This is a genomic window from Rhodococcus sp. UFZ-B548 (assembly GCF_903819475.1).
Taxonomy (GTDB): domain Bacteria; phylum Actinomycetota; class Actinomycetes; order Mycobacteriales; family Mycobacteriaceae; genus Rhodococcus_F; species Rhodococcus_F erythropolis.
In genome coordinates, this window is sequence record NZ_CAIJDS010000043.1 from 1 (window position 1) to 56,405 (window position 56,405).

At 63.1% G+C, this 56,405-nt stretch carries 58 protein-coding genes and 1 tRNA gene (1 of these 59 running past the window's edge); 31 read left to right on the forward strand and 28 right to left on the reverse strand.

Features of this window, described 5'->3' with window-relative positions:
* Positions 1-299: 299 nt before the first annotated feature.
* The 6 genes from H7C86_RS27360 to H7C86_RS27385 all read right to left on the reverse strand — a co-directional run bounded on the left by H7C86_RS27360 (position 300) and on the right by H7C86_RS27385 (position 4,912).
* Entirely contained in the window at positions 300-1,799 is a 1,500-nt protein-coding gene (locus H7C86_RS27360; RefSeq protein ID WP_182262604.1) for a phage/plasmid primase, P4 family, read from the reverse strand.
* Positions 1,796-2,602 (reverse strand): bifunctional DNA primase/polymerase, encoded by an 807-nt coding sequence (locus tag H7C86_RS27365; protein ID WP_182262605.1) that lies wholly within the window; start codon positions 2,600-2,602, stop codon positions 1,796-1,798. The genes H7C86_RS27360 and H7C86_RS27365 overlap by 4 nt, the downstream gene beginning before the upstream one ends.
* Before the next feature lie 121 nt (positions 2,603-2,723).
* The gene (locus tag H7C86_RS27370; protein WP_182262606.1) at positions 2,724-2,987 is read right to left on the reverse strand and encodes a hypothetical protein; all 264 of its coding nucleotides are present in this window, start codon (positions 2,985-2,987) and stop codon (positions 2,724-2,726) included.
* Positions 2,988-3,491: 504 nt separating this feature from the next.
* Entirely contained in the window at positions 3,492-3,845 is a 354-nt protein-coding gene (locus tag H7C86_RS27375) for a hypothetical protein (RefSeq protein ID WP_182262512.1), read from the reverse strand.
* The gene (locus H7C86_RS27380) at positions 3,842-4,600 is read right to left on the reverse strand and encodes a hypothetical protein (RefSeq protein WP_182262607.1); all 759 of its coding nucleotides are present in this window, start codon (positions 4,598-4,600) and stop codon (positions 3,842-3,844) included. The genes H7C86_RS27375 and H7C86_RS27380 overlap by 4 nt, the downstream gene beginning before the upstream one ends.
* 90 nt (positions 4,601-4,690) lie before the next feature.
* Complete coding sequence (locus H7C86_RS27385; RefSeq protein WP_182262608.1) at positions 4,691-4,912, reverse strand: AlpA family transcriptional regulator; 222 nt, start codon at positions 4,910-4,912, stop codon at positions 4,691-4,693.
* Positions 4,913-5,066: 154 nt separating this feature from the next.
* Between H7C86_RS27385 and H7C86_RS27390 the strand changes: the two genes are divergently transcribed.
* Both H7C86_RS27390 and H7C86_RS27395 read left to right on the forward strand, forming a co-directional pair.
* Positions 5,067-5,699, forward strand: a complete 633-nt coding sequence (locus H7C86_RS27390; protein WP_182262609.1) for a helix-turn-helix domain-containing protein — start codon at positions 5,067-5,069, stop codon at positions 5,697-5,699.
* Between the two features lie 125 nt (positions 5,700-5,824).
* On the forward strand, positions 5,825-6,880 hold the full coding sequence (locus H7C86_RS27395; RefSeq protein WP_259349309.1) for a site-specific integrase: 1,056 nt from the start codon (positions 5,825-5,827) through the stop codon (positions 6,878-6,880).
* Positions 6,881-6,914: 34 nt separating this feature from the next.
* Here H7C86_RS27395 and H7C86_RS27400 read toward each other — a convergent pair.
* Together H7C86_RS27400 and H7C86_RS27405 are read right to left on the reverse strand one after the other, a co-directional pair.
* Positions 6,915-6,988, reverse strand: a tRNA-Pro gene (locus tag H7C86_RS27400).
* Between the two features lie 54 nt (positions 6,989-7,042).
* Positions 7,043-8,011 (reverse strand): metallophosphoesterase, encoded by a 969-nt coding sequence (locus H7C86_RS27405; RefSeq protein WP_003943461.1) that lies wholly within the window; start codon positions 8,009-8,011, stop codon positions 7,043-7,045.
* A 132-nt stretch (positions 8,012-8,143) separates the two neighbouring features.
* On the opposite strand from H7C86_RS27405, the gene H7C86_RS27410 reads away from it, so the two are divergent.
* Entirely contained in the window at positions 8,144-8,620 is a 477-nt protein-coding gene (locus H7C86_RS27410) for a GatB/YqeY domain-containing protein (RefSeq protein WP_003943491.1), read from the forward strand.
* Between the two features lie 94 nt (positions 8,621-8,714).
* On the opposite strand, the gene H7C86_RS27415 is transcribed toward H7C86_RS27410, so the two are convergent.
* Positions 8,715-11,084 carry a transglycosylase domain-containing protein gene (locus H7C86_RS27415; protein ID WP_003943525.1) on the reverse strand — a complete coding sequence of 790 codons (2,370 nt, stop codon included), beginning with the start codon at positions 11,082-11,084 and terminating at the stop codon, positions 8,715-8,717.
* A 293-nt stretch (positions 11,085-11,377) separates the two neighbouring features.
* Here H7C86_RS27415 and H7C86_RS27420 point away from each other — a divergent pair, with 293 nt between their 5' ends.
* Complete coding sequence (locus H7C86_RS27420) at positions 11,378-11,701, forward strand: WhiB family transcriptional regulator (RefSeq protein WP_019746605.1); 324 nt, start codon at positions 11,378-11,380, stop codon at positions 11,699-11,701.
* Positions 11,702-11,720: 19 nt separating this feature from the next.
* On the opposite strand, the gene H7C86_RS27425 is transcribed toward H7C86_RS27420, so the two are convergent.
* Complete coding sequence (locus H7C86_RS27425) at positions 11,721-12,899, reverse strand: ArsA family ATPase (RefSeq protein WP_029254327.1); 1,179 nt, start codon at positions 12,897-12,899, stop codon at positions 11,721-11,723.
* Positions 12,899-13,912 (reverse strand): ArsA-related P-loop ATPase, encoded by a 1,014-nt coding sequence (locus tag H7C86_RS27430; RefSeq protein WP_021334234.1) that lies wholly within the window; start codon positions 13,910-13,912, stop codon positions 12,899-12,901. The genes H7C86_RS27425 and H7C86_RS27430 overlap by 1 nt, the downstream gene beginning before the upstream one ends.
* 53 nt (positions 13,913-13,965) lie before the next feature.
* On the opposite strand from H7C86_RS27430, the gene H7C86_RS27435 reads away from it, so the two are divergent.
* The 9 genes from H7C86_RS27435 (at position 13,966) to H7C86_RS27475 (ending at position 21,380) form a co-directional block, all read left to right on the forward strand.
* Positions 13,966-14,130 (forward strand): hypothetical protein, encoded by a 165-nt coding sequence (locus tag H7C86_RS27435; RefSeq protein ID WP_003943454.1) that lies wholly within the window; start codon positions 13,966-13,968, stop codon positions 14,128-14,130.
* A 5-nt stretch (positions 14,131-14,135) separates the two neighbouring features.
* Positions 14,136-14,606: a RidA family protein gene (locus H7C86_RS27440; protein WP_003943508.1), complete on the forward strand. Its 471-nt coding sequence runs from the start codon at positions 14,136-14,138 to the stop codon at positions 14,604-14,606.
* Positions 14,606-15,391, forward strand: a complete 786-nt coding sequence (locus H7C86_RS27445) for an MBL fold metallo-hydrolase (protein WP_070385868.1) — start codon at positions 14,606-14,608, stop codon at positions 15,389-15,391. The genes H7C86_RS27440 and H7C86_RS27445 overlap by 1 nt, the downstream gene beginning before the upstream one ends.
* 188 nt (positions 15,392-15,579) lie before the next feature.
* Positions 15,580-17,055 (forward strand): 2-hydroxymuconic semialdehyde dehydrogenase, encoded by a 1,476-nt coding sequence (locus tag H7C86_RS27450; RefSeq protein WP_020905966.1) that lies wholly within the window; start codon positions 15,580-15,582, stop codon positions 17,053-17,055.
* A 42-nt stretch (positions 17,056-17,097) separates the two neighbouring features.
* Positions 17,098-17,871 carry a 2-keto-4-pentenoate hydratase gene (locus H7C86_RS27455; protein ID WP_042950503.1) on the forward strand — a complete coding sequence of 258 codons (774 nt, stop codon included), beginning with the start codon at positions 17,098-17,100 and terminating at the stop codon, positions 17,869-17,871.
* Positions 17,868-18,320 carry a RidA family protein gene (locus H7C86_RS27460; RefSeq protein ID WP_019746612.1) on the forward strand — a complete coding sequence of 151 codons (453 nt, stop codon included), beginning with the start codon at positions 17,868-17,870 and terminating at the stop codon, positions 18,318-18,320. The genes H7C86_RS27455 and H7C86_RS27460 overlap by 4 nt, the downstream gene beginning before the upstream one ends.
* Complete coding sequence (locus tag H7C86_RS27465; RefSeq protein WP_003943511.1) at positions 18,317-18,838, forward strand: 3-hydroxyanthranilate 3,4-dioxygenase; 522 nt, start codon at positions 18,317-18,319, stop codon at positions 18,836-18,838. Before H7C86_RS27460 ends, H7C86_RS27465 begins: the two co-directional genes overlap by 4 nt.
* A 3-nt stretch (positions 18,839-18,841) precedes the next feature.
* Positions 18,842-19,837: an amidohydrolase family protein gene (locus H7C86_RS27470; RefSeq protein WP_020968257.1), complete on the forward strand. Its 996-nt coding sequence runs from the start codon at positions 18,842-18,844 to the stop codon at positions 19,835-19,837.
* A 184-nt stretch (positions 19,838-20,021) separates the two neighbouring features.
* Positions 20,022-21,380 carry an MFS transporter gene (locus H7C86_RS27475; protein WP_019746615.1) on the forward strand — a complete coding sequence of 453 codons (1,359 nt, stop codon included), beginning with the start codon at positions 20,022-20,024 and terminating at the stop codon, positions 21,378-21,380.
* A gap of 60 nt (positions 21,381-21,440) precedes the next feature.
* Here H7C86_RS27475 and H7C86_RS27480 read toward each other — a convergent pair whose 3' ends face one another.
* From H7C86_RS27480 to H7C86_RS27505, 6 genes are all read right to left on the reverse strand, one after another.
* Positions 21,441-22,367, reverse strand: a complete 927-nt coding sequence (locus tag H7C86_RS27480) for a LysR substrate-binding domain-containing protein (protein ID WP_019746616.1) — start codon at positions 22,365-22,367, stop codon at positions 21,441-21,443.
* A 50-nt stretch (positions 22,368-22,417) separates the two neighbouring features.
* The gene (locus tag H7C86_RS27485; RefSeq protein ID WP_182262611.1) at positions 22,418-23,710 is read right to left on the reverse strand and encodes a carboxylesterase family protein; all 1,293 of its coding nucleotides are present in this window, start codon (positions 23,708-23,710) and stop codon (positions 22,418-22,420) included.
* Between the two features lie 85 nt (positions 23,711-23,795).
* Positions 23,796-24,356, reverse strand: coding sequence for a TetR/AcrR family transcriptional regulator (locus tag H7C86_RS27490; protein WP_182262612.1), 561 nt, complete (start codon positions 24,354-24,356; stop codon positions 23,796-23,798).
* Between the two features lie 15 nt (positions 24,357-24,371).
* Entirely contained in the window at positions 24,372-24,842 is a 471-nt protein-coding gene (locus H7C86_RS27495; protein ID WP_019746619.1) for a nuclear transport factor 2 family protein, read from the reverse strand.
* A gap of 130 nt (positions 24,843-24,972) precedes the next feature.
* On the reverse strand, positions 24,973-25,647 hold the full coding sequence (locus H7C86_RS27500) for a Crp/Fnr family transcriptional regulator (protein WP_003943506.1): 675 nt from the start codon (positions 25,645-25,647) through the stop codon (positions 24,973-24,975).
* Positions 25,648-25,902: 255 nt separating this feature from the next.
* Positions 25,903-26,175, reverse strand: a complete 273-nt coding sequence (locus tag H7C86_RS27505; protein ID WP_019746620.1) for a hypothetical protein — start codon at positions 26,173-26,175, stop codon at positions 25,903-25,905.
* 80 nt (positions 26,176-26,255) lie between these two features.
* On the opposite strand from H7C86_RS27505, the gene nth reads away from it, so the two are divergent.
* Genes nth through H7C86_RS27525 form a run of 4 tightly spaced genes read left to right on the forward strand, consistent with a single transcriptional unit; the run spans position 26,256 to position 29,604 of the window.
* The gene (nth, locus tag H7C86_RS27510) at positions 26,256-27,041 is read left to right on the forward strand and encodes an endonuclease III (RefSeq protein ID WP_031332770.1); all 786 of its coding nucleotides are present in this window, start codon (positions 26,256-26,258) and stop codon (positions 27,039-27,041) included.
* A gap of 6 nt (positions 27,042-27,047) precedes the next feature.
* Entirely contained in the window at positions 27,048-27,701 is a 654-nt protein-coding gene (locus tag H7C86_RS27515; protein ID WP_019746621.1) for a TlpA disulfide reductase family protein, read from the forward strand.
* Positions 27,698-28,417 (forward strand): CoA pyrophosphatase, encoded by a 720-nt coding sequence (locus H7C86_RS27520; protein ID WP_019746622.1) that lies wholly within the window; start codon positions 27,698-27,700, stop codon positions 28,415-28,417. Before H7C86_RS27515 ends, H7C86_RS27520 begins: the two co-directional genes overlap by 4 nt.
* Complete coding sequence (locus H7C86_RS27525) at positions 28,414-29,604, forward strand: MarP family serine protease (protein ID WP_182262613.1); 1,191 nt, start codon at positions 28,414-28,416, stop codon at positions 29,602-29,604. Before H7C86_RS27520 ends, H7C86_RS27525 begins: the two co-directional genes overlap by 4 nt.
* A 3-nt stretch (positions 29,605-29,607) precedes the next feature.
* On the opposite strand, the gene H7C86_RS27530 is transcribed toward H7C86_RS27525, so the two are convergent.
* Genes H7C86_RS27530 through nhaA form a run of 3 tightly spaced genes read right to left on the reverse strand, consistent with a single transcriptional unit; the run spans position 29,608 to position 32,399 of the window.
* Positions 29,608-30,543 (reverse strand): alpha/beta fold hydrolase, encoded by a 936-nt coding sequence (locus tag H7C86_RS27530; RefSeq protein ID WP_019746624.1) that lies wholly within the window; start codon positions 30,541-30,543, stop codon positions 29,608-29,610.
* 15 nt (positions 30,544-30,558) lie between these two features.
* On the reverse strand, positions 30,559-31,068 hold the full coding sequence (locus tag H7C86_RS27535) for a phage holin family protein (protein WP_019746625.1): 510 nt from the start codon (positions 31,066-31,068) through the stop codon (positions 30,559-30,561).
* Positions 31,065-32,399 carry a Na+/H+ antiporter NhaA gene (gene nhaA / locus H7C86_RS27540; protein ID WP_019746626.1) on the reverse strand — a complete coding sequence of 445 codons (1,335 nt, stop codon included), beginning with the start codon at positions 32,397-32,399 and terminating at the stop codon, positions 31,065-31,067. Before nhaA ends, H7C86_RS27535 begins: the two co-directional genes overlap by 4 nt.
* Before the next feature lie 173 nt (positions 32,400-32,572).
* On the opposite strand from nhaA, the gene H7C86_RS27545 reads away from it, so the two are divergent.
* Positions 32,573-33,964: an MFS transporter gene (locus H7C86_RS27545; protein ID WP_020968263.1), complete on the forward strand. Its 1,392-nt coding sequence runs from the start codon at positions 32,573-32,575 to the stop codon at positions 33,962-33,964.
* A gap of 55 nt (positions 33,965-34,019) precedes the next feature.
* Here the strand turns inward: H7C86_RS27545 and H7C86_RS27550 are convergent, their stop codons facing one another.
* The 5 genes from H7C86_RS27550 to H7C86_RS27570 form a co-directional block, all read right to left on the reverse strand.
* Positions 34,020-35,705 (reverse strand): cytosine permease, encoded by a 1,686-nt coding sequence (locus H7C86_RS27550; RefSeq protein WP_019746628.1) that lies wholly within the window; start codon positions 35,703-35,705, stop codon positions 34,020-34,022.
* Positions 35,706-35,840: 135 nt separating this feature from the next.
* Positions 35,841-36,896, reverse strand: a complete 1,056-nt coding sequence (locus tag H7C86_RS27555; RefSeq protein WP_182262614.1) for an AAA family ATPase — start codon at positions 36,894-36,896, stop codon at positions 35,841-35,843.
* 10 nt (positions 36,897-36,906) lie between these two features.
* Positions 36,907-37,944: an aliphatic amidase gene (locus H7C86_RS27560; RefSeq protein ID WP_019746630.1), complete on the reverse strand. Its 1,038-nt coding sequence runs from the start codon at positions 37,942-37,944 to the stop codon at positions 36,907-36,909.
* 26 nt (positions 37,945-37,970) lie between these two features.
* Entirely contained in the window at positions 37,971-38,591 is a 621-nt protein-coding gene (locus H7C86_RS27565; RefSeq protein ID WP_019746631.1) for an AmiS/UreI family transporter, read from the reverse strand.
* 110 nt (positions 38,592-38,701) lie between these two features.
* Positions 38,702-39,781, reverse strand: coding sequence for a substrate-binding domain-containing protein (locus tag H7C86_RS27570; protein ID WP_182262615.1), 1,080 nt, complete (start codon positions 39,779-39,781; stop codon positions 38,702-38,704).
* A 107-nt stretch (positions 39,782-39,888) separates the two neighbouring features.
* On the opposite strand from H7C86_RS27570, the gene H7C86_RS27575 reads away from it, so the two are divergent.
* Complete coding sequence (locus H7C86_RS27575; RefSeq protein ID WP_084325698.1) at positions 39,889-40,314, forward strand: MarR family transcriptional regulator; 426 nt, start codon at positions 39,889-39,891, stop codon at positions 40,312-40,314.
* Between the two features lie 37 nt (positions 40,315-40,351).
* Here H7C86_RS27575 and acs read toward each other — a convergent pair whose 3' ends face one another.
* Positions 40,352-42,283: an acetate--CoA ligase gene (gene acs / locus H7C86_RS27580; protein WP_019746634.1), complete on the reverse strand. Its 1,932-nt coding sequence runs from the start codon at positions 42,281-42,283 to the stop codon at positions 40,352-40,354.
* A 364-nt stretch (positions 42,284-42,647) separates the two neighbouring features.
* Between acs and H7C86_RS27585 the strand changes: the two genes are divergently transcribed.
* The 5 genes from H7C86_RS27585 (at position 42,648) to H7C86_RS27605 (ending at position 48,801) form a co-directional block, all read left to right on the forward strand.
* Complete coding sequence (locus H7C86_RS27585; protein ID WP_020968269.1) at positions 42,648-44,264, forward strand: ABC transporter substrate-binding protein; 1,617 nt, start codon at positions 42,648-42,650, stop codon at positions 44,262-44,264.
* Positions 44,265-44,389: 125 nt separating this feature from the next.
* The gene (locus H7C86_RS27590; RefSeq protein WP_019746637.1) at positions 44,390-45,316 is read left to right on the forward strand and encodes an ABC transporter permease; all 927 of its coding nucleotides are present in this window, start codon (positions 44,390-44,392) and stop codon (positions 45,314-45,316) included.
* A complete protein-coding gene (locus H7C86_RS27595; RefSeq protein ID WP_003946092.1) occupies positions 45,309-46,265 on the forward strand; it encodes an ABC transporter permease in 957 nt (318 codons plus the stop codon). The genes H7C86_RS27590 and H7C86_RS27595 overlap by 8 nt, the downstream gene beginning before the upstream one ends.
* A gap of 5 nt (positions 46,266-46,270) precedes the next feature.
* Positions 46,271-47,995 carry an ABC transporter ATP-binding protein gene (locus tag H7C86_RS27600; protein ID WP_182262616.1) on the forward strand — a complete coding sequence of 575 codons (1,725 nt, stop codon included), beginning with the start codon at positions 46,271-46,273 and terminating at the stop codon, positions 47,993-47,995.
* A 56-nt stretch (positions 47,996-48,051) separates the two neighbouring features.
* The gene (locus tag H7C86_RS27605; RefSeq protein ID WP_020905979.1) at positions 48,052-48,801 is read left to right on the forward strand and encodes a hypothetical protein; all 750 of its coding nucleotides are present in this window, start codon (positions 48,052-48,054) and stop codon (positions 48,799-48,801) included.
* A 390-nt stretch (positions 48,802-49,191) separates the two neighbouring features.
* Here the strand turns inward: H7C86_RS27605 and H7C86_RS27610 are convergent, their stop codons facing one another.
* Entirely contained in the window at positions 49,192-50,010 is an 819-nt protein-coding gene (locus H7C86_RS27610; RefSeq protein WP_019746641.1) for an HAD-IB family hydrolase, read from the reverse strand.
* 312 nt (positions 50,011-50,322) lie between these two features.
* Here H7C86_RS27610 and ssd point away from each other — a divergent pair, with 312 nt between their 5' ends.
* From ssd to H7C86_RS27645, 7 genes are all read left to right on the forward strand, one after another.
* A complete protein-coding gene (ssd, locus tag H7C86_RS27615; protein ID WP_020905980.1) occupies positions 50,323-51,417 on the forward strand; it encodes a septum site-determining protein Ssd in 1,095 nt (364 codons plus the stop codon).
* The gene (locus H7C86_RS27620) at positions 51,414-52,595 is read left to right on the forward strand and encodes a TadA family conjugal transfer-associated ATPase (RefSeq protein ID WP_182262617.1); all 1,182 of its coding nucleotides are present in this window, start codon (positions 51,414-51,416) and stop codon (positions 52,593-52,595) included. Before ssd ends, H7C86_RS27620 begins: the two co-directional genes overlap by 4 nt.
* Positions 52,592-53,380 (forward strand): type II secretion system F family protein, encoded by a 789-nt coding sequence (locus H7C86_RS27625; protein WP_020968273.1) that lies wholly within the window; start codon positions 52,592-52,594, stop codon positions 53,378-53,380. Before H7C86_RS27620 ends, H7C86_RS27625 begins: the two co-directional genes overlap by 4 nt.
* Entirely contained in the window at positions 53,377-53,961 is a 585-nt protein-coding gene (locus H7C86_RS27630; protein WP_021342691.1) for a type II secretion system F family protein, read from the forward strand. The genes H7C86_RS27625 and H7C86_RS27630 overlap by 4 nt, the downstream gene beginning before the upstream one ends.
* A gap of 65 nt (positions 53,962-54,026) precedes the next feature.
* Entirely contained in the window at positions 54,027-54,230 is a 204-nt protein-coding gene (locus H7C86_RS27635) for a DUF4244 domain-containing protein (RefSeq protein WP_020905984.1), read from the forward strand.
* A complete protein-coding gene (locus H7C86_RS27640) occupies positions 54,230-54,589 on the forward strand; it encodes a TadE family type IV pilus minor pilin (RefSeq protein WP_020968274.1) in 360 nt (119 codons plus the stop codon). Before H7C86_RS27635 ends, H7C86_RS27640 begins: the two co-directional genes overlap by 1 nt.
* Entirely contained in the window at positions 54,586-54,936 is a 351-nt protein-coding gene (locus H7C86_RS27645) for an Rv3654c family TadE-like protein (RefSeq protein WP_019746648.1), read from the forward strand. Before H7C86_RS27640 ends, H7C86_RS27645 begins: the two co-directional genes overlap by 4 nt.
* Positions 54,937-54,943: 7 nt before the next feature.
* Here the strand turns inward: H7C86_RS27645 and H7C86_RS27650 are convergent, their stop codons facing one another.
* Positions 54,944-56,405, reverse strand: partial view of a DEAD/DEAH box helicase gene (locus H7C86_RS27650; RefSeq protein WP_182262618.1) — the 3' portion only. It continues 827 nt past the right edge of the window; the window shows 1,462 of its 2,289 coding nt (coding positions 828-2,289); the start codon falls outside the window, past its right edge — the gene reads right to left on this strand; the stop codon is at positions 54,944-54,946.

Sequence of the window (56,405 nt, forward strand, 5' to 3'; positions counted from 1 at the left end):
CGCGGGCGTTCCGACGGTTTCGGTGCCCGTGCGGCGTGGGAACGCCTCCGCTTTGCTTTCGAGAGTTCGTCGTAAGTACGCGGTCAGGGGGAATTCCCCCAATGACGACAGGTCCTCCGACCGGGGGTGTGCCGGGGTGTGCCGTAGTTCTCAGCCGGTTTTTCATGAGACGGATTCCAGAGAACGACCCGAGAACCCCGTCACACCCCGTCACGCTCGACGTTCTATCGCCCCATGCTGGCGTACCAGCACTCCAGTTCCATAATTCCAGAACGCATTTACCGGGATAGTGCGCCGCGTCATTGGAACCGAATCCCGACAGTCAGGCGTTGCGGACCTTTCGGATCGGCCGCGTTGCGTGCGATGTGGGGTCGGGACAGCTGAGACTGCCCGAGTCTCTTTCGTTCTCGCCGTATGGCGTGTTTCTCGGCCAGGTCGTGGTCCAGGAGCTTCTCCGTGAACGTCTGGTCCGACCAGCTGGTGTGGCCTCCAGCGGATAGCCATCGGGTGAACTCGTCGTAGAGTTCCCGCGACAGGACACACGCGTTCGGGTCGAATTCGAGGTGCTCTTCCGCGAACAGTGCCAGCAGATCGACTTGCCCTCGCCACGCTTTCGTATCAGCTATGACTCTCGCCGAGGGCGCGGGGATTCGCTGATGGTCGCCGCCCGCGTAGCACCGCATCGCCCCTTCTACGAGCCAGGAGAGGCACGCTTCCCGCTGTTCCTTCCCGTCCTCGATGCTGCGGCGCAGACCGTCCACGCCTACACGGTCGGTCTCGCGCTCGAGTGCATCGTGGGTTGCGCGGTAGCGCCAGGGGAACACCACGAGGGCGAGTCGTCGCCAGGTGCCGTGGTCGGTCTCGTAGATCCTCGGTTTGTGGTTCGTAGAGATTACTAGGGTGTGTGTCGCGTCCCAGGTGACGTTGTCCCGTCCGATCCCGCGTGCGGTGATCTGCGAGGTGCCGAGGATGGCCTTAAGTCGCCGGACGGAGAACGTACCCTCCGGGAGTTCCTCCAAGATTGCGAAGCGCAACCCGCGCAGGGTCATAAGCTCCGTCGGGTGATCAGACGGCCGCGAGATCAGGAGCTTGTCCGGGACGATCTGCGCGTACGAGCCGAGGGCGTAGCGGCATCCGAGGATGGTCGATTTTCCGTTCTGTCCACCACCCTGCAGGAGCGGCATCACGTCGTCCGAGGGTGCCTCGCCGGTGATGGCCTGCCCTAGCTTTGCTTGCAACCAGTCCGCAGTCTCGGCGTCGGGCAAAGCATGCAGTGCGGAGTCCCAATCCTTGTGGCGCTTCCCTGGGACGTAGTCGCACGCGGTGATCTTGGTGAACAATAGGTTCGGGTCGTGGGGGAGTAGCTCGCCCGTGCGCAGATCGACCACCCCGTTCTTGCAGTTGAGCAGGTGGGCGTGTTCCCGCGAGTCGAAGTGCTCGGCGTCTTCCTTGACCAATCCACGCAACAGGCTTTTGACCGCTCGAATCTTGTGGGCCGCAAGCAGTGTCGCGAGGCGTTTCCTCCGGTCGCCGTCGGCCGTTGGCGCTTCCTCCGCGAACATGTCCGTGAAGTGCCGCTGAACCTCCTTCGTCACCCGGTCGTCGTGTACTGGTTTCCAGACCTTCCCGGAGTACCGCATCCATCCGATACCGGGAGCGTGCCGGAATTGGTCACGCATCCGGCCAGCGAGGTAAGCAGAGAGCGGCGAGTCGTCCAGCAACAGCCGCCCGTTTGAGTCCGCGAGGGACTGGGGGAATTCGCCGTTGACGAGTTCTAGAAGCGTGTCGGACAGTTTCACGAGGTTTCCTGTTCTTCGATGTACTGGCGAGCCGCGTCAACCTCCGTGGGAGACAACCCAATTGATATTGCTGTGTTACATAGGCGTTCGATCAGGTCCGCAGAGCCGCCATAGACGCGGTACGCCTCGCCGATGGCGTACATCAGGAACCCCCTTCGTTCGCCCTCGGCTTTGACGCCGAGCAGTCGGACGAGTCGGAGCCCAGGTGTTCCCACGGGAGCTCCTCCTGATCTCGTGACCACGCGAGGGCGCGGCTTCGGCTCTGGGCGTTGAATGTGCTCGAGCCACTCAATGGGAAGTTCGGTAATGGGGAAGTCTCGCCACACGCGGTAGATGCGGCCGGATTTGTGGACGGACCCTGGAGCCAGGACGAACCCCTTCTCGGTCTTGAGGTCTACGCCCGGAATCGCGGCCAGCAGAGGACGCTCCGAGGAGAACGTGTAGTAGTAATGGCTTCCGCGATTGGTGCGGACGACACGTGTCGGAGGCAACGACAGGCCGCGCTCGATCATCCACGGGGCGAGGAGAGCAGCGGAGTCGATATCCACAACGAGCATTCCCCCGGCCGGACGAATACCAATGTTCCCGTTCGCGTGAATGCGGGTCCACTCCTCGACCTGTGCCCGGTCGGTAGTCGCGTCGCGGTGTCCGTGCGACCCCGCGTAGGGGACCTTCCCTCGCGGGACGAGCGGAAAGACGGACCAGCCGTCAGCGGCCAGCGCGGGCGCGTGGTCAGCGAACGGGCCAGCAGGGGGCGCTATGGGGCGGGGCGTTGATTTGGCTTGTCGTGCTGCGGATTTCACTATTACTCCTCATTTGTTCTGAGGAGCGCGTGTTACGCTGGGGTTGTCGTGTTCAGCGTGTACGTGTGCGCTCCGTTCGCCCCGGTTGCCTGCCAGCAATTGGGGCGGACTGCTGTCGGGGTCACTGCTCTTTCGGGACGCGTTGGCCGATAGGTAGGGGGAGGATTCCGACCCTCCGGCGTTGACGCGCTTCGTAGTTGCGAGCCTTTTTGCGGAGTCGTTCGCGGTCTTTTGCCTCCGGGTCGGCAGCGATTCGTTCTGCCCGCTTTCGCCAGTTCTCGCGAGCCTTGGCGCGGACCCATTCCTGATGCTCGGGAGTTCCGGGTTTCGGTCGCTGTACCGGGGCCTCTGCGGCCTCGTCGTGTCTAGGGTCTTGGTTGCTCATAGGAAACGAAAGCATGAGATATTTCTGACGTAGAAGTAGTAATGCTTTGGTCGAGGCCAGTCGGAATCGAGGGAGGTCAAGAGGGAGAAAAACCCTCGGCGACAACAGATTCCGGAGACGGGTCCTCGTGGCCGCTCGTTGGTCTTCCGGGCAAACGAGCGCGCCCAGCGGGTACCCGAATGGAGGCGGGGTCCGCTGGGCGCGTCGGGGATTACTGGTGTCAGGGGTCACGCGATCAGAAGACGAGCGCGCCCCAGATCAGCAGGTAGACGAGGAACGCCCACCCGGTCGCCTTCAGCTCGAATCGCTCCTGGGCGGTCATTCGGTGGCCTCCGTAGTGGTCGGCCGATTCCACACTGAGGCGTTGGCGCTCTGCCGCGTCTGTTCAGCGTCTACGAGCTGCTTGGTGAGCAGTTGTACCTTGGCTTGCTGCACTGCAGGAACAACCCTGCGCACCTCGCGGTCGAGCCAGTCGCGTGCCTGGTCGATGGTGTCTTGGACGCTTTAGCTGTCCAAGGTTTCCGCGTCGAACTGCTGGGACACTGCCGGGACCAGCTCGAGAACTTCGGCACCGTAGGTCGAGCTGATGCGGAGCAGTATTCCGTCGGGCGACTGGCTGTTTCGTACGTGGAGCGAGACTCGAACACCTTTGAAATAGACCAACTCGGAAGCGGTTCCGGAGGAGTAACGTTCGTCGATGAGTCGCAGCAGCGCGCCGAGAGCTTCCATCTGCTTAGCGGTGACGCTCGTCTGGTGGCCTCCACTGCTCGGTGTCGTACCGTCTGCCGAACGACGATGCTCGCCGACCGGCCGGGTCGTGTCCCGGCGTTCGGTCCTCTGGCTGGCCGGAATTTTCATGCCGTGGCCTCGGCTTCCTGGTGGCGAGCCATCTCGCGAACAGCGGTCTGCAGGTCGTCAATCAGGGAATGGACGTCGACCACATCAGGGATGACAACACTCGGGCCAGATTGACGGCCAATCGAGACTGTCCCATGTCGCGGCGTGAACTTGGCGCGAACGGGGGCGTCGACGGAGGCAAAGGAATTGCTCATTTGAGGGGCTCCGAGCTGCTCGCGTTCTGCTACTGCGTCCGGGTCGATGCTCTGGGGCTCGACCGTGCCAGGGCCGAAGCGCTCGAGAAACCAATCCCGTGTTTCGTCAGGCCCGCACATGGAGAAGTAATCGCTGCCCTTGCTAGGTTCGACGGTGACGAAGGCGCATTCGGAGTGCATAAACGTGATAATCAGGCGCTTTCCCCGGAAGTCCACGTCTTCAACGAGGAAATCCTTGTCGCTGAAATCTTCGTCCTGCGCGATGTCTGCCCAGATTTCCTCGGCCCACGCGACGATGTCCGCGACGGTCTCAAATGCAGTTATCCCCCGGACATGAGTCACATTGAACACTTCAGATATCCACGCCGAGATCTTGCAGGGCGTTTCATATATCTCAGAGGCGCAAACGAACTCGAAGTCTTTGGGGTGTGCCATCCCATCAACGACCGCCTGCAGGTCGTCAATCAGTGATTGCAGGTCGCTCACCGGTGGGTATTCCAGTTGGGTCTCGTCGGAGGGGCTTGGTTGCGTGTTGTCGGGGGTGCTTGATTCAATTGGCATGCGTTTGATTTCCCTTTCGGTCCGAGCTGCGCGCTCGGGCTGATGGTTGGATTCGCCCCCGGTGTTGGCGCACTGGGGGCGTTTTCGTATTCAGGCGCTGTATTGTGCTGTGCCCTCGAAGGTTTGGGCGTCGACCCAGGAATTAACGTCCGACCAGCGGTACGCGACACGTTGGCCGATCTTGACGAACTTCGGGCCGCGCCCCTGATGGCGGAGAGCCGCGAGCCTCTGGCGCGAACAACCTAAGTACGTGGCCACGTCGTCACTGCTGGCCAACGGAGCCGGTGTCGCGAGTTGAATGGAAGAGCCCATCAGATTTCCTTTCGTGCATTGCCGCTAGGAGGGCGTCGAAATCTTGACGCCTTGGTGTCAGGCAAGCAAATCATGAAAATGGGGTAATCCGCAAGATTCCAACGACTACGTCGTGTTCTAGGCGTATACGTCGCAATCCGTTACGCTGCTCCGTATGGACATTCAAGAACTCATCGGAACCAACATCCGGCGTCTACGCCAAGAGATGGGACGGACGCTCGACCACCTCGCGACAGAAGCGCGGAAACATGGCCTGCGCTGGTCCGATAGCAGGGCCTCGGCGGCCGAACGCGGCGAAGTGTCTCTATCGTTCGACCAGCTGTACCGGCTCGCGCAGACGCTCTCGGTCCTGGCTGGACGCGACGTTCGCTTGACCGATCTCCTGCAGGGCGCAGGTCATGTCAAAGCAGCAGGGGGCACTATCGAGGTCGCGGAGCTGGCCGCGTTCGGCGCAGGCTCGCCCGTCGCTGCCATAACGCCCCCTGCTCCCGAGGATGAGGCGTTGTCTCTACTCCTGTCCGCCAAGGGGCCAAAAGGGAAACTGCCGGAAGGTGCGCTTGAGGACTCCGTGCTCTTGGACGTTCTGCGGTCGTCGTCCCTCACCGAGCAACGGTGTGCCCGCGACCTCGGGGTCTCGAGGCTGGCTCTCGCGCAGGCGTCCAAAAAGCTTTGGGGGCGGTCGCTGTCGGCCGAACGAGACCGGTTGGCCGGGGACGCTTCACCGCAACGACGAGGCGGGGTTGCGGCGCAGTTGAAGCAGCAGCTCCGAGCAGAGTTGGGGCTCTGATGGCGACTATCGAGTCGTACGAGACCAAGGCAGGCACGCGCTACCTCGTCCGCTACCGAACACCGGACCACAGGCAGACTAAGAAGCGGGGTTTTACGACGAAGAGGGACGCGAACGCGTTCGCTGTGACCACGGAAACGGCCAAGCTCACAGGGGATTGGATCGACCCTTCGGCTGGTCGGGTGACGGTCGGAGATGTGTACGACCAGTGGCGCGCGTCCTCCGGGCATTTGAAGGCGTCTACTGCGGCAACTCGAGAGGTCACCTGGCGAGTCCATACCGGGCCGAAGTGGTCCGGAGTAACAGTGGGGAAGGTCCAGACGTCAACCGTCCGCGCCTGGGTGGCGCAGATGGTGACGGATGGTGCCGGTACGGCGACTATCGAGAACGCTCTCGGGTTGCTGCGAATGGTGCTGGAGACTGCGGCCGAAGACCGACGCATACCACGCAACCCGTGTGCAGGCGTGAAAGTCCCGAGGCGCGAACACCGGCAACGCGGGTACCTCACTCACATTCAGGTCCAGGAGTTGGCCGACGAAACGGGCGAACCAGACGTAGTCCAATTCCTCGCGTATACCGGGCTTCGCTGGTCGGAGATGGCAGCTCTGCGCGTCTCGGACTTCGAGATGCTCCGTCGGCGGGTTCACGTCACGCGGGCGGTGGTCGAGGTGAAAGGCGCGCTGGTCTGGGGCTCGCCGAAGACGCACGAACGCCGCTCGGTGCCGTTCCCTAAGTTCCTGGTCCCACTCCTAGCGGCGCGGATGGTCGGGAAGGGTCGTAACGAGCTGGTGTTTACGTCTACGGAGGGGGCGGTGTTGCGGGTTTCGACTTGGCGACCGCGAGTGTTTAAACCCGCAGTTGTGCGGTTGCAAGAGCGGGCCACTGAACAGCGCAACCAGGAGGAGCTTGAATTCGATCACGCGACGACGCCCGAGTTTCCGACTGTGACCCCGCACGACATGCGGCACACTGCGGCGTCCTTGGCGATCTCGGCGGGCGCGAACGTCAAGAGCGTTCAGACCATGCTCGGACACGCCTCGGCGGCAATGACGCTCGATACGTATTCGGATCTGTTCCCGGACGACCTCGAGGCGGTGTCCGACGCGCTCGACCTCGCGAGGACTCGGGCGCAGTGTGCCCAGAATGTGCCCACGGACGCAAAAGAGGCCCTTTCCGAATGAACGGAAAGGGCCTCTGACCTGCTGTTCTTCACTGTCGGGGTGGCGGGATTTGAACCCACGACCTCTTCGTCCCGAACGAAGCGCGCTACCAAGCTGCGCCACACCCCGTGTCGAACCTCGGTTAGCTTACATTACCGAGTCGACTGACATTAAATCCGCAGGTCAGTTGCGTAGAACCGACGCTGGAGACTCTGCGGAACTGTGTGCGGAGACGTGCTCCGGTTCGCGCCTGGTGGCCGGAACCAGAGTCAACAGAGTTGCCTCGGGGCGGCAGCAGAAGCGCGCCGGCGCCCACGGCGAAGTGCCGATGCCCGCGGAGACGTGCAGCTGGGTGTGCGCGCCCCACTTCGACGGCCCCTTGACCCGGGATCGATCGATCTGGCAGTTGGTGACCAACGCGCCGTAGAACGGAAGGCACAGCTGACCACCGTGCGTGTGGCCGGCGAGCACAAGGTCGTAACCGTCGTCGGCGAACCGATCAAGAACTCGAGGTTCGGGCGAGTGCGTCAGACCGAGCTTGAGCTGGGCGACGGGATTGGGTGTTCCGGCGACGGTGTCGTAGCGATCACGCTTCAGGTGCGGATCGTCGACGCCGGCGGCTGCGATGCGAATACCGGCCACTTCGAGCTCGCGGCGCACGTGGGTCATGTCCAGCCATCCACGTTCGGTGAACGCGGCCCGCAGATCGCCCCAGGGGAGGGGATCCCCGGTGATGCGCTTGTCCTTGTTGAAGATGTAGCTCAGTGGGTTCTTCGGTTTCGGAGCGAAGTAGTCGTTGCTGCCGAAGACGAACAGACCCGGCCGAGCCAACAGATCACCGAGCGCCTGGACCACTGCCGGGACGCTGCGCTGATGCGACAAGTTGTCGCCGGTGTTGACCACGAGGTCGGGGTCGAGGCCTTCGAGCTCACGCAACCAATTCTGTTTCAACCGTTGGTTCGGCATCATGTGCAGGTCGCTGAGATGGAGGACCCGCAGCGACGACGAACCGGGCGCCAGGACTGGCATCGTCACCTCACGCAGTGCAAATGCATTGCGTTCGATGCCGGATGCGTACCCGATCCCTAGTGCAGCGGCGCCCGCGGCACCAAGTGCGGTGCGGGTCAGATTGGTGCGGAACTGGGAAGACACCTCTCAAGGATACGGGTGTGGCGTTCTTCTGCGTCGCTCTCGCCGCCTTTTACAGCTATTCCACAGAGAATTGTGTCCGGGCGGAGGTAACTATCGGCACGCTCGAAACGCCGAGCGCGTAACGTTTCCACCATGTCCGACACGACACCATCGCTCAAAGCCACCCTCCGAACCGACATGGTTGCATCCATGAAGGCGAAGGATCCGCTACGTACAGCCACCCTTCGGATGCTCATGGCAGCCATCCAGACCGAAGAGGTGGCCGGTAAGGAAGCACGAGTCCTCACCGACGAAGAAATCATCAAAGTCCTTGCAAAGGAATCGAAGAAGCGCGGCGAATCGGCCGAGATCTACACCGAGAACGGCCGCGGTGAGCTTGCCGCGAAAGAGCGCGCCGAAGCTCAGATCATCGACGAGTACCTGCCGACGCCGTTGACCGACGCCGAGCTTGTCGACGTCGTCGACACCGCCCTCGCTCAGGTGTCCGAGGAGCTCGGTGAGCGTCCGGGGATGCGTCAGATGGGCCAGGTCATCAAGGCCGCCAGCGCGCTGGCCAAGGGCAAGGCCGATGGCGCCCGTATCTCTGCAGCAGTGAAGTCCCGCCTGTAGAAGCGCGCCACCAGAATCGAAAACGGCCGCGATCTCCGAGTCACTCGGAGATCGCGGCCGTTCTTGTTTTCAGAGCCGTCAGTTTTCAGGGCCGTCAGTTCGGCGGGGTCCCCGCGGGCGGTGCGGGTTCACCTCCGGGCGGAGTCGCATCCGGGGGAGTCGCGCCCGGTGCCGGAGCTGCTGGAGCTGCCGGGGATGCGGGTGCTGCCGGAGCCCTCACGGAACCGTCACTGATGTAGATCGTGACGGTCGAACCCGGGATCGCGGACCCGGACGGCGAAACTCCGGTGACCGTTCCCGCGCGTGCTCCGGACGCCGTGGTCACGGAATTGACCGTGAAGCCGGACGCCTGCAACCTCGACGTCGCCGCCGACTGGCTCAGGCCGACAACCTCGGGAACCTGGCCGTTCTGCGATCCCCGTGCGTACTTCTCGTCGATCGGAGGCAGTGAGGTGGGCCCGAAGTTGTTGGCGACCGGGTTCATTGCCGCGAACCAGGATCTCGCCGGTTCGGTACCGCCGTACAGGTTGCCGCTGTAGCAGGGGCGCAGCGGGCTAGAGCAGATCTCTCCCGGCGTCGGGGAGTCGCCGAAGATGTAGACGGCAGCAGCGAGGTTGTTGGTGAAGCCGAGGAACGCCGAGGACTTGTGGGTCTCGGTGGTACCCGTCTTGCCCGACATCGGCAGGCTCCATCCGGCGCTGCTTGCAGCTCCGGCAGACGTACCGGCGCCGACGTCGTCACGGCTCATGGCGTTGGCGAGTGTGTCTGCCAAGCCGGGCTCGACAACCTGCTCACAGCCCTGCTCGGTGACGGCCACAGGCTTGCCGTAGCGGTCGAAGACCGAATCGATGGGACTCGGCGGGCACCACTTGCCGTGCGAGGCGAGAGTGGCCGCGACGTTGGAGAGTTCGAGTGGGTTGATCCAGGTGGGGCCCAGGGTGAACGAACCGAGGTTCTGTTCCTTCTGGAAGTCGGCCATGCTGCGCTCGTCGAAGCCCGAGGTGTTGGGATCAGCGTACGAGCGCATGCCGAGACGGACGGCCATGTCGACGGTCGGCGTGACGCCGGTTGCCTCGATGAGCTTGACGAAAGCGGTGTTGGGGGACTGTGCCAGCGCGTCGGTCACGGACAGTGTCGGCGGGTAGTTGCCGGCGTTCTCCACGCAGTAAGTCGACACCGGGCAACCGGCCGCACCACCGCTACCCATGCCCTTGGCTTCGAATCGCTTGGGCACGTCGAGCGTCGCGTTGATACCGAGGCCCTTCTCCATCGCCGCAGCCGTCGTGAAGATCTTGAAGACGGAACCCGCACCGTCACCCGCAAGGGAGTACGGCTGTGCCTGGACGGTTTCGTCGGCGTCGGCGTTGAGTCCGTACGTGCGACTGCTGGCCATCGCGATGACCTTGTGTGAATCCTGGCCCGGCCTGATCACGTTCATCACGTTCGCGATGCCGTCGAGGTTGGCGCTCGCGTTCGCGTTCAGTCCGGCCTTGGTGGACGCCTGGACCTGCGGATCGAGAGTGGTCTTGATGAGGTAACCACCCTCGTTGATCTGGTCGCGCGTGATTCCGGCGTCCGAGAGGTACTTCAGTGCGTAGTCACAGAAGAATCCGCGATCGCCTGCAGCGATGCAGCCGCGGGGCAAGTTGTTGGGGGTTTCCAGGACGCCGAGGGGCTCTTCCTTGGCGGCGCGGAACTCGTCGGCACGATCCGGAATGTTCGTGATCATGGTGTCGAGCACGGTGTTACGACGCTCGGTCACGCCCTCGACGTTCGTGTACGGGTTCAGTGCGGAGCTGGACTGAACCATGCCGGCAAGCATCGCCGACTGGGGAACGGTCAGATCTGCGGCATCGACGCCGAAGTAGGTCTGAGCCGCGTCCTGGATGCCGAAGGATCCGTTGCCGAACGGTACGAGGTTGAGGTACCGGGTGAGGATCTCGTCTTTCGTGAGTTCCTTGTCCAGCGTCAGGGCCATCCGGATCTCGCGGATCTTTCGGGCCGGGGTGGTCTCGATGGCAGCGCGGCGCTCGGCATCCGTCTTGGCCACGACCAACAGTTGGTAGTTCTTCACATACTGCTGATCGAGTGTCGACGCGCCCTGCTGCACTTCACCGGTCGTCGTGTTGGTGAGGAAGGCACGCAGCGTTCCCTGCCAGTCGACGCCCTTGTGGTCGGGGAACCGGCGGTCCTCGATGGAGACGATCGCCAACTTCATGTTGTTGGAGATCTTCTCGCTCGGGACTTCGAAGCGTCGTTGGTCGTAGAGCCAGGCAATGGGATTGCCTGCCGCATCGACCATGGTGGACACCGCGGGGACCGTGCCTTCGACCAGTTCGGCCGAGACGTTGTCGACGGTATCGGCGGCGCGGTTGGACGCGAATCCGAATCCACCCGCCACTGGGAACATCACCCCTGCGACCAGGACACCCGCCAATGCGGAGCTTCCGGCGAGCTTCGCCACTGTTTTTGCAATCGACACGATCTACAGAGTACGTGTGCCCACCCATTGGAACCGGTTTCAGTGTTTCGGGGGTGTTCAAAACCTTCTGAACACGCGCTTTGTACTGCCGTACCAAAAAATGCTCCCGAGCGTCTTGCGTTAGGGCCGTTCTTTACCTAAATTGTGATCAGTGTGATCGACGTAACACTCGATCACGAATGTGTCTCAGCTTTCACCGTGCTACCGCGGGGACGGCTGAGATGGTGCGCTGCTCGCCCTATGGCGACGGTCAGACTTTGTAGAGGGGACCCAGAATGTACACAGCCACCCCGAGTAGCCGTTTGGACATCGAGCAGGCCGAGGCACGAATTGCCTGGGTAACTAAGGCACGATGCCGCGAGGTCGACCCCGACCAACTTTTTGTTCGTGGCGCCGCGCAGCGCAAGGCGGCCACCATCTGCCGTCACTGCCCGGTCCTCATGCAGTGCGGAGCAGATGCTCTCGACAATCGTGTCGAGTTCGGTGTGTGGGGCGGAATGACCGAGCGTCAGCGCCGTGCACTGCTCAAGCAGCACCCCGACGTCGACTCCTGGTCCGAGTTCTTCGAAGACCAGCGCCAGCATCACTCAGCAGTCTGATCCAGGCCGATCGGGGGGATCAGCCCTTACGAGTGAGCTGATCTCCCACCGCGCGCAGCGCCTCGAGGTCCGAGACCTCGAACGGTAGCGACGGAACACCGATCAGCGGCACCCTCGGGTGAGCTGCGGTGAATCGACTCAGCAAGGCGATCTCCCGCTTCGCGATCACTGCCCGATGGGCATGGATGCGGAGAACGGCTGCGGTGAGGGCTTCGGCCTCGGTCGCACTTTCCTTCGCTTCCAGTTTGTCGGCGGCGGTCACCGCATGATCGGCAGGCAGAGCCGTCAATGTCGGGTGCGTGCGGTTGAGAACCAGACCGGCCAACGGCATCGAGTCGCCCGCAAGGCGATCGACGAAGAACGCCGCCTCGCGAAGAGCGTCGGGTTCGGCCGCTGCGATCACCAGGAAATGAGTCCCCGGCTGACGTAGCAACTCGTAGGTCTTCGTTGCGCGTTCACGGAAACCGCCGAACATCGAGTCGAGCGACTGCACGAATGCCGATGCATCCGAAAGCATTTGGCTTCCCACGATGGTCGAGACACCCTTCAGTGCCAATCCCATCGCGCCGGCGACGAGCCTGGTCAGGCCACGGCCGGGTGCAGAGAGCAGCCGGATCATCCGTCCGTCGAGGAATGTGCCGAGCCTCTGCGGGGCGTCGAGGAAGTCGAGCGCATTGCGCGACGGCGGGGTATCGACGATCACCAGATCCCACGCGTCGTTCGACGCCAGCTGCCCCAACTTCTCCATCGCCATGTACTCCTGCGTTCCGGAGAACGATGTGGCAACGGTTTGGTAGAAGGGATTCGCCAGGATCTGCTCGGCCTTCTCAGGGCTCGAATGCTCGATGACCATCTCGTCGAATGTCCGACGCATGTTCAGCATCATCGCGTGCAGTTCGCCCGTGGCCTCGGGACCCAGCTTCACCGGCTGCGGAGTGTTGTCGAGTTCGGCCACACCCAAGGCCTGTGCGAGGCGGCGGGCCGGATCGATGGTGAGGACGACTACGCGTCGGCCCTCTTCGGCCGCACGCAACGCCAGCGACGCGGCCGTCGTGGTCTTGCCGACGCCACCTGCGCCGCAACACACCACGATCCGAGCCGTCGGGTCCTTGATGATCGCCGAAATATCGAGGGCAGGAGCTGCGCGTCGGCCGGTCCTGGAACTGCCGACCGTCACGTTCTCGGTGGTCTCGGTCATCACACGCCCTGTTCCGTGAGGTATTCGGCAAGCTCGTACAGCCCACCGAGATCGACGCCGTCGGCGAGTGCGGGAAGTTGCACCCGAGCCCCGTCGATCTCGCGGAGCTTCTCGGCGCTCGATTCTTGAGCTTCGAGCACCGACGCGTGCTCGATCGTCTCGGTGAGCAGGCCTGCGAAGTCGTCGTCGGACAGATCGATGCCGACGTCCGAGAGTGTCGACCGGATCGAAGCCGCGTCGATATCGCCGGCAGCGGCACCGGAGAGTTCGTCTTCGGGCAAGAACCTCGGGCTGGCGCGGTTGACGATGATGGCACCGAGGTTGAGGTCGTCGCGCGCCAGTTCTGCGGCGGCGTCGGCAGTTTCCTGAACGGGCAGCGCTTCGAGAAGTGCAACCAGATGTACGACGGTCTCCGGCGAGTGCAGCAGCCGAACGACGCCTTCACTCTGGGAGTGCACCGGGCCGCCCTTGGCGAGATCGGCCATCGCCTTGGTGACGTCGAGGAAGCTGCCGATTCGTCCGGTCGGGGGAGCGTCGACGACAACGGCGTCGTACACGCGCTTGCCGGTTCGATCGGTGCGGATGACGCACTCCTTGATCTTGCCGGTGAGCAGAACGTCGCGAAGGCCGGGAGCGATGGTGGTGGCGAATTCGATGGCGCCGAACTTGCGCATCGCCCGGCCGGCGAAGCCGAGGTTGTAGAACATTTCGAGGTATTCGAGGAACGCGGTCTCGATGTCGACGGCCAGAGCCATCACTTCACCGCCACCTTCGGCGGCCGCGACCTTGGTCTCCTGCGGTGGAAGCGGCGGTACGTCGAAGAGCTGCGCGATTCCCTGGCGGCCCTCGACCTCCACGAGGAGAACGCGCTTGCCGCCCTCGGCCAACGCGAGCGCCAACGCGGCGGCAACCGTGGACTTACCGGTTCCGCCTTTACCCGACACAAAGTGCAGGCGAGCCTTCGTCGCAGACTCGGGCCAGGTCCTGCTCAGCTCATCTTGGGATGCAACCACACCGCGAGCCTATAAGTCTGGGGCCGAAGATGTACGCGGGATAGGCTCACCGCATGAGCGAAATAACTTCCTGGGAATACACCGTGACTCCGTTGCTGGTCCACAATCCGAAGGCAATTCTCGACAACTGGGGTGTCGACGGCTGGGAACTCGTGGCAGTCCTGCCGAGCGCGTCGGGCGAGCAGCACGTCGCGTACATGAAGCGTCCGAAGGGCTGAATCACATGGCAGAGGCAACACAGACCTGGTCGGAGCGTCTCGCCGAACTGGGCATCGCACTTCCCGCCGTCGCGGCACCCGTTGCTGCGTACGTTCCCGCGGTTCGCAGCGGCAACCACGTGTACACGTCGGGTCAGCTCCCGTTCGTCGACGGAAAACTGGCGCTGACCGGCAAGCTCGGTGCGGGCGTGTCGGATGAGGACGCCAAGGCCGCGGCGCGTACCTGCGCGCTCAACGCTCTTGCTGCCATCGACGCCCTGGTCGGCATCGACAACGTCGTTCGTGTTGTCAAGGTTGTCGGCTTCGTGGCATCCGCCGAAGGATTCACCGGTCAGCCCGGCGTGATCAACGGCGCTTCCGAATTCCTCGGTGAGGTGCTCGGCGACGCCGGTATCCACGCTCGTTCGGCAGTGGGCGTGGCAGAGCTTCCCCTCGGCTCTCCGGTCGAGGTGGAACTGATCGTCGAAGTTCGCTGATGTCGACGGTCCATCCCGCCTACGCGCAGCTTCGCCGCGTCACCGACATCGCTTCGGTCTTGCTCGAAAACAATCCGGGCATGATGACGCTGGACGGTACGAACACCTGGATTCTGCATGCTCCCGGCAGCGTCGAGTGTGTTGTCGTCGATCCGGGCGACAACGACGAGGAACACCTGCAACGTGTCGCTGGTATCGGTCCGGTTGCGCTGACCTTGATCACGCACCGGCACTACGACCACACCGGCGGGGTGGACCGTTTCCATGAATTGACCTCGGCTCCGGTGCGTTCCGTAGACCCCGCTTTTCTGCGCGGGGGTGCTTCGGCGCTTGTCGACGGTGAAGTGATCGAGGTGGCGGGTCTGAAGCTGCGGATCCTCGCGACTCCGGGACACACCGCTGACTCGGTGTCGATAGTCATCGAGAACGATGCGAGCGTGCTGACGGGCGACACCATTCTCGGCCGCGGCACAGCAGTTCTGGACGACTCCGACGGCGATCTGGGGGATTACCTCACATCACTGCGGTCGTTGGCCGCACTCGGCGAAGGACTGACGGTTCTTCCCGGGCACGGTCCGGACCTGCCCGATCTGCAGGCGATTTCGCAGCAGTACCTTGCTCACCGCGAGGAGCGTCTAGCCCAGGTGCGGGACGCTCTGACGACGTTGGGGGAGTCGGCATCGGTGCGCGATGTTGTCGAGCACGTCTACTCCGACGTCGACCCGAAGCTGTGGCCGGTGGCGGAGAAATCCGTCAACGTGCAGTTGGCGTATCTGCGCCGCTGAGGCGCTCGGCGCCGACATTCTGCGCCGCTGAGGCGCTCGGCGCCGACATTCTGCGCCGCTGAGGCGCTCGGCGCCGACATGAAGAGTTGAGTTGTGTAGCCGAACTGCCGCCATCTATGCCGATCGAGGTATAGCTGGCGGCAGTTTTTGCATTTGTTTGATATGGGTCACGGGCCAATAGTTAGTCCATGACCTCACAATGCGACGGATGGATCCGCAATTACGTGGACGGCTCCTATGTCGAACCCGACGAGTCGTCGAGCTTCGATCAGGTCGACCCAGCAACGGGCCGTGTTCTCGCCCGGGTCCACGAGGCCGACAAGGCCCTGGTCGATCGGGCCGTGACCTCTGCCAGACGTGCTCTGGACAACGGTTGGGCCGATACGCCGGTCCGCGAGCGGACGGCTCTGCTGCGACGCGCCGCCGACCGGATCGAGGAGCGATTCGAAGAGTTCGTCGCCGCAGAAATGGCGGACACCGGCAAGCCGATCACACAGGCACGCGAACTCGACGTCGCGCGCGCCCTGACGAACTTCCGCACTTTCGCCGACATCGTCGCCGCGGCCGGACAGGAATCGTTTGTCACGGATCTCGCGGGTGGCAAGCAGGCGTTGAACTACGCGATCCGCAAGCCGCTCGGCGTGGTCGCTGTCATCGTTCCCTGGAACCTGCCGTTGCTTCTCCTGACCTGGAAGGTTGCGCCCGCGCTCGCGTGCGGGAACTCCGTGGTGGTCAAGCCCTCCGAGGAAACCCCAGCGACGGCGTCGTTGCTTGCCGAGGTACTCGAAGAAGTCGGCCTGCCTGCCGGTGTCTACAACGTCGTCCACGGGTTCGGTGCGAACTCCGCCGGCGAGTTCCTCACCACGCACCCCGGCATCGACGGTGTCACCTTCACCGGATCTTCGGCAACCGGTTCCCATGTCATGAAAACCGTTGCGCCGCGAGTCCGTCCGGTCTCGTTCGAACTCGGTGGCAAGAACGCCGCGATCGTCTTCGACGACGTCGACATCGACGAAGCGTTGACGGGTCTGACCAAGTCGGTGTTCACCAACACCGGCCAGGTCTGCCTGTGCACCGAGCGGGTGTACGTGCACCGCAGCATTTTCGACGACATCGCCGGTGGACTTGTCGAGCGGGCAGCAGGATTGCGTCTGGGCGACCCGACGCTCGATGCAACGACGACCGGACCGCTCATTTCGCAGGCGCACCGGAAGAAGGTTCTCGACTACTTCGAGATCGCCGAGCAGGAAGGCGCGAAAGTGCTGACCGGCGGCGGTATTCCGGACCTCGGACAGGAACTGTCGGGCGGATCGTGGATCGAACCCACCCTGTGGACTGGCTTGACCAACAAGGATCGCGTCGTGCGCGAGGAGATCTTCGGACCCGTTGCAGCACTCATTCCGTTCGAGACCGAAGCCGAAGCGATCGCCCTGGCAAACGACACCGAGTACGGCCTCGCTGCCTCCGTGTGGACCAACGACCTGCGCCGCGGACACCGCGTCGCGCAGAAGATGAACGTCGGAATCTCCTGGGTCAACACGTGGTTCACCCGCGAACTGCGATCTCCCTTCGGCGGTATGGGCCTGTCCGGCATCGGACGTGAGGGTGGCGAGTCCTCGCTGCACTTCTACACCGAACCGACGAATGTATGTGTGCAACTGTGAACATCGAAACCGCAAAAGTTTTCCAGAAATGAGCGAGGCGTGATGACAGCCCCCGAAGACACCGTATCCGCGCTCGCGCGTCGCCTCGACGACGCTGCGCAGACTCGCACCGACACCCCGAGCCTCGCCGACGAATACACCATCGACATCGACGAGGCCTACCGGATTCAGAACGAACTCCTCGAACGACGAACCAGCCGTGGCGAATCGATTGTGGGTATCAAGCTCGGCTTCACAAGCCAAGCGAAGATGGCGCAGATGGGTGTCTCCGAAGTGATCGTCGGTCAGTTGACCGACGCGATGTGCGTGAGCAACGGCGGCGAAGTCGACCTGAGGACGTTCATTCATCCCAAGATCGAACCCGAAGTGGCATACCGCCTGTCGAAGGACGTCGATCTCGACGATCCGAACGTCGACATCGAAACCTGCGTCGATGCACTGGCTCCCGCAATGGAGATCATCGACTCGCGCTATCGCGACTTCCGCTTCACCTACACCGACGTCGTCGCTGACAACACCAGCGCTGCCGGGTATGTGATCGGGCGGTGGCTGCCGCTACAGAACGTCGAAGACCGTTCCGTACGTATGGAGGTCGGCGGCGAGACGGTAGTCGGTTCCACGTCGGCCATTCTCGGCGATCCGGCGCGCGCTTTGCATGCACTGCTCGACATCGCCCGCCGACGCCGAATTCCGTTGCGCGCCGGTCAGGTAATTCTGGCCGGTGCCGCCACAGCAGCTGTGCGACTCGACGAGGGCGTCGCACAGTGCACGATCGACGGACTCGGAACCGTCACGGTGAAAGGTGTGAAGCGATGAGTGGGGCGCAGGTCATCGAGAAGCTGGCGAAGCCGCGCGGAAAGTTCCCCCACGTCAAGGTGGTCGGCGATTTCGTCTATGTCTCCGGGACCAGTTCGCGTCGACCCGACAACACGTTTGTCGGCGTCGAGGTCGACGAGATGGGGACGACGGCGCTCGACATTCGGGCGCAGACGCGTGCCGTCATCGAAAACATCGCGGCAATCCTCGCCGAAGTGGGTGGAGAACTCAGTGATCTGGTTCAGGTCACCTCCTACCTGGTGTCGATGAACGACTTCGGTGGATACAACGAGGTGTACGCCGAACTGTTCGACGAAAACGGTCCGACGAGAACGACTGTGGCTGTTCACCAACTGCCCCACCCGCATCTGCTCATCGAAATTTCCGGCGTGGCGTACGTGCCCGCCTCCAAGCGCTCAGCGTCCGAAGATACGGAGAATGCATCATGACCACGATTCCTCCCGTCATCGACTTCAAGAAGTGGATCGACGACAACCGCCACCTGCTGCAGCCGCCTGTCAACAATCAGACGATGGCGCTCGGAGACGACTTCATCGTGCAGGTCGTCGGCGGACCGAACCAGCGGACCGACTACCACCTCGATCCGTACGAGGAGTGGTTCTACCAGCTCGAAGGCGACATCCACGTCAACGTCATGACCGAGGACGGTCCTCAGCGTGTCGACATTCGTGAGGGCGAAACCTGGTTGCTGCCGGGAGACATTCCGCATTCGCCGCAGCGTCCCACGGCGGGCTCCATCGGCCTGGTCATCGAACGCGTCCGCAAGGAAGGCACGCTCGAGAAGTTCCAGTGGTACTGCCTCGAATGCGATCACAAGATTCACGAGGTCGAACTTCAGGTGCGCGACATCGTGGCCGACCTTCCGCCGGTGTTCGTCAAGTTCTACGAGAGCGAAGAAGCCCGCACGTGTGACAAGTGCGGCACGCTCCATCCCGGCAAGGGCTGAGTGATGAGCAACCTGATCGACATCCACACCCACTACGTGCCCAACGGGTGGCCGGATCTGACCGAAGACGCGGGGCCGCAAGCGCCGTGGCTGAAGGTCGAGTCGGAGACCGAAGCCATGATCATGATGGGCACCAAGGAGTTCCGCCGCATCCAGTCCGATGCCTGGGACGCCGAGGTGCGGCTTCGGGACATGGATGCCGACGGCGTGCACACGCAGGTCGTCTCGCCGACGCCGGCATTCTTCAATTACGGCCGAAGCGGCGAGCAGGCAAGTCGCATCGCACGGATCTTCAACGACCTCGCGCTCGAGATCGTGGAGCCGGCGAAGGATCGGTTGATTCCGTTCTGCCAGGTGCCTCTGCAAGACACCGACGCAGCGTGCCGTGAGCTCGAGCGGTGCATCGCGAACGGGCACCGCGGTGTCGAGATCGGCAATCATGTGGGCGATCTGGACCTCGACAGTGAGGGCGTGGTGACGTTTCTCCAGCACTGCGCGTCGCTTGACGTGCCGGTATTCGTGCACCCGTGGGACATGGCCAACTCTCCGCGCCTCGATCGCTGGATGGCGCAGTGGCTCACCGCGATGCCGGCCGAAACGCATCTGTCGATACTCGCGCTGATTCTCGGTGGGGTGTTCGACAAGATCGACGATCGTCTCAAGATCGGATTTGCGCACGGTGGTGGATCTTTCGCGTTCTGGTTGGGCCGGATGGAAAACGCCTGGCACGGCCGCAACGACATCATCGGTACGTCGGAGTTCCCTCCTTCGCATTACCTGGGTAGGTTCTACGTGGATTCCGTCGTCTTCGACGAGCGCGCACTGCGACTGCTGGTGGACACGGTGGGGGTGGACCGTGTGATGGTGGGTAGTGATTACCCGTACCCCTTGGGGGAGCGTCCGGTCGGTGAGGTGGTTCGCAAGAGTGAGTTCTTGGACGATACTGCGCGCCAACTGATTTCGCGGGGGAATGCCGAACGCTTCCTGGGTCTCGTCTGAGACACCGGCTATACCCTTTCCGGTATGGCGGACGGTGAATTCGGCATTTGTGAGTCATGTCTCGAGCGAGCACAATTCCAAACACAACGATCGACGACGCTCGTGATGCCGACAATCCCGAAGACGGGGTCGGTGACTACAGATTTCATCGTCCGCCTGCCCCATCCAATCGATAGGTTCCGCGATGTCAGACAAGATATCCAACAGCACAACGAGTGACGGAAAGCCGTTGCCGGAGAAAGCTGCCCGTAGCCGAGTTGCCATGGCAACTCTGGCCGGCACAACTCTCGAATGGTACGACTTCTTCCTCTACGGCACAGCCGCCGCGCTGATCTTCAACAAACAATTCTTTCCGAGCCTTAGCCCCACGGCCGGCACGCTGGCTGCCTTCAGCACCTTCGCCGTCGGATTCATCGCACGGCCGGTAGGTGGGCTCGTGTTCGGGCACTTCGGTGACCGGATCGGGCGCAAGGCCACACTCGTGGTCTCCCTGGTGATGATGGGCGTCGGGTCCACACTCATCGGCCTCATCCCGAACTACGATTCCATCGGATTCTGGGCGCCCGTCCTCCTGGTGGCCATGCGCGTCGTTCAGGGCATCGGTCTGGGCGGTGAAGGCGCCGGCGCGACACTCATGTCGATGGAGCACGCGCCGGCAGGGCAGAAGAATCGTTATGCAGGTTTCCCGCAGATGGGCACACCCGCCGGACTGGTTCTCGCCAACGGCATCTTCCTGACGACCAACGCCGTGATGTCGGACTCGGCATTCGCTTCGTGGGGTTGGCGAATCCCGTTCCTGCTCAGCTTCGTTCTGGTGGCGATCGGTCTGGTGATTCGCCTGCGCGTCACCGAGTCGCCGTCATTCGCCGGGATCATGGAGAAGGGCGAAATAGTCCGCTTCCCGCTGCGTGAGTCGCTCAAGGTCGGCTTCCCCCGTTTGTCTCTCACGCTTGCCGCGTGCTTGGCGAACTCCGCCGTGGCGTACGCCTTCATGGTGTTCACCCTGTCGTACGGAACTCAACATCTGGGCTACGACAAGCAATTCCTGGTGCTCAGCGTGACCGCGGCCGCAGTCCTGTGGTTCCTTTCCATCCCGTTCTGGACCAAGATCGCTGACAAGTACGGGCGTCGACACATGTTCATCGGCGGATCAGCCGCAATCCTGTTGTGGTGCATCGTGTTCTTCCCGCTACTGAACACCGAGAACAAAGTGGTCGCTGTCATCGCGTTCCTGGGTATGGGTCTGATCGTGCCGGTCACCCACTGCGTTCAGGGCAGCATCATCGCCGATACCTTCCCGGCCAAGGTCCGCTACTCCGGTTCGTCTCTGATCCTTCAGAGTGGTGCGATTCTCGGCGGTGGACTGGCGCCGATGATCGCCACCGCACTGCTGGACGCCACCGGGTCTTCGGTAGGCGTCACCTGGTACCTCGCCTCGATATGCACTATCAGCCTGGTCGGCGCCATCGCACTGTTCAAGATTGTCCCCGATTCGTCGCGGGGCTTGGAGCACGAGGAGATTCGCGTCTCCGAAAACGCCTGAGTACTGGATTGATCCGACATCGGCCCGTTCCCCCTCGCGGGGAACGGGCCGATCGGCGTTTCACGGTCGCATGAGCTCAGCTGCAAAGGACTCCAGCGTCGCGATCAGGGCCTGCGCGGACGGGCTCGACGTGCGAGTCGCCGAGGAAGTGATGCCGACGCTGTGCCCGATCGGATCGAGTGTGATGGACAGGGTGGTCAAGCGCGCGTCGTCGCGGGGGATGAGGCTCGGTAGGACCGCGATCATGTCGGTCTCGACCAGCAGCTGGCGCACGGTGAGGAAAGAGGTTGCCTCGACGCGGTTTTCGGGCAACGGCAGGCTGTTGCGGGCGAAGAACTCCTCGAGCTCGCGGCGGAGCACTGTCTCGACCCCGGGAAGGATCCAGGGGAAGCCGCGTAGTTCTTCGAGTTGGACGTCCTCGCGGTGAGCGAGCGGGTGATCCACGCGGGTGACGAGTTCGACGGACTCCGCGTAGAGGTTCCGTCTTATCGCGGTGTCATCGGTAGGTGAGGTGAGCCGGCCGACGATCAGATCGATTCGGCCCGCTTCCAGATCGGTGAGCAACTGTTCGGGCGTGCCTTCGCGCACGATGACGGTGAGCAGCGGGTGGTGAACCTTCAGGCGCGCGATAGCGCCGGGAAGCAGCACGTTGGATCCGGCGAGATGTGTTCCCACGATGACGGTTCCGCGGTTGGCGTCGGCAAGTTCGACGACGTGCCGCCCGGCTTCGGTCAGCTGCGCGATCACGGCCCGCGCATGAGTTGTGAAGGCCTCGCCGAAAATGGTCGGGGTGATTCCGCGTGGGCCGCGGTCGAAGAGCGAGACACCGAGAATGGACTCGATGTCGTGCAGACTGCGGGTCGCGACGGGTTGTGTGATGTGAAGTGCGGCAGCGGCGCCGACCACGCTGCCCTGACGGCTCAATGCGTCGACGAGCAGGAGATGGCGGAGTTTTAGTCGCCCGTCGAGGAGCTTGGGCATGTCCATGGAGCAATCCTAGACGGGATTGCCGCGAGTGGGTAGGCGCCCGAAGTTGCTCAGAAGAAGGTGATTCCGATCGGTTGGGCCGAGGTGTACTTCTCCCAGGTTTCGCTGCTGTCCGGACTTCCCGTGTGCGCAAACGACGTCCAGTGCCGGCGTATCCGACGGCCCAGTGCGTCGATGCTCTGCCAGTCGCTGCTGCCCAGCATCGGTGAGCTCTTCCAGGACTGGTCGGTTCCCAACATGAAGGGCAGTTCGATGCAGTGAGTGGCTCCGAAGACGTCGTCCGTCGGTGCCCAGTCGAAGCGATACGTGTACACCGACGCGCCGGCCGCTGTGAAGGCGTCGGCCAGCTCCATCGCAGGTTCGGCAAACATGTTCTGTGTCAGTGCTTTTTCGGCGACGCGTTCGGGATCGGGTACTCCCGCTACGTCGCGCACGAAAGCGGATCCCTCGTCGCGGGTGTATCCCACGATGACGTCAGGCGCTGTTTCGAAAGTTCGGATCACGGGATCCAGTTCGGAAATCGGTGCGAAGGGCGGTTGCACGACGTTAGGGGACCGCCGGCTGAACTCGATTGCGGTGCTGCGGAATGCGTCGAGAATGCGGGAGAGTGGCGCGGTCCGAGGATCTCCGTCGAGCAGTCGGGCAAATGCTTCACCGTTCTCGATCGCGGCAGCCTGCGTGAAATTGAGGTCCGGCCGTGGGGTGCTCTGCAGAATTGCTCGATGGAAAAGAGTTCGAGAGTTGTTACTGCTCAACAGATTCACAATCGAATGAGCGCCGGCCGACTGCCCGAACACGGTGACCGAGTCTGGGTCGCCGCCGAATGCCTCGACGTTCTCGCGCACCCACTCGAGCGCTGCGATCTGATCGTGGACCCCGAGATTGCCTTCGCTCACGCCGTCGAGGAGGAGATATCCGAGCACGCCGACGCGGTAGTTGACCGACACCACGACGACGTCGCCCTCGGCTGACAAAGCGCCGCCGTCGTACCAGGGGAGGGAGCCGCCGCCACTGGAGTAGCCGCCACCGTGAAGCCAGACCATCACCGGGCGATGACCGGTCAGCGACGGGGTTGTGACGGTGACGGTGAAGCTGTCCTCGCTCTGCTCCGGTTCGGGGAGCGGTGGCCCCATGATGCGCTCGAGCCGTGAAGGTGGTTGGGGGAAGACCGTTCCAAGCGCTGTGGCGTCGAAGACGTCGGAGAACGGTTCCGCCGGCCGCGGCTTCTCGAAGCGCGGTGCGCGGGCGTAGGGGATCGCACCGAAGTAGTAGGAACCGTCACGCTTTAGGCCGCGGATCTTCCCCGAAGCTGTGGATGCGATCACCGTCTCGGACGAGGGCATGGGTTCCTTTCCTCTTGTGCATACCTTTTCGAGCATGCCAGGTGCATGCCGCGGCACAAATGCCTTTGTGGTCGTGCGGTATGCGTTACGGCTGGAGTGCCTGTACCAGTCGATCTTCGAGTCGCGTCGTCACTCGGCTGTATAAGGCACCGTCGTCCAGGGCTCGGGACATCACTATTGCGCCTTGGATTCCGGCCACGGCTTCTTCGGCGAGTCCGGTGGAATCTTCGGCTCCCACGAGTGCCGCCTCGAGCGCCGCGGTCCATTCGTCGAAGTAGGTTCGCACCTTGGCCCCGAAGCGGTTTCGCTCTTCACCGAGTGCAAATGCGCCGAACAGGCAAATGCGTTGCCCTGACCGAAAGTAGTCGGCGACGGTAGCGAACATGCTCTCGATGCGCTGCCGTGGTGGAACCGACTCTGCTCGAAGCGGTTCGAAGACTTCGGTGCGAAACCATCCGTCGACCTCGTCGAGTACGGCCTCGGCCATCTCTTCCTTCCCTCGCGGAAAGAAGTTGTAGAGACTGCCTTTGCCCAAACCGGTGTGTTCGGTGATGACGGCCAGGCTTGCTCCGTCGAACCCGTAGGTTCGAAACACGTTCGCGAGGGCGGGGATCGTGTCCGAGCGTTCAGCTACCTGTCTGGCCATGGATTCATCCTTTCATCACAGACCCAACTCACTCAGGCCCGGATGATCGTGCGGGCGTGGTCCGGTCGAATCCCAGAAGAACTTTCGCTCGGACTCCGCGATGGGGACGTCGTTGATGCTGGCATGACGGTGGTGCATGAGGCCGTCCGCGTCGAATTCCCAGTTCTCGTTGCCGTAGGAGCGGAACCACTGCCCGTCGTGATCGTGCCACTCGTACGCGAATCGCACGGCGATGCGGTCGTCGCCGTGTGCCCACAACTCTTTGATCAACCGGTAGTCCAGCTCGCGGGTCCACTTCTCGGTCAGAAGTTCGACGATTTCGGATCGACCGGTGACGAACGTCGACCGATTACGCCACCAACTGTCCGGCGTGTAGGCCAGCGACACCTTGTGTGGATCGCGTGAGTTCCATCCGTCCTCGGCGAGGCGGACCTTCTGGACGGCGGTTTCGTGGGTGAAGGGCGGAATCGGTGCTCGGACGGTCATTACGTGCCCTCTCGATCGGATGTGTACCTATCGGTACATACTTTACCGATAGGTACAACAAGAGTCCGGGGAATGACTTCGGCCGCCCCCACCGAAGTGGGAGCGGCCGAAAGAGTCGAGAAGGAAGAAACTAGCGGGCGCGACGAGCCAGACGCTCGGAATCTGAGATCAGAACGCTCTTGCCTTCGAGGCGCAGCCATCCGCGGTGTGCGAAATCGGCGAGCGCCTTGTTGACGGTCTCGCGGGAAGCGCCGACGAGCTGGGCGATCTCTTCCTGCGTGAGGTCGTGAGTGACGCGCAGGGCGCCACCTTCCTGAGTGCCGAAGCGCTGCGCGAGCTGCAGGAGCGCCTTGGCCACACGGCCGGGAACGTCCGTGAAGATCAGGTCGGCCAGGGTGTTGTTGGTACGACGCAGTCGGCGGGCGAGAACGCGCAGCAGCTGCTCGGCGATCTCGGGGCGCTGCTGGATCCATGCCTTGAGAGCGTCGCGGTCCATGCTCACGGCGCGAACCTCGGTGACGGTCGTAGCCGTCGAGGTGCGGGGGCCGGGGTCGAAGATGGACAGTTCGCCGAACATGTCGGACGGGCCCATGATCGTCAGTAGGTTCTCGCGACCGTCGGGTGAGCGTCGACCGATCTTCACCTTGCCGGACACGATGATGTACAGGCGGTCACCGGGTTCACCTTCGTTGAAGATGACATGTCCACGGGGGAAGTCGACGGGCTGCAGCTGCTTTGTCAGCGCCGCTACCGCTGAGGGCTCGACTCCTTGGAAGATGCCGGCTCTTGCCAGGACGTCGTCCACGTGCGCTCCTTGTTGGGATTTGTTCGTTTGTGGTGTCATTTTTGCGCTAACTATCTTTGTACCCGCGCTGCGCACAAACCGTCGTACACAGGCTCAGCCCTCATGAGTGAGACACTGTGTCCAATGCAATCTGTGTTCAATGCAACAGGTACGGCATCGAAGTCTACGTCCCGATAGCTCGCGACGAGTGATTGATGCCACGTAAGAGCCGAAAATTCTTCCGGAATCCGCTGCGGTGACTACTTTGTATGGCCGTCAACTTGCCCGTTGTGTCCGGATTTCGCCCAGGCTGGCGCTCTCGGGAGCCTCCGACTGACGGCCCTTCCGCTTCCGGTGGAAGCGAGCGAACGCATGGGGAAACCCATCGCTTGCCAGGCGGGCGACGTCGTCGTGACTTGCCTGATCGAGGAAGTCTTCTACTTCGTGCTCTTGAACCGAGAGCCGACGCAATCGCCCTTCGACTCGTTCCATCGCCAGGGCAAAGAGCATCAGCAGTAGCGGAAAGAGAATTACTGCGAGTCCTTGCATAGGGGGAAGTAAACACGTCGAAGGTCTCAGAATCGACACGACGGAGTCTCCACTCATGTCGTATCCGTACAGTTGTCTGAGTGCAGACCACCCCGACAGGCAGTTCAGAGCAGCGGAAGAAACCGCGTTCGGGGGGTGCGCGGAAGGAAGAATCACACCTCGGATTGGTACGCCGGGCGCGTCGGATGAATCGCGAGCTCGCTGTGGCTTTCCCGCACGTGTATTGCGAACTCGACTTCACGACTCCGTTGGAACTGGCAGTGGCGACAATCCTGTCGGCGCAATGCACTGACGTCCGCGTCAACATGGTCACGCCGGCGCTCTTCGCCCGCTATCCCGACGCGAAGGCATACGCGGAAGCCGATCGGACCGAACTCGAGGAGTACATCCGCTCCACCGGCTTCTACCGGAACAAGACGACGTCGTTGATCGGACTCGGTCAGGCGCTACTCGAACGCCACGACGGTCAGGTCCCGAACAAGCTCGAAGATCTGGTGAAACTCCCAGGCATCGGACGCAAGACCGCGAACGTCGTGCTGGGCAATGCCTTCGACATTCCGGGAATCACCGTCGACACCCACTTCGGTCGGCTCGTGCGTCGGTGGAAGTGGACCGAGGAAGAAGATGCCGTCAAGGTGGAACACGCCGTCGGGGCACTGATCGAACGTAAGGAATGGACACTGCTCTCGCACCGCGTGATCTTTCACGGCCGACGGGTCTGCCACGCGCGCAAGCCCGCGTGCGGGGTGTGCGTTCTCGCCAAGGACTGCCCGTCGTACGGACTCGGCCCGACCGACAAAACCGAGGCCGCGGCCCTGGTGAAAGGCCCCGAGACCGACTATCTGCTCGCCCTGGCAGGGTTGTGATCGCCGATGACAAGTGCTGGAAGATGGTCTCTCGCTGCGCTCGTGGTCGTCGCGGCTCTCGTCGTGGCGATCTGGCCGCGTGGGGGAGACGACACGGCGCCCACGTCCACGGGTCCGTCGTCGTCCGCGTATCAGCCGCCGACGTTCACTCCGTCGTCGGAATCGCTCGATCAACTCCGTAGCCAGGCCTCACTGGCTCCCTGTCCGACTCCGACGGGCGAAGCTCCGGCCGGCTCGGCTCTGGCCGGTATCACCCTCGACTGCGTGTCAGACGGTCGGCCCGTCGACCTTGCCGCAGCGGTCGGCGGAAAACCGACTCTGCTCAACTTGTGGGCGTACTGGTGCGCGCCATGCGCCGAAGAGCTTCCGTACCTTCAGGAATTCGCGGAGCGCGCCGAGGGCAGCATCAACGTTCTGACGGTGCATTCGGATCCGAATCAGGAGAACGCTTTGACGCGACTCATCGACTACTCGGTGCGTTTGCCTGGCGTCCAGGACGGTGACGGCAAGGTACGGATCGCAGTGGGCGCACCGCCGGTGCTGCCGGTGTCGGTGCTCGTGCGCGCGGATGGAACAGTCGCCAAGGTCTTGCCTCAACCTTTCCGCAGTGCGGACGAAATCGCCGCCGCTGCGGCGCAATATCTGGGAGTCGTCGTATGAGCACACCGGTTCCCGAGTGGTTGCGAGCTGTCGCCAGCACCGAGCCCACCGATCCACACCGGATCAACCCCGTCCTCGAGCGTCGCGCGCCGCGCGGGACCGTGACGCGTCCGGCCGCGGTGCTCGTGCTCTTCGGCGGACCGCGTGAGGCAGACCCTCTCGCCGTCGGCGGCTTGCCGGAGGGCGCAGACGTGTTGCTGACCCAACGGGCGTCGACGATGCGTCAGCACAGCGGACAGGTCGCATTCCCGGGCGGCGCCGCCGATCCGGGCGACGACGGCCCCATCGGCACCGCGCTGCGTGAAGCGCAGGAGGAGACCGGGCTCGATCCGAGCGGAGTTCAGCCGCTCACCGTGCTGCCGGAGATCTTCATCCCGCCGTCGGGTTTCGACGTGACGCCGGTGCTCGGCTACTGGGAGCAGCCGACGACGGTGGGGATTCAGGACGAGGGCGAGGTCGGACGGGTGGCCAGGGTGCCGCTGCGCACGTTGCTCGACCCCGACAACCGGTTTCAGGTTCGCCATCCCCTCGGATACCAGGGCCCGGCGTTCCGCGCCGACGGCATGCTGGTCTGGGGGTTCACAGCAGGAATCCTCGCGGCGCTGTTCACGGTGTCGGGCTGGGAGATTCCGTGGAACTACGAGGACGTGAGAGACCTGGACACAGCGCTGTCCGAGTTCGGTGAAGGTGTCGAGGATTCGGCGGTGCCGCGATGACAGGTTCTCGTTGGGTGGACATCGCCATCGTTCTGGTCGCCCTCATCGCGGCCACGTCCGGATGGCGTCAGGGTGCGGTGGCGTCGGCGTCGGCGTTTGTCGGCGTGATCCTCGGTGCCGTCGCCGGAATTCTGTTGGCGCCACACCTGCTCGTGCACGTCACCGAAGGCAAGCTGCGCATCCTCGCGGGCATCTCGCTGATCGTGGTGTTGGTCATCATCGGCGAAGTCGCCGGCATGGTGCTCGGACGCGCGGCGCGCAGCGGAATGCACAGTCCGACGGCGCGATCCGTCGACAGCGTCATCGGTGCGGGTCTACAGGCGGTGGCCGTCGTGGTCGCGGCGTGGTTGCTCGCGATTCCGCTCACTTCTTCGTCGCAGCCGAATATTGCCGCCGCTGTTCGTGGTTCGGATGTTCTCGCCAGCGTGGACGAACTGGCGCCGCAGTGGCTGCGCCGCATCCCGACGGAGTTTTCGGCGTTGCTCGACACCTCCGGCCTGCCGGACGTCATCGGCCCGTTCGGGCGTACGCCCATCACCGAGGTCGAAGCACCCGACGCGAGCGTTCTGGCCAGTCCGTTGGCGGCGCAGTTGCGTCCGAGTGTTCTACGCATCAACGGTGTCGCACCGAGTTGCCAGCGCGCGCTCGAGGGATCCGGATTCATCGTCGCTCCCGAACGCGTCATGACCAACGCACACGTGGTTGCCGGAACAGAGAGCATCACGGTGGACACCATGGAGGGCGCGCTGCCCGCGCAGGTGGTTCTCTTCGACTCCGCCGTCGACATCGCGATTCTGGCGGTTCCCGGACTGGACGCACCGGTGCTGCCGTTTGCTCCGGAGCAGGCTCAGACCGGCGACAACGCGTTGGTGCTCGGTTACCCCGGCGGCGGTCCGTACACGGCCAGCGCAGCCCGCGTTCGTGAGGTCCTGAACCTGAACGGACCGGACATCTACAAGGCCGGAACCACTCAACGTGAGGTCTACACCGTCCGCGGATCCATCAGGCAGGGCAACTCTGGTGGGCCGATGGTCGACGATCAGGGGCGCGTCCTCGGCGTCGTGTTCGGTGCCGCCGTCGACGACAGCGACACCGGATTCGTCCTCACCGCCCAGGAAGTATCGCGCCAGTTGAACGCGGCTGCCTCGGCGTCGACGCCGGTGCCGACAGGCGCCTGCATTCTGTAGCGGTCACTTCTCCGTAAGGAGGAAGTCCTCGAGTTCGCGGTTGACGCGCTCGGGGGCTTCCTGATGCGCGTAGTGACCAACTCCGGCAATGGTGCGCAGTTTCTCGCCGGGAGCCCAATGCTTGTCGCGCCGCACGGTACGGGTGAGCACGTACGGGTCGAGTTCGCCGTGAATCTGGACGATCGGAATGCGAAGAACCTGATCCATCAAACGCATGAAACGACGACCCTCGGGCCGAAGCTGGCTGCGGAAGGCCCAGCGCTGGTACTCCAGCGTGGAATGCGCGACGCCCGGGATCCGGATCGCGGCCCGCATCTTGGTCATCACGTCCGCGAACTCGGGTTGCTGCGGCCAGGTGGGGCCGGACCGCGAGCGAACCAGACGCTCCACCTCGGCGCCGTTGTCGGCCGTCAACCGACGTTCCGGGCGTAGCGGTACCTGATAGGCCAGGAAAGAGGGCAAAAGCGCGCGGCGCTGATATGGGTCGCGCACGACTGCTTTCTTGAGTGCCATCGGGTGTGGCGACGAGATCAACGCGATCGACCGCACCAGGCGTGGATGCAGGAGCGCGGTCGCCCAGCACACCAACCCGCCGTCGGCATGACCGATCAGCGTGGCCTTGCCGTAACCCATCGCACGAATGAGACCGGCTACGTCACCGGCGAGCGTCCAACCGTCGTAGCCGCGAGGGGGCTTGTCGGAATCGCCGTACCCACGAAGATCCATGGCGACGACGCGGAATCCCTGCTCCGACAGTGCCGTCAACTGATGGCGCCAGGACCACCAGAAATCGGCGAATCCGTGCAACAGGACCACCAACGGAGCATCCGGCTCCGCGTCGCCTACCTCGACGACGTGAAACCGGATGCCGTTGGCGTGAATGTCCCGGTGAATCCAGGGGCCGTCGAACCTGACGGTGGATGGATCTGGGGCTGCCACTTTCGATCAGACTCGCTACCGGCGCGCGTTGAAATCGACAGACGGCTTTGCGTCGTCATGGCTGCCGGGAAGGACGTTCTTGGCCTGCTTGAGCGATTCGATCGTCTTCTCCGGAGCCCTCAGCTTGCGCACACGCAGATAACCGAGCAGCGCCAGAATCGCGGTGGTCACCACCATGATCAGGAAGACGATGAGGAACGCCAGCCAGCGCGGCACCCAGGTATCGAGCATCTCGGCCAGGAAGAAAAAGAAGAAGAACGAGCTGAACAGCAGAACCGTGAAGGCCAGGATGAAGAAGACACTGCCCTGCAGACCCTTCTTGACCTCGCCCGTGACCTCGGCCTTGGCAAGTTCAACCTCGGCGCGCACGAGGGTGGAGACCTGTGCGGTCGCGTCCTTGACGAGGGCCCCGATGGTGGCCTCACCCGGCGTGCGGGCGTCCACATCGGTGAGAGGGATGGACGAGACCGTGTTCGGTACTCCATCTCCGGTGAAGCGCTGGCTCTCTCCGTTGGTCAAGCTCACTTGTCGACCTCTCCAGGTAGTTCTCTCGCGTCCGTGGCAATGGCGGTGGAAGCGTCGTCTCGAGCCGCATGAACTCGTCCACGTCGCCACAGCAGCGCTGATCCGATCAGCGATGCCACCAACGATGTCACGAGAACTGCGGCCTTCGCTATCTCGGCCTCGCTGCCATCGCCGACCCCGTCCAATGCGAGGTCTGCTACAAGCAGGCTAACGGTGAACCCGATGCCACCGAGAACTGAGAGGGCAAACATGTCTCTCAATTCCAGTGTCTTGGGCTTGGTGGCTATGCCCAATTTGATCGCGAGCAGGGAAATTCCGAAGATTCCGACGGTCTTTCCGACCAGAAGGCCGACGACAACCGATTGCCCGACGGGGTCGGTGAAAATGTCGCCGAGTACCGCGGCGTTGATCGGAACACCGGAGGCGAACAGTGCGAACACGGGGACGCAGAAGCCTGCGGAGTACGGCTGAATGCGGTGCTCGAGGCGGCTGCCCGGCGCGTATTCCTCGTCCGGATCGCGCCTGACACGGGTGAGTAGGCCGAGCGCGACGCCCGCGAGTGTGGCGTGTATCCCCGCTTCGTGCATCGCGTACCAGGTCAGTAGTGCCAGCGGGACGTAGAGGAACGGCGTCGTGATGCGCTTGTGCTGGGCGTAGGCGTAGACAGCGAGGGCTGCGGCCGCGGTCAGCAGCCACAACATCGCGAGGGAGCCGGTGAACAGTACGGCGATGAGGATGATGGCGAGCAGATCGTCGACGACGGCCAGGCTGAGCAGGAAGACTCGGGCGCTTGCGGGGATCTTCGATCCGGTAAGAGCGAGCACGCCGAGGGCAAAAGCGATGTCCGTCGCGACGGGAATGGCCCAGCCCTTGTCCATACCTGGAGTGCCGAAGCCGATGGACGCCGCGATGATCGCGGGGACCAGGACGCCGCCGCACGCCGCGATGATCGGGAGCATCGCGGCTTTGCGGTCCGCGAGCTCGCCGACCACCAGTTCGCGTTTGAGTTCGAGGCCGGCGACGAAGAAGAAGACGGCAAGCAGTCCGTCTTGCGCCCAGGTGCCAAGGCTGAGGTCCAGATGGAGTGCAGACGGGCCGATCTGGAAGTCGCGCAGTGCGATGTAGCTCTCACCGAAAGGTGAGTTCACCCAGATCAGAGCGACGGCAGCGGCGATGAGCAGTATCGATCCGCCCACCGTTTCGGTGCGGAGATAGCGGGACAGTTCGGAACGCAAAGTGGAGATCACGCGTGGGGACGACCTTTGTTCGTGCACCCGAGTTCGGATGCAACAGACATGAACGTGATCGACGTTGTAAAGCATCGAATGCACGTGCCGACCAGACTTCCCGGCTCACCTTTACGGGATTTTATCGCGGATTGCTCGCTGAGCCGAATTAGCGAACCGAATTTGCGCCGGAAAACCCCGCGGGTGTTCAATTCCTACTGATTGGGACACCATCCCACCAATTGGACAATTTTCGTATAACGGCGCAGGAGCATGTTTTGAGCACGTCAGTCAGTGAGAACCCACCCAAGCCGGAGGGCGGCGACGCAGATACCGTCGCCGGAGTGCCGCGCAGCCGAATCGTGGTTGCCAGCATGGTGGGTACGTCCATCGAGTTCTACGACTTCTACATCTATGCAACAGCGGCAGTATCGGTGTTCCCGCACCTGTTCTTCCCGAAGGGCAACGACACCACCGCGCTTCTCGCGTCGTTGGCGACGTTCGGACTCGCGTTTGTCGCCCGTCCCCTCGGCTCGATTCTCTTCGGACACTTCGGTGACCGCGTCGGACGCAAGGCAACTCTGGTCGGCTCGCTGCTGACGATGGGCATCGCGACCTTCCTCATCGGACTGCTGCCCACTTATCACCAGATCGGTCTACTGGCCCCGGCGCTGTTGGCGCTCATGCGTTTCTGCCAGGGCCTCGGACTCGGCGGCGAATGGTCTGGCGCGGCTCTGCTCGCGACCGAGACGGCCAAGGAAGGCAAGCGGGCCTGGGCGGCGATGTGGCCGCAGCTCGGTGCACCCATCGGCTTCTTCATGGCCAACGGACTGTTCCTGATCATCACGTTGTTCATGAACCACGACAATTCCAGCCCGGACCTCGAAGGTGCCTTCCTGAGCTGGGGGTGGCGAATTCCGTTCCTGCTCAGCGCAATCATGGTGATGATCGGCCTGTACGTCAGGCTCAAGCTCGAAGAGACCCCGGTGTTCGCGCGCGCAGTCGAGCGCGGCGAGAAGGTCAAGACCCCGGTCGCCGAGGTATTCAAGACCAGCTGGCGTCAGCTGATCATCGGTACGTTCGTGATGCTCGCGACGTACACGCTCTTCTACATCATGACCACCTGGGTGCTCAGCCACGGAACCGGCAAGACGGCGGCCGACGGCGGAACTGGCGCCGGCTTCAAGTACACCGATTTCCTTGTTCTGCAGCTCATCGCAGTCGTGTTCTTCGCTGCTGCCGTGCCGGTCTCGGGTTGGCTTGCGGACCGTTACGGGCGTCGCATCACGCTGCTAATCATCACCGGCCTGATCATGGTGTTCGGCTTGACCTTCGGCGTGTTCCTCGAACCGGACGGAATGAACGACGGTCGTATGTTGGCGTTCCTCATCGTGGGCATGCTGCTCATGGGCCTGACCTTTGGGCCGATGAGTGCCGTTCTCCCGGAACTCTTCCCGACCAACGTCCGCTACACGGGCTCGGGAATCGCGTACAACACCGCCAGCATTCTGGGCGCTGCGGTGGCGCCGTTCATCGCCGTCTACCTCGCGAAGAACTACGGCGTCGGCTGGGTCGGCATCTACCTCCTCGTGGCGGCGACGCTGACTTTTGTTGCGCTGCTGGTCATGCGCGAGACAAAGGGTGAGTCGCTAGACGATGTAGGGGCATAACCCTGCTGTGCGCCTTTATTAACCCCCGGCGGTTAATAAAGGCGCACAGCAGTGGTCAGGGAAGCTGAGCAGGCAGGACGTGCTCACCGGTCTTGTCGGTGCTCAAGGCCAAGGAACTGATGTACTGCTTCTCGCCGTTGGGGCCGGGAACGTTCGACGCGAGCATGTCGGGTCGCTCGAACTCGATTCCGCTGACGCAGCACAGAAGCGTTTCACCCGAGGGGTTCCCGTACTCGTCGAACATCGGCAGGTCGATGCCGTCGTCGGTGCGTCGTAGGTAGTACTTGCCCTTGGTGGCGACGGCGAGGACCGGCGGCATCACCAGTGCGATGACGATCGCGACGATCGGGGAGAACGGCTTGATCGCCGAACCGAATGCGCCGAAGAACACCAGGATCGAAATGCCCGCGGCCAGCAGCATCGACACGAAGCCGACAGGGTTGACGTCGTAGAGCATCCCGCGTCGGAACTCGGGGACCTTCGGGGAGAGCTTCAACCAGTACTTGTTGATCGCGATGTCGGAGGCGACGACCACGACCCAGGCGATACCGCAGTTGGCGTAGAAGCCCAGGATCGTGTTGAGGAAGTCGAACATGTTGGCTTCCATCAAGATCAGTGCGATCGCCAGGTTGACCAGAACGAAGATCATGCGTCCCGGGTAGGTCTTGGTGACGCGGGTGTACGAGTTGGTCCAGGCCAGTGAGCCGGAGTACGCGTTGGTGACGTTGATCTTGATCTGGCTGATGACCACGAGGATCACGGCAAGGGTCATGGCCAGCCAGTGCGGCATCATGTCCTGGTAGATCTCGAGAAACTGGTGCACGGGCTGGTTTGCGATCGAAGATCCGTCGACGACGTTCGCGATGATGTACACAGCGAGGAACAGTCCGACGATCTGCTTGAACGCGCCGAAGATGACCCAGCCGGGCCCCGCGAGAATTACTGCAGCCCACCAACGACGGGTGTTCTCCGGCGTCTTGGGCGGCATGAAGCGTAGGTAGTCGATCTGCTCGGCGATCTGTGCGATCAGCGACAGGCAGACACCCGCGGCCAGCATCACCGATCCGAAGTTGACGCCCTTGCCGTTTGCGCCGTCCTCACCGCCGAAGGCGAAGAACGCGCTCACCGAATCTGGGTGCTTGAACAGCAGATACAGGAACGGCAGCACCATCATGACGAGCCACAGAGGCGTCGTCCACACTTGGAGCTTTGCCAGAGCCTTCATTCCGTAGATGACCAGTGGAATGACCATCAGGGTCGAGACCGCGTAGCCGATCGAGAGTGGGATCCCGAGCCCCAGTTTCAAACCCTGGGCCATGATGGAACCTTCGAGCGCGAAGAAGATGAAGGTGAACGTCGCGAAGATGACGTTGGTGACCACCGAGCCGTAGTAGCCGAAACCGCTTCCGCGCGTGATCAAATCGAGGTCGATGTTGTATCGCGCGGCGTAGTAGGCGAGTGGGAAGCCGGTGGCCATGATGACGACGGCAAACACGGCGATGCCCAGCAATGCGTTACCGGTGCCGTACGAGATGCCGATGTTGGCGCCGATCGAGAAGTCTGCGAGATACGCGATTCCGCCGAGTGCGGAGGTCGCGACGACGCCGGTTCCCCATTTGCGGTAGCTGCGTGGCGCAAATCGGAGGGTGTAGTCCTCCAGAGTCTCCTTCAGTGCGGCGTTCTCACCGAGATCTGCCCTGTCCGGTGCGCCGGCGGACACCTGCTCGTTCACTGCTGTCATGACGTCACTTCCCCTGGGTGCCTGTGCATGTGCACTTTGTGGTGCAGGCACCCAACCTAGGGAGGTGGCGTTACGCGGACATGTTTGAAATGTGTCGCCCACGTTGCGGATTCGATCCGCAACGTGAGCGAGCACTCATGGGACTTTCTTTACCTGTATCTGATCACCAACTGCCCGCGCCTGCAAGGCGAGTGGCTGCGTCCCGACTGGTCGTAGGTCGAGAACGGCGGTGGCCACCGGGTCGGCCAAGACGTTTCGGATGGTCCGACGCAGGCCACGTGCTCCGTACACCGGATCGAATCCGCGCCGTTGCAACAGAGCGACGGCGCTGTCGTCCACGTCGACGTCGACGCCTCTCCTGGCCAACCGAGTCGTGATCAGTTCGATCTCGAGCCGGGTCACTTGTTCCGCGGTCTGTTCGTCGAACTCGTCGAGGATCACGGTTTCGTCGATGCGGTTGAAGAACTCGGGGTCGAAGAACTTCTCGAGAGCGCGCTGCACCAAGTGGTGACCATGGTGTGGTCGATCGATCCGGACGCGATCGGCGAGCTGCCGCACCCGGGACCGTCGACGTTCCGCCACCGCAGCAGAACCGAGATTCGAGGTCAGGAACACATAGCTGTTGCGGAACGAGATCTTCTGCTGACCGTTCGCCAACCGGAGTTCGCCGTTGTCGAGGACCTGCAGGAGCGCACGTAGAACGGTGGGGTCGGCCTTCTCCACTTCGTCGAACAGGACGATTCCGGGGGTGTACGGATCGCCCTCGACGGTGTTCTTGTCGAACAGTGTGAAGGACTCCTTGCTGCCGGCGTACCCAGGCGGTGCCCCGGAGAACGACGCCGCATAATGCTCTTGAGCAAGAGCATTCATGTCGATGCGGCACAGATCGTCGGGCCCGGACCGTAGTTCCGCGGCCACGCGCCGCACCAACTCCGTCTTGCCGACGCCGGTGGGGCCGACCAGAAGGATGTTGGCGAGCGGACGCGTCGGATCCGTGGCACCGACATGCGCGATCGAAATCGCCCGAACCACTGCGTCGACGGCGGCCTGTTGTCCGACGATCTTGGAACTCAGGGCTTTCGAGAGCTTGCGAGCGTCGAAGGCCCCGACCGGTACGGGTTCGGATCGTTCCTCGGCTGGTGGTGGTGCTGCACTGTTCCGGTCATGGAGCATGTCGGTGATATACGGCACAGCGAGATCCTTAAACTTCGATTGTCTTCTCGACCGGCAGGTTTCCGACGCGGCAGTCCGCCACGCCCACTGTGTCTCGGGTGATGGCCTCGACGCGTTCCTGAGCCTTCTGGGCATCGGTGACCCACAGCTTGTAGAACTCGAACGGGCAGTCCGCGACACCCTTGTCCCCGTCACCTGCAGCGTGCACGCCGGAGTATCCGCGGTGAAGGAGCTTGAAGATGTGGTTCTGGGACTGATCGTTCTCGCGTGCGTCGCGAATGGCGGACACGGACAGCTGCGCGTACTGGATTCCGTATTCCTCCTCGCCGGTCTCACCCAGCGTCCGGCCGTCGAATCCGATGATCGCGGAGTGTCCGAAGTAGGAGTAGACGCCGTCGAATCCGGCCGCATTGGCAACTGCCACATAACAATTGTTGGCCCAGGCCATTGCCTTGGACATCATCACCTGCTGGTCCTTGGCGGGGTACATGTAGCCCTGGCAGCGGACGATGAGTTCTGCACCCTTCATCGCGCAGTCACGCCAGATCTCCGGGTAGTTGCCGTCGTCGCAGATGATGAGCGAGATCTTCAGGCCCTTGGGACCCTCGGATACGTACGTGGTGTCGCCGGGGTACCACCCTTCGATGGGGCACCAGGGCAGGATCTTTCGGTACTTCTGAACGATTTCGCCCTTGTTGTCGATGAGAATCAACGTGTTGTACGGCGGCTTGTTCGGATGGTCTTCGTGCTGTTCACCGGTGATGGAGAAGATTCCCCAGGTATCGGCCTCGCGGCAAGCGGCGGAAAAGATTGCGGTCTCGTCACCGGGGATGGTTGCCGCTGTCGCATACATCTCCTCTTCGTTGTACATGATTCCCTGCGTGGAGTATTCGGGGAATACCACCAGATCCATTCCGGGGAGTCCGGTCTTCATGCCGATCATCATGTCGGCGATCTTGCGCGCGTTCTCGAGAACTCCGGCGCGATCGTGCAGGCGGGGCATCTTGTAGTTGACTACTGCTACGCCGACCGTGTCGTTGCTGGAGGAGATGTCACCGTGTCGCATTGTCTTTCACTCCTTGGTTGTGTGGATCAGTTGAAGACTGGATGAGTCTGGGGAACTGCGGCTTTGGGTGCAGCGAGGATCTTGGCCAGGCCGAGGAGAACCAGAAGCGCTCCGGCCCAGCCGGCGGCTACCGCGGGTGTGGTGTGGAAGTTGTCGGTCAGGATCAGAAAGGCGGGAACAGTACAGGTGGGCTGGCTCAGCAGGACTGCTGCCCAGCCGGTGAAGCGGCTGAGGTTCTCACGGCCGAGGCCGAGCACCAGGAAGAACAGCGTCCACAGTGCTGCCCATGCGAGCCAGATGACCCCGAAGACGGGGTCGTTGCTCACCGTGAACGAGAGGAAGGAGTACACGAGCGCGGCGCACGCGACGAACAGTGAGAACCACCCGATTCCTTCCGGTTCGAAGCCGGCGAGATTGCTGATTCCCACGTAGAGGTAGGTGAATCCGAACAGGTAGAGACCTGAGGCCGCCAGGACGGCGCTCGAATCTCCCTGTGCCTGAATCAACAAAACGGTGGGGACGACGCATTGAAGTGCGCCGACGAAGAGGTTGAGGACCGAGGCGGATCGAACGGGAACTGTGCCGAGCAGCATCAGTCCGTTGACGAAGAGGACGGCTCCCACGTAAAGCAAACCAACACTGCCCATCGGGCACCTCCGGTTACTTTCGGGACGGGTTACTTTCAAATGAAATGATTCCAAATGAAACTAAGTGATGCGCGCCACAGAAGTCAAGAGGTGGATCTCAGGGGAAGGTTTCAGAGGGTGGCGATGATCGAGAAGTCGAGTCCGTCGGCGACGGCCAGCTGAATCTTCTGTCGTGCAACGCGATCGCGAAACTCGACGGTTCCGCGAGGTCCGTCGTACGCGGCGCCTTCGACGACGGCGTCCAGGGCGTGCGGGTGGGTGCTGTCGGCGCGTCGAACCAGGGCCGAAAGGGTATGTATCCCTTCGTAACACGACTCGGCAGCGTTGTTCAGTGCCGGAGCGTGCGCGCCGTGCAGTGCGATGTAGCGCCCGAGCAGGTCCATGGAGTTACCGTCGACCATCGAGCGGAAGTACGCTGCCGAGGCAAACAGGTTCCGGGTTGCGCGGGGGCCGCTTGCGAGCAGCATGTTTTCTTCCATCAACGGGCTGAACCGGATCATCGACTCGTCGAGGCCTCGGCGGGCGAAGGCTCGGTTGAAGTCGACGGCGTCCTGCCCGACGAGGAGCATGATCACGCCGTCGCAACCGGAGTTCGAGACGGTCTCGACCAACTGCTTCATGTTGCCGCGCCCCAGATCGACAAACGAACCGCCGACCAGGGTGAGGTCGAGTTCGGTGGCGAATTGCCTCACGGCCCCGAGCGAGCTGTGAGGCCAGATGTAGTCGTCGCCGACGACGAACCACTTGCGCGCTCCGACGTTGTCGCGCAGCCACTTCAGTGCCGGCGCGATCTGCTGTCGTGGTGTTTCGCCCGAACAGTAGATTCCTGGTCGGACCTCGCCGCCCTCGTAGAGCGAGGTGTACGAGTACGGAATACGGCCTGCGACCACCGGCGCGAGTGCGTGCCGGACCGAGGAGATGTGCCAACCGCTGACGGCGTCGATGTCGCCTGCGTCGAGTAGCTGTTGCACGCGGGCTGCGACGACGCCCGGCGCAGCGCCGCCGTCGATCACTTCGATCTGGACTTCGCGTCCCAGTACGCCGCCGGAGTTGTTGAGATCGCGGGCGGCCAATTCGCTGATCGCCTCACACGACGGACCGAACAGTCCGGCCGGTCCTTGGAGGGGAAGCACCATGCCCAGGCGCCACACGGTGCTGCGCGCGCGTTCGAGCGCGCCGGTAGCGCTCATGCGTCGCCGCCGGAATCGGAAGTCAGCGGCCTGGCCTGGGTTACTATCATTTCATTTGAAAGTATTGCCCGAGAAGTGTGAAGTACGCAACAGCGGGGGAGCGATCAGTGGGAAAAAGTGACTCCGGAATTCTTGATGCTTCGCTGACGACCACGCTGGTCCGAGCGGCTCGAATGGCCGCGGCAGCGGCGGAGAAGACGCTGGCGGCTGAGAATCTCACTCTCGATCACTGGATGACGCTCGAAGCCCTGGCGTCGACCGAGGGGCTGACGATGGCTGAGCTGCGCGATCGAACGGGAACACCGGCTCCGACGCTGACGCGAGTTGCGGACAAGTTGGTCTCGCTTGCGCTGATCTATCGCGAGGTCGGTGAGGACGATCGCCGGAAGGTACGCGTGTTTCTCTCCTCGCGCGGAAAATCTCTGCACAAGCGGGTTGCTGCAGATATTCGTGTGGCCGAGGAGTCCTGGCTGACGTCGAAAGAGGAAGTGAAGTTGCGAGAGGGGCTCCGCCCCTGTGCGCCTTCCTGGTAGTGGGGACTACCAAAAAGGCGCACAGGGGCCGAAGGCCCTACTTGCCGCGGATTGCGTCGAATACCTTGGGATCGACCAGGGTTGAGGTGTCTCCGAGGTCGCGGCCTTCGGCGACGTCGCGCAGGAGGCGGCGCATGATCTTGCCTGATCGGGTTTTCGGCAGTTCCGGCACGATCGTGATCTGACGCGGCTTGGCGATGGGGCTGATGTCGGTGGAGACCTGCGCCTTGAGCTCGGCGATCAGAACGTCGCCGGTGTTCTCGACGCCTTCGCGCAGGATGACGAACGCGACGATGCCCTGTCCGGTGGTCTCGTCCGCGGCACCGACGACGGCAGCTTCGGCGACTCCGTGATGGTTGACCAGTGCTGACTCCACCTCGGAGGTGGAGATGCGGTGACCGGAGACGTTCATGACGTCGTCGACGCGGCCGAGGACCCAGAGGGCGCCGTCGTCGTCGTACTTGGCGCCGTCACCGGCGAAGTACCAGCCTTCTTCGGCGTAGCGGGACCAGTAGGTGTCGCGGTAGCGGTCCATGTCGCCCCAGATGCCGCGGAGCATCGCCGGCCACGGCTCGTCGAGGACGAGGTAACCGTTGCCGCCGGGGCCGAGGGGCTTGGCGTCGTCGTCGACGATCTTCGCGGAAATGCCCGGCAGCGGTGCCATCGCGGATCCGGGCTTGGTGGCGGTGATACCGGGCAGCGGGGAGATCATGATCGCGCCGGTCTCGGTCTGCCACCAGGTGTCGACGATGGGGGCCTTGTTGCCGCCGATGACGTCGCGGAACCAGCGCCACGCTTCGGGGTTGATGGGCTCGCCCACAGATCCGAGCAAGCGGATCGAGGACAGGTCGTGGGCGTCGGGGATTTCCCGGCCCCACTTCATGAACGTGCGCACGAGGGTGGGTGCGGTGTAGTAGATGGAGACGCCGTACTTCTCGATGATGTCGAAGTGGCGGTGCTCGTTCGGGGAGTTGGGGGTGCCTTCGTAGACGACCTGGGTGACACCGTTGGAGAGGGGGCCGTAGACGATGTAAGAGTGTCCGGTGACCCAGCCGATGTCGGCGGTGCACCAGTAGACGTCTTGTCCCGCTTTGTGATCGAAGACGTTGTGGTGGGTGTACGACGCCTGGGTGAGGTAGCCGCCGGAGGTGTGGATGATGCCCTTGGGCTTACCGGTGGTGCCGGAGGTGTAGAGGATGAACAGGGGATGTTCGGCGTCGAAGGCCTGCGCTTCGTGCTCAGGTGAGGCCTGCGCGACGGTCTCGTGCCACCACAGGTCGCGGCCGTCGGTCCACTCGACGTCGATGCCGGTCCGGTTGACCACCAACACGTTCTGGACGGAGTCGGCGCCGGCGACGGATTCGTCGACCGCTGTTTTGATGGGTGCTGCGGCGCCGCGTCGCCACTGGCCGTCGACGGTGACGACGAGCTTGGCTTGGGCGTCGTCGATGCGCGAGCGTAGGGCAGTGGCGGAGAATCCGGCGAAGACGACCGAGTGGGTCAGGCCGAGGCGGGCGCAGGCGAGCATGGTGACGATCGCTTCGGGGATCATCGGCATGTAGATCGCTACGCGGTCACCGGCGACGAGGCCGAGGTCGGTGAAAGTGTTTGCGGCGCGGCTGACTTCGGCGAGGAGGTCGTTGTAGGTCAGATTCCGGGAATCGCCTGGTTCGCCTTCGAATGCAATGGCGACGCGGTCGCCGTTGCCTGCGAGGACGTGGCGGTCGACGCAGTTGTAGGCGACGTTGAGTTTTCCGCCGACGAACCATTTGGCGACGGGGGCGTCGGTCCAGTCGAGGACGTCGGTCCATTTCTCGTGCCAGTGAAGGCGCTCAGCCTGATTCGCCCAGAAAGCGAGGCGGTCGGTATCTGCGGCAGCCTGCAACTCCGGTCCCGCGTTGGCGGCCGCAGCGAACTCTGCGCTCGGCGGATATGCCTGGGGGACGTCTGTTTCGGCTGCGCTTGTCATGGCTGACGGCCTTCTTTCCACATTGATCGACACTTTTCTGACTCCGTGTGAGGGTAGTCACAAGCTCGCTCAAACGCACCGTTGCATCACGTTGCAACCCGTTGTCCTGCGACGATCGGTCGAATCGATGCGACGGGTGGTCACTTCCGCCGACGAATGAATGTGCCCGAATTCAATTACCCCCAATTTTCCAACAATGGGTGCGGTGCGCGCTTCGGGTTCGATGTGTCTATTGTCAAACCATTATTCGACCGCAACTCGAAGTCACGTTCACTTTCAGTTGTAGGCGACACGACGCCGGCAGTTACGGCTGTCGGCAGGCCGCGAGCATGCTCGGGGTCACTTAGATGTGGAAGGAATTCCTTTGCGTATCTCACGCATAGCGACCGGCGCGGTCGCGCTCGGAATGACGGCAGTGCTGATCACGGCATGTTCGTCCGGCGATTCGTCGGGCGGATCGTCCAGTGGCGTCGTCAACGCCTGGGCGGGCGAGCCTCAGAACCCGTTGATCCCCACGAACACGAGTGAGAACATGGGCGGCCGCGTCCTCGACTCACTGTTCTCCGGTCTCGTTTCGTACACCGCAGACGGCGGTACGGAGAACGAGGTTGCCGAGTCCATCGAGAGCACCGACGGTCAGAACTTCACCGTCAAGCTCAAGGACGGCTGGACCTTCACGGACGGCACCCCCGTCACCGCGAAGTCGTTCGTCGACGCGTGGAACTACGGAGCCCTCTCCACCAACGCTCAGCTTCAGGCATCGTTCTTCGATCCGATCAAGGGCTACGACGAAGTTGCCGCCGAGGTTCCGACGGCACAGACCATGTCGGGTCTGAAGGTTGTGGACGACTCCACCTTCACCATCGAACTCAAGCAGCCCGAGTCGGCGTTCCCCGATCGCCTCGGCTTCACGGCTTACTACCCGCTGCCCGAGGTCGCGTTCAAGGACATGACCGCCTTCGGTGAGAACCCGATCGGCAACGGCCCGTACAAGCTCGACGGAACCGGCGCGTGGCAGCACAACGTCCGCATCGACACCGTCGTGAACCCGGACTACAACGGCAACCGTAAGCCGAAGAACGCCGGCGTCGACTTCATCATGTACAACAGCCTCGACACGGCGTACACCGATCTCCTGGCCAACAACGTCGACGTTCTCGACCAGGTTCCGCCGAGCGCCGTCACGACCTTCGAGTCGGACCTGCCCGGACGCACCGTCAACCAGCCGTCGGCAACCATCGAGACGTTCACGATCCCGGGTCGCCTGCCGCACTTCAGCGGCGAAGAGGGCATGCTCCGCCGTCAGGCGATCTCGATGGCGATCAACCGCGATCAGATCACCCAGCAGATCTTCAACAAGACCAGGACGCCTGCACTCGACTTCACCAGCCCCGCAATCAAGGGCTGGAACGACTCGCTGACCGGTAACAGTAACGTGAAGTTCGATCCCGAGGCGGCCAAGGCTGCTTGGGCCAAGGCTGACGCCATCGCACCGTGGTCCGGCAGCTTCGAGATCGCCTACAACTCCGACGGCGGACACCAGGAATGGGTCGATGCCACGGCGAACAGCATCCGCAACACCCTCGGTATCGACGCGAAGGGCAAGCAGTACGCCACCTTCGCTCAGATCCGCACCGAAGCCACCGACCGCACCATCCAGAGCTCTTTCCGCTCCGGTTGGCAGGGCGACTACCCGCAGCAGTACGGCTTCCTGGCGCAGAACTACCAGACCGGCGGCAGCTCCAACGACGGTGACTACTCCAACCCCGAGTTCGACCGCCTCCTGCGCGAATCGGCCGGCCAGACCGATCAGGCGAAGGCTCAGGAACTGCTCGATCAGGCCCAGGAAGTCCTGCTCAAGGACCTGCCCGCAGTTCCGACGTGGTACCGCAACGCTGCCAGTGGATGGTCGGAGAACGTTTCCAACGTGACCATCAGCTGGAACGGTGTTCCGGTCTACGAAGACATCGAAAAGAACTGACGCGTAGAACGATCCGCATCTGAAACGTGAGTTCGGGGCGGCAGGCGCCCTGCCTGCCGTCCCGAACTCGTGTTCACACCGGACTGTCCGCTGACGTACACGATCATCGACAAGGAGGTGATCCGATGCTCTGGTACATCGGTCGCCGAGTGCTTCAAATGATCCCGGTTTTTCTCGGGGCCACTCTTCTGATCTACGCCATGGTCTTCCTGCTTCCCGGTGATCCGATTGCCGCGTTGGCGGGCGACAAGGCGCTCAGTCCGGCTGTGGCAGCACAGCTTCGGGAGCGCTACCACCTCGATCTCCCCTTCTATCAGCAGTACCTGCTGTACCTGAAGGGCATCTTCACGCTGGACTTCGGCACGTCGTTCTCCGGACGACCTGTCAGTGAAGTTCTGGCACAGGCATTTCCGATCACGATGAAACTTGCCTTCATGGCACTGATCGTCGAGACGGTCTTCGGTGTCGGCTTCGGCCTCATCGCGGGCCTGCGTAAGGGCGGATTCTTCGACAGCACCGTCCTGCTGTTCAGCCTCGTTCTCATCGCCATCCCGATCTTCGTGATCGGCTTCCTGGCTCAGTTCTTCATCGGCGTCAAATGGGGCATCGTCCCGCCGACGGTCGGTGGCAACACCAGCTTCACCAATCTCCTGCTCCCTGCCCTGGTTCTCGGTTCGGTCTCGTTTGCGTACGTACTGCGACTGACCCGAACGTCCGTGGCGGAGAATCTGACTGCCGATTACGTCCGCACCGCTACCGCCAAGGGACTTTCCCGTGGACGAGTGGTTCGCGTACACGTGTTGCGCAACTCGCTGATCCCCGTGGTCACGTTCCTGGGTGCCGACCTCGCGACGTTGATGGGCGGCGCCATCGTCACCGAGGGCATCTTCAACATCAACGGCGTCGGTGGCACGATCTACCAGGCCGTGACCAGAGGTGAAGCGCCGACGGTGGTTTCGTTCGTCACCATCCTGATCGTGATCTACCTGATCGCGAATCTGCTCGTCGACCTCTTGTACGCCGCGCTCGATCCGAGGATCCGCTATGTCTGAGACCGTGAAGACCGGACGCGCTGTCCGGCAAAGTCATTTCGTGGCGCCGCCCGAAGTTGCGGCACCGGGGGAGACGGACGCCGTCAAACTCGATCAGGCGCCGACGAGCATGTGGACCGACGCGTGGCGCGACCTACGCAAGCGTCCCCTGTTCATCATCTCGACGATCATCATCCTCGCGGTCATCGTCATCGCAGCGTTTCCGGGCTTGTTCACAAGCACCGATCCGCGGTTCTGCGACCTCACCTACAGCATGCAGGGACCGACCTCAGGGCACTGGTTCGGTTTCGACCGCCAGGGCTGTGACGTGTACTCGCGCACCATCTACGGTGCTCGCGCATCCGTACTCGTGGGCGTCGGTGTCACGGCGTCGGTGCTGGTGATCGGCGTGATCTTCGGTGCGCTGTCCGGTTTCTACGGCGGATGGACCGATTCGATCCTCTCCCGTGTCGCCGACATCTTCTTCGGCATCCCGCTGATCCTGGCTGCCATCGTCCTGATGCAGCTGTTCACCGATCGCACCATCTGGACCGTCGTCGGCGTGCTGGCGCTCTTCGGCTGGCCGCAGATGGCAAGAATCGCTCGAGGCGCGGTGATCTCGGCGAAGAACAACGATTACGTCATGGCCTCGGAAGCGTTGGGTGTCTCGAAGCTCAAGACACTGATCCGCCACGTCATCCCGAACTCGTTGGCGCCCATCATCGTGGTCGCCACCATCTCGCTCGGTACGTACATCGTTGCCGAGGCGACGCTGTCCTTCCTCGGTATCGGTCTTCCGTCCACCGAGGTTTCGTGGGGCGGCGACATCAGCAACGCTCAGGTAACGCTGCGTCAGGGTTCGACCATTCTGTTCTACCCGGCAACGGCTTTGGCGATCACCGTTCTCGGATTCATCATGATGGGTGACGCTCTGCGCGACGCCCTCGATCCCAAGTCGCGGAAGCGGTGAGCACGATGACCACCAAGGAAACTCTCACCTCGGAGGAAACTCCGTTGCTCGAGATTCGTGATCTCGAGGTGTCTTTCCAGTCCAATTCCGGTCCGGTTCCGGCAGTTCGAGGCGTCAGCCTGACCGTCTACCCGGGTCAGACGGTCGCGATCGTCGGCGAATCGGGTTCGGGTAAGTCCACCACCGCCCACTCGATCATCAATCTGCTTCCCGGCACCGGCAAGGTGACGGCAGGCGAGATCATCTTCGACGGCAAGGACATCTCGAAGGTCTCGGAGAAGGACTTCGTCCACATCCGGGGAAGCCAGATCGGTTTGGTTCCGCAGGACCCGATGTCGAATCTGAATCCCGTGTGGAAAGTGGGCTTCCAGATCGAGGAAGCACTGGCCGCCAACGGGATCGCCAAGGGCAAGGCAGCCAAGGTTCGGGCCGCCGAACTGCTCGAGGAGGCAGGACTCGCGGAGGCCGAGAGCCGGTTGGGGCAGTACCCGCACGAGTTCTCGGGCGGTATGCGTCAGCGCGCACTCATCGCGATCGGGTTGTCCGCTCGTCCGAAGCTCCTGATCGCGGACGAGCCGACGTCGGCGCTCGACGTCACGGTGCAGCGTCAGATCCTCGATCACCTAGACAGTCTGACAACGGAACTCGGCACCGCCGTTCTGCTCATCACTCACGATCTGGGCTTGGCCGCCGAGCGCGCCGAGCATCTGATCGTGATGAGCAAGGGTCGTATCGTCGAATCCGGTCCGGCACTGGAGATTCTGAAGCGCCCGCAGCATCCGTACACGCAGAAGCTGGTCGCGGCTGCGCCGTCGTTGGCGTCGAAGCGGCTCAGCTCGTCGGTGGCGCGCGCCGAGATTCGCGAACAGGCGGAAGAGGTCGCCGAAGCGGTCAAGGCCGAGGAAAGTGCGGCAGAGTCCTTCGGCAAGGCGACCGACGACGTTCTTGTCGTCGATCATCTGACCAAGGTGTTCAAGCTGCGCAAGGGTTTCCGCAAGACCACCGACTTCACCGCCGTGAACGACGTGTCCTTCAAGGTCCGCCGCGGAACCACGACTGCAATCGTCGGCGAATCGGGTTCCGGTAAGTCGACGGTCGCGCAGATGGTTCTCGGTTTGCTCGAGCCCACCGCAGGCAACGTGGTCTTCGACGGTCAGGACGTGTCCAAACTCGGTGCGAAGGAAACCTTTGCGTTCCGTCGCCGAGTGCAGCCGATCTTCCAGAACCCTTACGGCACGCTCGACCCGATGTACTCGATCTACCGCACGATCGAAGAGCCGCTGCGTACCCACAAGGTCGGGACCAAAGCAGAACGGGAGGCTCGCGTCCGCGAACTTCTCGACAAGGTCGGTCTGCCCCAGTCAGTCATGCGACGGTTCCCGAACGAGCTCTCCGGCGGACAGCGTCAGCGCGTCGCAATTGCGCGAGCGTTGGCACTTCAGCCGGAGGTCGTGATCTGCGACGAGGCGGTCTCCGCTCTTGACGTGCTCGTGCAGGATCAGATCTTGACCCTGCTCAACGACCTGCAGGCAGAGTTCGGGTTGACGTACCTCTTCATCACGCACGACCTGGCCGTGGTTCGCCAGATCGCGGACAACGTGTTGGTGATGTCGCGTGGCTCGATCGTCGAATCGGCACCGATCGACGACGTGTTCGGCAATCCGCAACAGGACTACACCCGCAAGTTGCTCGACGCGATTCCCGGCGGGTCCATCACGCTGGGAAGCTGACGCAACAGGTAGGTAGGCAAGTCCGCAGAGGGGCTGCAAGGGTACCGTCGTTGATCGTGACGGACCCCTTGCAGCCCCTCGTCGATCTTCCAGGCGTACGCGCCGCCGCCGATCATGCGCGCGACGCTCTGGGTGAGGTTCATCGGCACAAGACCAACCGTCGCGGTTGGCCCACCACTGCCGCCGAAGCCGCGGTTCGCGCTGCGCGAGCTTCCGCATCGCTGGCCGGTGGCACCACCGAATTGCCGGCCGAGGGCATGGCCGGTGATCCGATTCTCGCGGGTGCTCTGCGCGTGGCTCAGGCTCTGGACGGCGACAGTCTTCCCCTCATGGAGTCGACGTGGAAGCGCGCCCCGCTGCAGGCTTTGGCCCGGCTGCACCTGCTGGCCGCGGCAGACCTCGTCGAGGACGCGGATCAACTGGGGCGGCCACGTTCGGATCGCGGAGTGGGGGAGCGGTTGGACGCTCTCGCGCAACTCGTTACCGGCGGAACCAGTGCACCGGCGCCGGTTCTGGCGGCCGTCGTGCACGGAGAACTCTTGGCGCTGAGCCCGTTCGGCACCGCTGACGGCATTGTTGCACGTGCGGCTTCGCGTCTGGTTGCGGTCTCGTCCGGGTTGGATCCGCACAATCTGGGAGTCCCCGAGGTCAGTTGGCTTCGGCGGCCGCAGGCGTACACGGACGGCGCGGCTGGATTCGCTTCGGGAAATCCGGCGGGTGTCGGCAGTTGGGTGATCTTGTGCTGTGGAGCTCTCGAAGCCGGTGCGCGAGAAGCGACTTCGATCGCCGACGCGGCGACTGGATAGTCTGCAACAGGGCGGGGCCGGCACATAACGAACGGGCGGCGCTGCCGATAAATCGACTTCGCCGCCCGTCAGCACGGACTACTCGTTACCAAGCGTGCTCGGTGGGTTGTGTGGGTGGCCTCGGCGAGGGATCGCACTTTCTGAGGTCGTCCCCGCAACCGGTGCGGGGTCCTCGCTCAAATTGAACGAATCTCGCAGGCCCACAACGCTTCTGCCCTTATAGTGGCTTGTGCTCCGCGTGGGTGCCCTAGTGCCCGTGCTAGGAATTTCGGTTGGGGAAACGGTCCTTCTCTTCCGAGCCGTTCCTGGCCTTCCGTTCTTCCGTAACTCCTTTGTACCCTGTGTCCGGGCTCACAGCAAGTACCAATTTTTGTTTGTGGGCATTGGATTTCAGCGTTTCCGACGCAGTAGCCCGAAGGTCATGGCGCCGGCCACCAGAGCTGCGATTCCCACCGCTGCAGTTGTGGCGACCGTCGTCGTGGACTGGGCTGACAATCGCGCGCGAAGCGAGACCGGGTTCGAGAAAGTCAGTATGGGCCAACCGTTTACGGCCGCTTCCTTGCGTAATGCACGATCGGGGTTGACTGCGGTGGGATGTCCGACCGCCTCGAGCATGGGCAAATCGGTCACCGAGTCGGAGTAGGCGTAACTGGCGGCGAGGTCGTAGCCGTATTCCGCGGCGAGTTTTTCCATCGCCTCGACCTTGCCCGGACCGTAGCAGTAGAAGTCGACCTCGCCGGTGTAGTGGCCGTCTTCTTCCCTCATCGACGTCGCCACGGAATGGGTGGCGCCGAGGGCGCGGGCGATCGGCGCGACGATTTCCTCGCCCGACGCCGACACCACGATGACGTCGTGTCCACGCAGCTTGTGATCTGCGATCAGATCGGCCGCCTCGGCAAAGACGAGTGGGTCGACTATGTCGTGCAGAGTCTCCGCGACGATGGCCTTCACCTGTTCCACGTCCCAGCCCGCGCACATCGCCGTCAGGTGCTCGCGCATGCGCTCCATCTGATCGTGATCGGCGCCGGACAGAAGAAACAGGAATTGCGCATAGCTGCTCTTGAGAACCGAGCGTCGATTGATCAGACCCTGGGCGAAGAATGGCTTGCTGAACGCCAGGGTGCTCGACTTCGCGATGATCGTTTTGTCCAAATCGAAGAAAGCGGCTGTCCGCCCGGTATTCAGTCCGTTCGCAGGCTTGTCGGTCACAGGAATGAGGATAGTCCGACAGGCGGTTCGTGTGCTCCTCGGCAAGCGTCCTCTTTCGGCGAAAAACAGCAGTTCAGTGCAGCTCAGGCTTGCATTTCTCGCCGATGGCGGGTGTAAGATCGTTGCTGTTCGATTCGTTCGAACTAGTTCAGCCCGACCCCCCGGGGCTGAACTCAGACGGCCCCCGCCTCCTCCCCCCATTGGCGGGGGTCGTCCTCTGTCTCAGGCCTGTTTCTCCACAACTTCCCAGTTGTCCACAGACTCTCTCGACCCACTGTTTTCGGTGCCGGTGCTCGTTCAGGCTCTGCAGTCATGAACACGACGATCAACTCTCGGGAAACCGGGGCTCCCATTCTGGTTCTCGTCGACGACGCGAAGGTCCTCGCGAGCGTGCGCCGCGTCGCTGCCGCGGTGGACCGCTGTCTGGACGAGGCCGAGCATCCCGTTTCCCGGCAACAGTGGAACCGGGCCTCGGCGGTCGTGTTGGACGCGTCGGCTGCGCGGGATGCTCTGACTCGTTCCCCTAAACGAACGCGAGTGTTCCTCGTGTGCGACGGCACACCGACCGTCGACGACTGGAAGAGCGCCACCGCGATCGGAGCCGACAGCGTTCTGTCCCTGCCGGAAGAGGAGAACGCGTTGGTCGCAGTTCTGGCCGACCACGTAGACGTGAGTGGTGACGGCACCGTCGTGAGCGTGGTGGGTGGTTGTGGCGGCGGCGGAGCCTCGGCAACTGCTGCGGCTGTCGCGTTGACGTCGGCGGCACGTCACGTCCCGACGTTACTGGTGGACGTCGACGCCCTCGGCTCCGGCGCTGATGTGCTGTTGGGCATCGAGACGACCCCCGGATTGCGTTGGGGTGCACTGACCGTCGAGGGCGGGCGGTTGGCCCCGGATGCGCTGCGCGATGCCCTGCCGGCAAAGGGAAAGTTCTTGAGGGTTCTGGCGAGCAGTCGCCGCGAGATCGACGGTCCGACAGTGACCGCCGTTCGCGCCGTGCTGGACGCAGGTCGCAGTTCCGGCGGACTCGTGGTCTGCGACGTGCCACGTCATCCCAGCGAGGTAGGTCAGGCCGCGTTGGAGATGTCGGATTTGGTTCTCGTGGTGGTTCCGGCCACCGTGGCTGCGTGCGTCGCTGCCGAGAAGGTTGGAGCCTGGGTGGTGCGACACAACTCCAACGTCGGGCTCGTCGTGCGTGGGCCGGCGCCGGGAGGCCTACGCGGCGCCGATGTGGCAGACATGCTCGGCCTGCCCCTGACGGCCGTGATGCGCGGCCACCGCTCGCTGGCGCCGATGCTCGAGCGCGGTGGCCTCGAATTGACCCGAGGTTGTCCGCTGAGTGCGGTGGCAACAGCGGTACTCGACGCCGTCGAATCCGGCGCACGCCCGCGCAGGGCTGCGGCATGAGCGCGTTGGTCACGACAGAACTGCTCGACCGAGTTCGCGAGCGGCTGACGGCGTCGTCGGTCGCCGAGCCGACGGCGGCCACCGTTGCCGACGCCGTGCGAGCCGAGTCCTCCGGCGTTCTGGCGGACACGGATCTGTTGGAGGTCGTCAGGGTGCTCCAGACGGAACTGACAGGCGCAGGGCCGCTCGAACCACTGCTGCACGAACCCGGTGTCGCCGACGTACTGGTGACCGCGCCGGATCAGGTCTGGGTGGACCGCGGGGTCGGCCTCGAAAGGTCAGGGGTGCGGTTCACCGACGAGGCAGCGGTGCGTCGACTGGCGCAGCGGTTGGCACTGTCGGCAGGTCGACGCCTCGACGACGCCCAACCGTGGGTCGACGGCCGCCTGCGGGGCGTCGGCGACGGGCACTTCGGGGTACGACTTCATGCCGTACTCGCACCGGTGGCCCAGGGCGGAACCTGCGTGTCACTGCGAGTGCTGCGGCCCGCAACACAGGGTCTCGACGCGCTGTGTGCTCACGGCGCCGTGGAACCGGACGCGCGCGAACTCCTCGATCACATCATCTCGTGCCGCTTGGCCTTCCTGGTGATCGGCGGGACCGGCGCGGGAAAGACCACGTTGTTGTCCGCCATGCTCGGCGCCGTCGACCCGCGCGAGCGAATCGTCTGCGTCGAGGACGCGGCCGAACTAGCGCCGCCGCATCCGCACGTCGTCCGCCTCGTCGCCAGGGCTCCCAACGTCGAGGGTGTCGGAGAGGTGACGGTGCGCGATCTGGTTCGGCAGGCACTGCGGATGCGTCCCGATCGCATCGTCGTCGGTGAGGTCCGCGGTGCAGAGGTGACGGATCTGCTCACGGCGATGAACACCGGCCACGATGGCGGCGCCGGCACCGTTCACGCCAATTCGACTGAAGAGGTGCCGGCCAGACTCGAGGCGTTGGCTGCGCTCGGCGGTATGGATCGCCACGCGTTGCACAGTCAACTTGCCGCGGCAGTTCAAGTGATCCTGCACGTGCATCGGTTGGCCGACGGATCGAGGCGTCTCGAACAGATCGGCGTCATCGACCGCGGTGCGGACGGATACGTACAAATCATGCAGGCATGGCCGGACGGCGGTTCGGGTCGTGAGCGGCTCGAGCGGATGTTCCGGCTTCGCAATCGAGAGGTCGGGACGTGACAGTTTCCTTCCTGGTCCTCGCGTTGGCGGTCTCGATTGCGCCGGTGCGGGATTCACGTGCTCGGCTCGCTACGTACGCCCCGAGCATCCGCAAGCCCTCCCGGCAGATTCCGTGGCAGTTGGTCGCCGCATTTTTCGCGGTGTCGGCTGCATGGGTTCTCGGAGGCTTGTCGGCAGGATGCGCGGCGGTCGTCCTCGCCGGAACCTTGATCTTTCGTGGGCGCCGCGCGAAGGCGGCCGAAAACCGGGACCTCTCACAGAAGATGCTGCTCTCCGGTCTGGAGGTGCTGATCGCCGAGCTGAGCGTCGGCGCGCATCCTGCAGTTGCCAGTTCTGTTGCAGGCGAGGAATGTAGCGGCGAAGTAAGTGCGGTGTTCCGGTCCGCTGGGGCCAGGGCGCGTCTCGGTGGTTCTGCCGCGGCGGCCTTCGCGGTACCGGATTCGTGCATCGAGCGTGAGTTCTCCCGCATCGGATCCGTCTGGCGGGTCGCAGACCAACACGGTCTGGCTCTGGCTGAACTACTCGGCGCGGTCCGGACGGACATGTTGGGGCGTAGACGCTTTCGTCAGCGCACCGAGGCCGGGTTGGCGGGCGCTCGGGCGACGGCTGCGGTGCTGGCTTTTCTACCGCTGCTGGGGATCGGCCTCGGCCAGTTGATGGGGGCGTCGCCTCTGCGCGTGCTGTTCGGCGGTGGGCTCGGCGGCGTGCTGCTCGTGATCGGAACTGCCTGTGTCTCAGCTGGTTTGCTCTGGACCGACCGGATAACTGCGAAGGTCACGTCGTGAGTTGGGCATCCGTGGCGATGATCGCGTTGGCGCTCGCGATCATTCCCGCTCGCCGCGGCGCTTCGGCCAGGGCGGCAGAAATTCTGTTCGCGGACACAACAACAGAAAATTCGGTTGCAGCCCCGGACAAGCCGGATCCACTCGCAGTTGCCGCAAGTCTCGACCTTCTCGGGGCCTGCCTGCGAGCGGGGCTTCCCGTCTCCGCCGCGATCACAGCGATGGCGTCGACCGCGCCGAAACCGATGGCCGACACGCTCAGTCGCGTGGCCGACCTTCTCGCGCTCGGTGCCGACCCCGACGCCGCGTGGAGCGAAGCCGCTCTCGATCCCGATACCGAGGCGCTCGCCAGAATGGCTCGGCGTTCCGCCCGTTCGGGTTCGTCGCTGTCCTCGTCCATGGCCGAACTCGCCGAGCGCAGTCGAGGTGACGCCGAGGATCTGGCTGCTGCCGCGGCCGAACGTGCGGGAGTGCTGATCAGCGGTCCACTCGGACTGTGTTTCCTGCCGGCGTTCATCGCCTTGGGCATCGTCCCGGTGGTGATCGGGCTTGCCACGACTGTGCTCGGTAATGGCCTGTTGTGAGCCGGATCCGTGTGAAAGCTCCTGCGGCAGAACTGCTGCCACAGGTTTTGATTGAAGGGGGAAAAATGATTTCGAAGACGTTCAGGACGATGTCGGCCAGATTTGCGCTGTTGGTAACGGAGGACGACGGTATGTCTACCGCGGAGTATGCGATCGGCACGATTGCGGCTGCCGCATTCGGTGCCGTCCTGTACACGGTTGTCACCGGCGACTCCATTGTCTCGGCGCTGACAGGTATCATCGACAAGGCGCTCAAGACAGCTGTGTGATGTTGTCCACGAGAGGTATTCGGCAAGCCGACGACGGCGCCGTGACGGTGGAGGCTGCGATTGCTCTGGCTTCGATCGTCACGGTGGTCGTGCTGTGTATCGGTGGCGTCCTCGCGGTGTCGATGCAGGTGCGGTGTGTCGACGCAGCTCGTGAGGCCGCGCGGTTGGTGGCACGTGGTGATCGTGAGTCTGCGGTCGCCACGGCCCGCCGGATCGCACCCCAAGATGCGTCGATCTCGGTGGAGATCGTTGACGGCTTTGCCGTTGCCGTTGTCAGCGCCGAGAGTACGTTGCTGCCGTTGGTCGACATTTCTTCCGAGGCTGTGGCAGCTGTGGAGTCAGGGGTGGAAGAGGGGTGAACCTACGTGACGACGAAGGTGTTGCGACGGTTCTGGCGTGCTGCGTTCTGGCAGCGATCGTGATGGTGACTGGTGGGATGCTGCATGTCGGGTCCGCGGTGGTGGCCCGGCACACTGCTCAGTCGGCCGCTGATCTTTCGGCTCTCGGCGGTGCGGGCGCCTTGGACGGAGGTGAGGCGTCTGCGTGTGCGAAGTCCGCGGCGATCGCGGAGCGTATGCGTACGGTGCTCGCGGAATGTGAGGTGCAGGGGTGGGATGTAGTTGTCGAGATACGTGCACCGGTGTTGTTGTCGGGCTTCGGGATCGGCGATGCGCAGGCCTACGCTCGTGCGGGTCCGATCGGCTGAACGTGTCTCAGCTGATCGTATCGATGACGGCGGTCAGAACCTTGACCGCGCCGTCTTTGTCGAGTGGGTCGTTTCCGTTGCCGCACTTGGGTGAATAGACGCAGGACGGGCATCCGTGAGCGCACTCGCAGGAGAGTATGGCGTCGCGCGTCGCGGTGAGCCACCGTGACAGTTCGCTGTGCCCCCGGTCGGCGAACCCGGCGCCGCCGGCGTGACCGTCGTAGACGAAGACAGTCGGGAGTCCGGTGTCGGCGTGCATGGCCGTCGATACTCCGCCGATGTCTCCGCGGTCGCAGATTGCCACCAGCGGCAGCAGGCCGATCGCGGCATGTTCGGCGGCATGCAGTGATCCGGGGAACCGTTCGGGCGGCACCCCGATGGATTCGAGTAGTTCCGGCGTGACCGTGTACATCACTGCCCTGGTGGGCAAAGTGTGTGCGGGCATGTCGAGTTCGATCGAGTCGAGGACTTCACCCGAAGTCAACCGTCGTAGGTACCCGACGACTTGATGTGTCACCTCGACCTGGACGAGAGCGACGGCGATGTCGCCGTAGTTCTTGTGCTCGAGTTGTTCGGTGATCGTGATTTCGGTGGTCTCGCGGGCCGAGGTGGTCCAGTCCGGATTCTCGGTGTGCACCAATGCGAGTCCGACGTCGAGGTCCAGTTCGTCGACGACGTAGGTCTCGCCTTGATGGATGTGCACGGCACCGGGATGAACTGTGGCGGGAGCGCGGCCCGCATCGACAGTACCCAGCATCCGGCCGGATACACCGTCGACAATGGCCACCTGAGTTCCGATACCGCCGCGAATGTCCAAAGAGCCGTGGGGGTTCGAATCGGCGGTGACGAACCATCCGTGCTTTCGGCGCCGGATCTTGCCTTCCTCCGACAGCCTGGTCAGAACCTCGAGAGCCCCGAAAGCGTCGACCTCGGCATCGGAAAGTGGGAGTTCCATTGCAGCGCAGAGAAGTTGTGGTCCCAGGACGTACGGATTTCCGGGATCTGTCACCGTCGCCTCGACGGGTTTGTCGAGTACCGCCGACGGATGGTGAACGAGGTAGGTGTCGAGTGGATCGTCGCGGGCGATCAACACGACGAGTGAACCCTCGCCGCGTCGCCCGGAGCGACCGGCCTGCTGCCAGAACGAGGCAACGGTCCCCGGGAAGCCTGCCACGACAACGGCGTCGAGGCCTGCGATGTCGACGCCGAGCTCCAGCGCGTTGGTGGTGGCTGCGCCCAGCAGCGTGCCGTCGGCGAGCGCAGCTTCCAGTTCGCGACGGTCCTCGGCCAGATATCCGGCGCGATACGACGCGACTCGCTCGGCGAGGTCCGGGTCCACCTCGGCGAGTAGACGTTTGGTGGCCATCGCGGTCAGTTCGGCACCGCGGCGGGAGCGGACGAAGGTGAGAGTACGGGCGCCCTCGATCATGAGGTCAGCCATGATCCGCGCTGCTTCCGCGCCCGCGGGA

Bases quoted from the DNA above. Each gene is read 5' to 3' on its own strand.
- H7C86_RS27560 (WP_019746630.1), bottom strand. From the start codon at position 37,944: ATGCGACACGGTGACATCTCCTCCAGCAACGACACGGTCGGCGTAGCA.
- H7C86_RS27485 (WP_182262611.1), bottom strand. From the start codon at position 23,710: ATGCCCTCGTCCGAGACGGTGATCGCATCCACAGCTTCGGGGAAGATC.
- H7C86_RS27490 (WP_182262612.1), bottom strand. From the start codon at position 24,356: ATGGCCAGACAGGTAGCTGAACGCTCGGACACGATCCCCGCCCTCGCG.
- H7C86_RS27455 (WP_042950503.1), top strand. From the start codon at position 17,098: ATGACAGCCCCCGAAGACACCGTATCCGCGCTCGCGCGTCGCCTCGAC.
- H7C86_RS27525 (WP_182262613.1), top strand. From the start codon at position 28,414: ATGACAGGTTCTCGTTGGGTGGACATCGCCATCGTTCTGGTCGCCCTC.
- H7C86_RS27570 (WP_182262615.1), bottom strand. From the start codon at position 39,781: ATGAGCGCTACCGGCGCGCTCGAACGCGCGCGCAGCACCGTGTGGCGC.
- H7C86_RS27440 (WP_003943508.1), top strand. From the start codon at position 14,136: ATGGCAGAGGCAACACAGACCTGGTCGGAGCGTCTCGCCGAACTGGGC.
- H7C86_RS27375 (WP_182262512.1), bottom strand. From the start codon at position 3,845: ATGAAAATTCCGGCCAGCCAGAGGACCGAACGCCGGGACACGACCCGG.
- H7C86_RS27390 (WP_182262609.1), top strand. From the start codon at position 5,067: ATGGACATTCAAGAACTCATCGGAACCAACATCCGGCGTCTACGCCAA.
- H7C86_RS27370 (WP_182262606.1), bottom strand. From the start codon at position 2,987: ATGAGCAACCAAGACCCTAGACACGACGAGGCCGCAGAGGCCCCGGTA.
- H7C86_RS27480 (WP_019746616.1), bottom strand. From the start codon at position 22,367: ATGGACATGCCCAAGCTCCTCGACGGGCGACTAAAACTCCGCCATCTC.
- ssd (WP_020905980.1), top strand. From the start codon at position 50,323: ATGAACACGACGATCAACTCTCGGGAAACCGGGGCTCCCATTCTGGTT.
- H7C86_RS27515 (WP_019746621.1), top strand. From the start codon at position 27,048: ATGACAAGTGCTGGAAGATGGTCTCTCGCTGCGCTCGTGGTCGTCGCG.
- H7C86_RS27475 (WP_019746615.1), top strand. From the start codon at position 20,022: ATGTCAGACAAGATATCCAACAGCACAACGAGTGACGGAAAGCCGTTG.
- acs (WP_019746634.1), bottom strand. From the start codon at position 42,283: ATGACAAGCGCAGCCGAAACAGACGTCCCCCAGGCATATCCGCCGAGC.
- H7C86_RS27425 (WP_029254327.1), bottom strand. From the start codon at position 12,899: ATGACCGAGACCACCGAGAACGTGACGGTCGGCAGTTCCAGGACCGGC.
- H7C86_RS27565 (WP_019746631.1), bottom strand. From the start codon at position 38,591: ATGGGCAGTGTTGGTTTGCTTTACGTGGGAGCCGTCCTCTTCGTCAAC.
- H7C86_RS27445 (WP_070385868.1), top strand. From the start codon at position 14,606: ATGTCGACGGTCCATCCCGCCTACGCGCAGCTTCGCCGCGTCACCGAC.
- H7C86_RS27465 (WP_003943511.1), top strand. From the start codon at position 18,317: ATGACCACGATTCCTCCCGTCATCGACTTCAAGAAGTGGATCGACGAC.
- H7C86_RS27385 (WP_182262608.1), bottom strand. From the start codon at position 4,912: ATGGGCTCTTCCATTCAACTCGCGACACCGGCTCCGTTGGCCAGCAGT.
- H7C86_RS27520 (WP_019746622.1), top strand. From the start codon at position 27,698: ATGAGCACACCGGTTCCCGAGTGGTTGCGAGCTGTCGCCAGCACCGAG.
- H7C86_RS27450 (WP_020905966.1), top strand. From the start codon at position 15,580: ATGACCTCACAATGCGACGGATGGATCCGCAATTACGTGGACGGCTCC.
- H7C86_RS27550 (WP_019746628.1), bottom strand. From the start codon at position 35,705: ATGACAGCAGTGAACGAGCAGGTGTCCGCCGGCGCACCGGACAGGGCA.
- H7C86_RS27380 (WP_182262607.1), bottom strand. From the start codon at position 4,600: ATGCCAATTGAATCAAGCACCCCCGACAACACGCAACCAAGCCCCTCC.
- H7C86_RS27595 (WP_003946092.1), top strand. From the start codon at position 45,309: ATGTCTGAGACCGTGAAGACCGGACGCGCTGTCCGGCAAAGTCATTTC.
- H7C86_RS27640 (WP_020968274.1), top strand. From the start codon at position 54,230: ATGTTGTCCACGAGAGGTATTCGGCAAGCCGACGACGGCGCCGTGACG.
- H7C86_RS27620 (WP_182262617.1), top strand. From the start codon at position 51,414: ATGAGCGCGTTGGTCACGACAGAACTGCTCGACCGAGTTCGCGAGCGG.
- H7C86_RS27505 (WP_019746620.1), bottom strand. From the start codon at position 26,175: ATGCAAGGACTCGCAGTAATTCTCTTTCCGCTACTGCTGATGCTCTTT.
- H7C86_RS27600 (WP_182262616.1), top strand. From the start codon at position 46,271: ATGACCACCAAGGAAACTCTCACCTCGGAGGAAACTCCGTTGCTCGAG.
- H7C86_RS27460 (WP_019746612.1), top strand. From the start codon at position 17,868: ATGAGTGGGGCGCAGGTCATCGAGAAGCTGGCGAAGCCGCGCGGAAAG.
- H7C86_RS27470 (WP_020968257.1), top strand. From the start codon at position 18,842: ATGAGCAACCTGATCGACATCCACACCCACTACGTGCCCAACGGGTGG.
- H7C86_RS27495 (WP_019746619.1), bottom strand. From the start codon at position 24,842: ATGACCGTCCGAGCACCGATTCCGCCCTTCACCCACGAAACCGCCGTC.
- H7C86_RS27635 (WP_020905984.1), top strand. From the start codon at position 54,027: ATGATTTCGAAGACGTTCAGGACGATGTCGGCCAGATTTGCGCTGTTG.
- H7C86_RS27590 (WP_019746637.1), top strand. From the start codon at position 44,390: ATGCTCTGGTACATCGGTCGCCGAGTGCTTCAAATGATCCCGGTTTTT.
- H7C86_RS27410 (WP_003943491.1), top strand. From the start codon at position 8,144: ATGTCCGACACGACACCATCGCTCAAAGCCACCCTCCGAACCGACATG.
- H7C86_RS27420 (WP_019746605.1), top strand. From the start codon at position 11,378: ATGTACACAGCCACCCCGAGTAGCCGTTTGGACATCGAGCAGGCCGAG.
- H7C86_RS27435 (WP_003943454.1), top strand. From the start codon at position 13,966: ATGAGCGAAATAACTTCCTGGGAATACACCGTGACTCCGTTGCTGGTC.